Source organism: Streptomyces sp. Je 1-332 (assembly GCF_040730185.1).
Classification (GTDB): Bacteria; Actinomycetota; Actinomycetes; order Streptomycetales; family Streptomycetaceae; genus Streptomyces.
Genome location: NZ_CP160402.1, coordinates 7,460,226 through 7,512,945 on the forward strand (window position 1 = coordinate 7,460,226; position 52,720 = coordinate 7,512,945).

The window sequence follows — 52,720 nt, forward strand, 5'->3', positions numbered from 1 at the left end:
ATCCTGCCCTACCGCCGCTTCCACGCGGCGGCGGAGGAGTTCCGCTACGACATCGAGCGGCTCACCGACCACTTCGGCCTCGGCTACGAGACCATCTGCCACCGTCTCAGTACCCTGCAGCGCCCCCGGCTGCGCGGCGTGCCCTTCTCCTTCGTCCGCGTCGACAGGGCGGGCAACATGTCGAAGCGTCAGTCGGCCACCGCGTTCCACTTCTCCCGGGCGGGCGGCACCTGCCCGCTGTGGAACGTGTACGAGGCGTTCGCCGCGCCGGGCCGCATCCACGTCCAGGTCGCCGCCATGCCCGACGGGCAGCGTTTCCTGTGGACCGCCCGTGCGGTCACCCGGCACCGCGGCGGCTGGGGAGAGCCCGGCAAGACGTTCGCCATCGGCCTCGGCTGCGAGATCCGCCATGCGGCACGGCTCGTCTACTCCGACGGCCTCGATCTCGGCAGCGCCTCGTCCGCCGTGCCCATCGGCATGGGCTGCCGCCTCTGCGAACGCACCGACTGCCCCCAGCGGGCGGTGCCCCCGCTGGACCGGCGCCTGGCCATCGACGAGAACAGCAGCACTTTCATTCCCTATCCGGTGGCCGGGGAACAGGAGAGGCCCTGAGGTCTCATGACACGCCTACGGGCACACATGGGGGGTTTTATTGCACATTACTTGCAACTACACTTCATGTGCAGAAAGAGAGCTGTAGGTGAAGGAGACGCCGGTGGCAGCGGGGCGCGTTGTGCTGGGGATCGAGTCGTCGTGCGACGAGACGGGGGCGGGGATCGTCTCGCAAGGGCGGTTGCTCGCCCATGCGGTGGCGTCGAGCATGGACGAGCACGCCCGGTTCGGCGGCGTGGTCCCCGAGATCGCCGCACGAGCGCACCTGCACTCCTTCACCCCGGTCGTCCGCCACGCCCTCGACCAGGCGGGCCTGAAGCTGTCCGACATCGGCGCGGTGGCGGTCACCACGGGCCCCGGCCTGTCCGGCGCGCTCCAGGTCGGCCTCGCGGGAGCCAGGACCCTGGCCTACGGGCTGGACGTCCCGCTGTACGGGGTGCACCACCTGGCCGGGCATGTCGCCGCCGACACGCTGGAGCACGGCCCGCTGCCCGACCCCTGCGTGGTCCTGATCGTCTCGGGCGGGCACACCTCCCTGCTGCTCGTCCGGGACCTGGCCCGTGACCCGATCGTGCACCTGGGGGACACCCTGGACGACGCGGCGGGCGAGTGCTTCGACAAGGTCGCCCGCGTCTTCGGCCTGCCGTATCCGGGCGGCCCCGCCATCGACCGCGCCGCACGGAGCGGCGATCCGCGGGCGGTGGCCTTCCCCCGCCCCCTCACCGGGCCGAAGGACGACCCGTACGCGTTCTCCTTCTCCGGTCTCAAGACCGCCGCCGCGCGCTGGGCCGAGGGGCACGCCGGCCGTGATCTTCCGGTGGCGGACGGCGCGGCCTCGCTCCAGGAGGCCGTCGCGGACGTACTGACCCGCAAGGCGCTCGCCGCCTGCCGGGATCACGGGGTCGGGACCCTCGTCGTGGTGGGCGGTGTCGCCGCCAACTCGCGGGTGCGGTCGCTCGCCGAGGAGCGGTGCGCCGCCGCGGGCCTGCGGCTGCGCGTACCCCCGATGACCCTGTGCACCGACAACGGCGCGATGATCGCCGCCGTCGGCGACCTGCTCGTACGCTCCGGGGCCCAGCCCGCACCCTGGGACGTGTCGATCGACCCGTCGGCTCCCCTCGCGTACGCGGCCCTGCAGCCGAGGGCGGCCACGGCGAGGGCCGCTTGATGGCGGCGGTCGTGCGGGTGCTGAGCGGTGCGCAACTGCTCGCGTACGTCGACGACTTGCGCGGCGTGTACGCCGAAGTCTTCGGCGCGGCGCCCTGGTACGAGGACGAGGAGAGGGTGGCCCAGTTCCTGGTCCGGCTCGGCGACGACGCGCGGCGGCCCGGCTTCACCGCGGCGGTCGCCCTGGAGGGCGCGCGCATCACGGGGTTCACCACCGGGTGGACCACGCCCGCCCCCTTTCCCGCCGACCGCTGCTATCCGCAGGTGGCTGCCGGACTGGGCGCCGAGCGCGCCAAGTCGTGGCTGTGCGGGGCCCTGGAGATAGACGAGCTCGCCGTGCGCCCCACCGCGCAGGGCACCGGGACCGGGGCCGCCCTGCTTGACGCGGTGGCCGCCGGCGCCCCCGACGGCCGTCTCTGGCTGCTGACTTCGGTCAGGTCGCCGCAGGCCATGGCCTTCTACGGCCGCCGGGGCTGGACCCAGGCGACACACCCCGCTCCCGACGGCAGGGGCGTCGTCGTCTTCCTCGGGCCCCGCCACCCCGCCAGGACCCTCGCGGCGTCCCGCGGCGTGGAAGGCGCGACCGCCCGGGAAGCGTGCCGCACGTCTGGCGCGCACGGGCCGATGCACATGGGCTGACCAGGGGCGTACGCCCCTGACCGGTGCGCTCGCGCGTGCCACAGGTGGGGCGGTCCCGCAAGTTGTCAGTTGGCTCGATCGCGCACTAAGGTCGCCACGCCTTGGTGCTCGGGAAATCCGGTGTGATGCCGGTGCGGCCCTCGCCACTGTGATCGGGAAGTCCGGCTCCAGCCCTCGCGGCAGCCACTGGGTACTCGCGTACCCGGGAAGGCGGAGTCCGGTCGGTACGACCCGTCAGCCAGGAGACCGGCCAAGGCGCGTTGTCCATCCACGAGGTGCTGGAGAGGGTCTGCTTAGCCATGCACATAGCCGAGGGTTTCCTCCCGCCGGCGCACGCGATCGCCTGGGGCGTAGCGTCCGCGCCGTTCGTCGTCCACGGAGTCCGCTCCCTCACCCGTGAGGTCAAGGAACACCCGGAGAGCACACTGCTCCTGGGCGCCTCGGGAGCGTTCACCTTTGTCCTTTCCGCGCTGAAGATCCCATCCGTCACGGGCAGTTGTTCGCACCCGACGGGGACCGGGCTCGGCGCGATCCTGTTCCGGCCGCCGATCATGACGGTGCTCGGCACCATCACCCTTCTGTTCCAGGCGCTGCTGCTCGCCCACGGCGGGCTCACCACGCTCGGCGCCAACGTCTTCTCCATGGCGATCGTCGGGCCCTGGGCCGGATACGCCGTCTACCGCCTCCTGAAGCGGTACGACGTGCCGCTCATGGTCGCCGTGTTCTTCGGCGCGTTCGTCGCGGACCTGTCCACGTACTGCGTCACCAGCGTCCAGCTCGCCATGGCGTTCCCCGACCCCGGCAGCGGATTCATCGGCGCACTGGGCAAGTTCGGCGGCATCTTCGCCGTCACGCAGATCCCCCTCGCGGTCAGCGAAGGACTGCTCACCGTCATCGTGATGCGGCTGCTGGTGCAGTCCAGCAGGGGAGAGCTCACGCGGCTCGGCGTACTGCTGCAGGGCAAGAAGCAGGCCGATACGACGAAGACGGCCGATACCACCAAGACGACCGAGACGACCGAGACGACCAAGACGACCGCGACGACCAAGACGACGGAGACGGGGGCCAGCGCCTGATGAGCCGGAACGCGAAGATCAACACTCTGCTCCTCCTCATCGTCGCCGCGCTCGCGGTGCTGCCGTTGGCGCTCGGCCTCGGGGACGACGAGAAGGAGCCGTTCGCCGGGGCCGACGCCCAGGCCGAGACCGCGATCACGGAGATCAAGCCGGACTACGAGCCCTGGTTCTCGCCGCTGTACGAACCCCCGTCAGGGGAGGTCGAGTCGGCGCTCTTCGCGCTGCAGGCGGCGCTGGGAGCGGGCGTCCTCGCGTACTACTTCGGTCTGCGCAAGGGACGCCGTCAGGGCACGGAGATCGCGCGCGCCGGGGGGGCCGACACGGAGAAGGCCACCACCGAGAAGGCCGCCGACGCGGAGAGCGGCCGGGCCGAGACCGAGCAGGTCTGACCCCGCGTGCTGCCCATCGACGCGGCGGCGCACAGCAGTCGCTGGCGCCGCCGCCACCCCGTGGACAAAGCCGTGCTCGGGCTCGGCCTCACCGTCCTCGCGGTCTCCCTGCCCCCCTGGCCGGGTGCCGCCCTGGTGCTCGTCGCCGCGCTCGCCGTGCTGCTCGGGCCCGCCGGTGTGCCGCCGCGCAAACTGTGGCGTGCCTACCGCGTACCGCTCGGCTTCTGCGTCACCGGCGCCCTGACCCTGCTCGTCCAACTCGGCGGTCCTGGAGGGTTCTTCACGCTCGCCGAGGGTGGGCCCGCACGGGCGGGCGGACTCCTCCTGCGCACATCGGCGGCCTCGCTCGGCGTCCTGCTGTTCGCCTTCACCACGCCTCTGTCGGATCTGTTGCCCCGGCTGGTCAGGGCGGGTGTGCCGGCGCCGGTCGTCGACGTGGCTCTCGTCATGTACCGGATGAGCTTCCTCCTCCTGGACTCCATGAGCCGGATCCGGCAGGCGCAGGCCGCGCGCCTCGGCCACACCACCCGGGCCGCCACGTGGCGCTCGCTCGGCGGCCTCGGCGCCACCGCGTTCGTGCGGGCCTTCGACCGTGCGGGCCGGCTCCAGGCCGGGCTCGCCGGACGGGGGTACGACGGAACCCTGCGGGTGTTGGTGCCCGACGCCCGGATCTCGCGGAGCTTCGTGGCCGCGAGCGCCGCGCTCCTCACGGGCCTCGCGGCCCTCACCTTCGTACTGGAAAGGCTTCTTCCATGAGTGAGCCCGGCGCTCCCCGCGAGCCGAGCGGGTCCTTGGTCGCTCTGCGCGCCGCTTCCTACGCGTACGAGGACGGGCCCACCGTGCTCAGCGGCCTGGACTTCGACGTCACCGAGGGCCGCGCGCTGGCGCTCCTAGGCCGCAACGGCAGCGGCAAGACCACCCTGATGCGGCTGCTGAGCGGCGGACTGCGCCCGGACCAGGGCGAGTTGACGCTCGGGGGCGCCCCCGTGACGTACGACCGCAAGGGGCTCACCCGGCTGCGCACCACCGTTCAGCTCGTCGTCCAGGACCCCGACGACCAGTTGTTCGCCGCATCGGTCGAGCAGGACGTGTCCTTCGGGCCGCTGAACCTGGGGCTGCCGGACGACGAGGTGCGCGCCCGCGTCGGGGAGGCGCTCGCCGCGCTCGACATCAGCGCCCTGGCGGACCGCCCCACCCACCTCCTCTCGTACGGCCAGCGGAAGCGGACGGCCATCGCGGGCGCCGTGGCGATGCGCCCCCGCGTCCTGATCCTCGACGAGCCGACCGCCGGCCTCGACCCCGACGGCCAGGAACGCCTCCTGGCCACCCTGCAAGGCCTGCGGGACGCCGGGACGACCGTGGTCATGGCCACCCACGACGTGGACCTGGCCCTGCGCTGGGCCGACGACGCGGCGCTGCTCACCCCCTCGGGAGTGCGCACAGGTCCGGTGGCGCGGATGCTCGCCCACCGTGAGCTCCTCGCCCAGGCGGGCCTGCGCCTGCCGTGGGGGATAGCGGTCACGGAGCTACTGCGGACGAAGGGCCTGCTGCCGGGGCCGGGCGACGGACCGCGCACCCCCGAGGAGTTGGCGGCTCTCACGGCTTCGGTGGTGCCCGGCGTATCAGAGGGCTGACCGGCTGCGGCCGGGCAGCAGCGTCACGGCCAGGAGGGGGATGCCGGCCAAGGCGAGCCACGGCGTCCAGGGCGGGAGGCCCGCGTCCAGGAGCGCGCCCGTCGCCGCGCTGCCCGCCAGGACGATCAGGCCGGAGACCGAGGACAGGGCCCCGGTGTAGAGGCCCAGCCTGCCGTCGGGTGTGAGGTCGGGGACCCAGGCGCGGGCGGCCGGGGCCACCAGCATCTGCCCGAGCGTCAGCAGGACGACGAAGGCCGCGGCGGGCAGCAGACCGGCCACCCCCGTCAAGGCGGCAGGCCGCGCGGCCGCCACCACGGCGAACCCCACGGAGATGAGTACGAGCCCGGCCGCCATGGAGCGCCGCTGGTCGAGCCGCCCCGCGGCCCAGTGGGTGACCGGGAGCTGTGTGGTCACCACCAGCAAGGAGGAGAGGGCGAAGAGCCAGGCGAGCGGCGCCTGCGACCCGGCCGTGCGCTCCACCTCCTGGGGGAGGGCGAGATAGAGCTGGTTGTACGCGAGGAGATAGGCGCCGTAGGCACAACACACCGCCAGGAAGCGGCGGTTGCGCAGCATGTCACCCATGCCTCCCCGTACGCCGGTCCGCTCGCGCCCCGGGATGCGCTGGGGCAGCAGCCACAGGTGCCCGGCAAGGACGAGGACGAATACCCCGGCGCCGCCCAGACAGACGGTGCGGAAGTCGACGGAGAGCAGCAGGGCGCCGATGAGCGGACCGAGGAACGCGCCGGCCTGGCCCGCCACGGTGAGCAGGGCGAGGACACGGGTACGCGGGCCGCGGCCCGACTCCTCCCAGAGCACCGCCTGCCGTGCGACCTCGGATTCCACGGCGGGGGAGAACAGGGCGGCGGCGAACCCGATCAGGAGCACCGCTGCGATGACCGACCACGTCTGCTGCGCGTGACCGAGCCAGGCGAAACCGGCGATCCGCAGCACGCAGCCGGTGAGCACGACCGGCCGTACGCCGTACCGGTCGGTCAGGGCGCCGCCCACCACGAACAGCCCCTGCTGGCTGAACGTCCGCAGGCCGAGCACGAGACCGACGAGCCAGCCCGCCATGCCGATCGCCGCACCCAGGTGTTCGGCCAGGAAGGGCAGCACGGCGAAGAAGCCGATGTTGAAGGCGAGTTGGGTCAGGATCAGCAGGCGGAGCAGCGGCGAAAGCTGCGGCCAGGTGCGTTCGGGCCGTGGGCGTTTCGCGGCCCGGAGCCGGGTGGGCAGGGACAGCTGACGTCGATCGCTCACCGGGCGGCCGTCCCGGCGGAGGCCAACTCCCGCTCGGTGGACGGCACGTCGGCCGCAGGAGAGCGTTCATCGGGTCGGCCCTTGCGTCGCAGCCGCCGGGGGACCGGTACCCCGCCCGCCGCCGTCACCGCGAGAGCGCCGAGGAGAGCGAGCGCGGCCGCCGGCGCGAGCAGGGCCCAGGGGGCGCGTTCGGCGTAGGGCTGGTTCTCGGCGAGCAGCAGTCCCCACTCGGGGGACGGTGGCTGCGCGCCGAGGCCGAGGAAGCCGAGGGCGGCGATGGCCAGCGCGACCGCGGGCAGCCGCAGCAGCGCGTGGCGGGTGACGGGCGGCAGCACCGCGGGCAGCAGATGGTGCCGTAGCTGGTGCCGACGGCCCGCGCCCAGACTCCGTGTCGCCGTCAAGTGCAGCGTGGCGCGCTCCTGGAGGAGCAGGGCGGCCGTGTGGGCGGCGAGCGGAACCCACGCGACGGCGGCCACGGCGATCGCGGGGGTGGCCGCCCCGCTGCCGGCGACCCCGGCGACCAGGAGGCCGGCCAGCGTCGGGGGTATCGCGTTGAGCGTGTCGAGAAGGGGGCCGGAGAAGCGGGGCAGAAGACCGAGCAGGACACCGGCCGCCAGGGCGAAGGCGCTGATCCCCAGGGCCAGTGCGATCGTGTGGAGCGCGCCGTGGCCCACCCGGGCCAGGACATCGCGTCCCAGGGCGTCCGTGCCGAACGGGTGCGCCAGGGACGGTGCCTGGAGCCGGGCCGCGGTGTCCAGAGCCAGCGGGTCCCGGACCAGGCTGAGCATGATGATGCCGAGGAGGACACCGCCGTACAGCAGTGGCAGGCGGCTGGGCGCGGGGCGCTCGGGAAGGTGCAGGGTCGGCAGAGCTCCGTCGCGCAGTGCCGGGCCGCTCGTGAGCCGGGACGCGAGGCGGAAGAGACCGCCCGCCACGGCGGCGAGCAGGACGAGCGCGAGCGTGCCGGCCTGGAGCACGGGCAGATCCTGTGCCACCGAGGCCTGGAGCGTGGTGCGGCCGAGCCCGGGAATGTCGAAGACCTGCTCCACGGCGACCGCGCCACCGGTCAGGCCCACGACGAACAGACCGACGTTCGGCAGCAGTCCGGGGAAGCAGCGACGCAGCGCCTGCCGTGCGATGCGTCCGTGCGGGATGCCACGGGCCGCGGCGGCCCGCGCCCAGGGTTCGGCGAAGGCGCCGGGCAGCAGGTCGTCGAGGAGCCGCCCGAGCAGGGCGCCGGCGGGCAGCCCCAGCGAGAGCGCCGGCAGCACGAGCCACTGGGGTCCGTACCAGCCGAGGGCGGGCAGCCAGCCGAGCTGCACACCGACCACGGTGGCGAGCACCGACGCGGTCAGGAACTCGGGCAGCGTGGCCACGACCGCGGCCCCGCCGCCCGAGTGCTTGCGCCCGGAGAGCCTGCGCCGGGAGCCGAGCCACAGGGTGCGGGCGCACACCGCGCCGGCGGTCACGACGGCCACCGCAAGCGCCGCCGACATGAGCAGCAAGGAGACACCCAGGGCCTCGGTCACGGAGGGGAGTACCGCTTCGCCGGAGATCCACGACCGCCCGGCGTCACCGTGCGACAGCCCGTCCGCCCACTGGCCGAGCAGATGCAACGGGCCGTCATCCAGGCCGAGTTCGGCGCGGGCGGCCGCCAGGGCCTCCGGGGTGGGTGTGCGCTCCGCGGCCCGCGCCTTGAGCACGGTGAGCGCCGGGTCGGTGCGCGAGAGCCAGGGCAGCAGACCGATCAGGCACAGCAGCGCGACGGCGATGACCACGCGCCAGAGCAGCGCCGGTCCGCGGACGAGCCCTTTTCGCACGGGTCCTCAGCGCCTGGTGCCGGTACCGACGAGCGCCCGCTCGTACGGGTCGAGGATCTCGCCCCGCACCGAACCGCCGACGCCCGTGATGATCCGCTGATGGACCAGCGGAACGACCGCGTCGGTGCCGAGGATCGCGGACTCGGCGGCCATGGTCGCGTCCTGCCGCTTCGCGGTGTCGGCCGTGTTCTCGGCCTTGCGCACGGCCTTGTCGACCGAGGTGTCGCACAACTGGGAGAGGTTGTAGCTGCCCTCACAGGTGTAGTCGCTGGCGAGGACCGACACGGGGTCGCCGGTGTCGAGCATCGTGTTGCGTGCGCCGACGAACGCGTCGAACTTCCCCGCCAGCGCGTCACCCTCGATGCGGGAGGACTCACGCACCTCCAGCGTGACCTTGAACCCGGCCTTCTGCAGCTGCTGCTTGAGCACCTGGGCGACCTCGGGCAGCTCGGGCCGGTTGTCGTACGTGGCCAGGGTGATGGTCTTGCCGCCGGGCGAGGTGGCCCGCGCCCGGCCCTCGGGCTTCTCCCGCTTCCCCTCGGCCCAGTTCAGGGCGGGGCCGAAGATGCCCCTGCCAGTGTCGGCATGGCCCTCGTACACATCCTTGGCGAGCGCGGAGGTGTCGATCGCGGCGCGGGCCGCGGCGCGCAGCCCTGGATCCTTGAAGGCGCCCTTCTCCGTGTTGAGCTGGAGGGCGGTGGTGCGGGCCGTCGCGGTCTCGCGGCCGTGCCCCTTGTCGAGGGAGGCGGCCTGCGAGACGGGGACGGCCTCGGCGATGTCCACGTCGCCGGTGCGCAGGGCGTTGGTGCGCGCGGTGCCGTCGGCGATGAACCGCGCGTCCACACCGGAGGCCTGCGCACGACCGCCCCAGTAGTCGTCGAAACGGTCAAGGGTGGCAGCGGCGGCGCCGGTGGTCTTCGTGAGCTCGAAGGGGCCCGTGGCGGTGCCCACCGGACTGACCTTGTCCCCCTTCTCGTACGCCTTCGCGGAGAGCACGGCGAGACCGGGGCTCGACAGGCGCAGCGGAAGCGCCGGGTCAGGGGCCTTGGTGGTGATCCGGACCTGGTCGTCGCCGACGGGCTCGGCGGTGAGTGACACCCCGGACAGCGCGGCGGTGACGGGCTCGGCCTTGCCCGCATGGGTGAGGGCCGACGCGACGGCGGCCGGTGTGACACGGCTGCCGTCCTGGAACTCGGCCTGGCGCAGGGTGAACAGCCAGCCGCGGTCGCCCTCCTGCTTCCAGGACGCGGCGAGCGCGGGGGCGGCGGCGCCGTTCGCGTCCAGCTTCGTCAGGCCCTCGGTGACGCCGAGACGGCTGAGGAGGGTGGCGTCGGCGCCGTACGGGGAGAAGTTCTCGGAGGGAGGGAAGGCCAGCGCGACCTTCAGCCTGGCGCCGTCCGCGGTGTCGCCGGACGCGTCGTTCTTGGCCGCGAAACAGCCGGCGAGCAGCGGGGCGACGAGCAGGCCGGCTATGAGGGGGAGGGGCCGGGGGCGGACGGAGCGCATGGTCCTCGTTCTCGGGGTGGGGGGTGTCCTGAAGTGCGGCCACAGGTTACATGACAACCATTTCCATTAATGGGCGGGGGTGGGGTCATGTCTGTGCCCGGGGGAGGGGGGCTTGGGCTGCTACGGGGCCTGTGGCTGCCGCATGGGCACTTCGAAGTGCATGACGCGCGACGCCCCGCCGTCCTCGCGCTCGTCGTGCACGACCTTCCCCAGGGAGCGCCAGAAGCCCTCGGCGCCGGTCACCGCCGGGTCGGTGTGCAGATAGACGGAGCGATATCCACCGTCCGTCGCCGCGAACTCCAGGAGCTCGCCGACCAGCTGCCGGGCAAGGCCGCGGCGCCGGTGCTCGGCCCGCACGTAGACGCGCCGCAGCTGCGCCGTCTCGCCCGAGGGGAAGCGGTCGGCGATCCAGCGCGGGTTCGGCGGGTGTGCCGGGCCGCGGGAGTCGAGGGCGGCGGTGGCCGCGACCGCCCCGTCCCGCTCGTCCACCGCGACGAGCAGGGTGTGGCGGGCGGGTCTCAGATACGCGCCGTCGAGGTCGATGATGTCGCCGTGCCAGCGCGGCACGTATCCCGTGCCGAAGTCGTGGTAGACGGTGTCGAGCATGACGGCCCGCGCGGCGCCGAGGTCGTCGGCGGTGGCCGTTCTGATGCGGTATCCAAGCACTTGCACATCCTAAGCATTAAGGCGATAGGGCCTGCCACCAGCGGGATTGCCGGCCGTTTGGACCGCGCACGCGCACGACGTTGCATGGGCATACGAAGTCATGCATACTCTTCCTATGTCCAAGGTCCTCACCTCCCTCCCCACCGGCGAGCGCGTCGGCATTGCCTTCTCCGGCGGTCTCGACACCTCGGTCGCCGTCGCCTGGATGCGTGACAAGGGCGCAGTGCCCTGCACGTACACCGCCGACATCGGTCAGTACGACGAGCCCGACATCGCCTCCGTGCCCGGCCGTGCCTCCGCTTACGGCGCCGAGATCACCCGTCTCGTCGACTGCCGTGAGGCGCTGGTCGAGGAGGGTCTTGCCGCACTCGCGTGCGGTGCCTTCCACATCAGGTCGGGCGGGCGTCCGTACTTCAACACCACGCCGCTGGGCCGCGCCGTGACCGGCACGCTCCTGGTGCGGGCGATGCTGGAGGACGGGGTGCAGATCTGGGGCGACGGCTCCACCTTCAAGGGCAACGACATCGAGCGGTTCTACCGGTACGGGCTGCTCGCCAACCCGCATCTGCGGATCTACAAGCCCTGGCTGGACGCGGACTTCGTGACGGAGCTCGGCGGCCGCAAGGAGATGTCGGAGTGGCTGCTCGCGCACGAGCTGCCCTACCGCGACTCCACGGAGAAGGCCTACTCGACGGACGCCAACATCTGGGGCGCCACGCACGAGGCCAAGACGCTCGAGCACCTCGACACCGGCCTGGAGACCGTCGACCCGATCATGGGCGTGCGGTTCTGGGACCCGTCGGTGGAGATCGACACGGAGGACGTGACGATCGGCTTCGACCAGGGCCGCCCGGTCACGGTCAACGGCAAGGAGTTCTCCTCCCCGGTCGACCTCGTCATGGAGGTCAACGCGATCGGCGGCCGGCACGGCCTCGGCATGTCCGACCAGATCGAGAACCGGATCATCGAGGCCAAGAGCCGCGGCATCTACGAGGCGCCCGGCATGGCCCTCCTGCACATCGCCTACGAGCGCCTCGTCAACGCGATCCACAACGAGGACACCCTGGCCGCGTACCACAACGAGGGCCGCCGCCTAGGCCGGCTGATGTACGAGGGCCGCTGGCTGGACCCGCAGGCGCTGATGATCCGCGAGTCGCTGCAGCGCTGGGTCGGCGCGGCGATCACCGGAGAGGTGACGCTGCGGCTGCGGCGCGGCGAGGACTACTCGATCCTCGACACCACGGGCCCGGCGTTCAGCTACCACCCGGACAAGCTCTCCATGGAGCGGACCGAGGACTCGGCGTTCGGCCCGGTGGACCGGATCGGCCAGCTCACCATGCGGAACCTCGACATCGCCGACTCCCGCGCGCGCCTGGAGCAGTACGCGGGCCTCGGCCTGGTCGGCTCCGGCCACCCGACCCCGATCGGCGCCGCGCAGGCGGCGTCGACCGGTCTGATCGGCGCCATGGACGGCGGCGGCGCGGAGGCGATCGCCTCGCGCGGCGAGACCACGGACGAGGAGTCGATGCTGGACCGCGCCGCGATGGAGTCCGGCACGGACTGACCTCCTCCTCACCGGTCGTACGCACAACAGCGGGCCCCGGCGGACTTCGATCCGCCGGGGCCCGCTGTCGCGCGTACGTGAGATGGCCCTAGATGCTCAGGAGCCGTTCCGTCGCTTCGCGGTACTGGCGCAGCGCGAGGCGCAGTTCTTCCGTATGCGCTTCGGTGTCGTGGCCCTGCCAGCCCGCGCGCAGAGTGCGCCGCCGTTCCGTGAGGGTCTCGGTCAGATGCCTGACGGCGTCGTCGAAGAGACCGTCAGCCTCTTCCACCGCCTGGCGCGGGCTCTCGACGAAGGTGCTGAGAGCCTGTTGCAGCCGCAGGCCGAACTTGTCCCGCTCGTCCTGCGCAAGCAGCACGGGGCCGGATTCGGTGCCCGCGACGTGGGAGCCGGAGGCGTGGGAGCCGACGGCGTGGGAGCCGGAGCCCGGGGCGCCTGCGGCAGGGGAGGGAGGCGCGGCGTGCGCCGGGGCAGGAGCGGGGACGCCGCTGCCGGGGGCCTGCTCACGCGGTGTGCCGATACCCGGCTCGTGCGGTGTGCCGATGCCCTGCTCGCGCGGTGTGCCGATGCCTTGCTCACGCGGTGTGCCGATACCCGGCTCGCCCGGCGTGCCGATGCCCTGTTCGCGCGGTGTGCGGTGCTGTGCGTCCGTCATGACGTGCCACTTCCCTTCGCGTGGCGCCGGGGCAGTGCCCACGGTGCGTGGCCGCGGTCGGCGGTGGAGTCTCCGCCGTGCCGGTTGGAGTCGACCGTGTGCTCGGTGACCAGTGCCTCGAAGAGGCGTCGGGCCTCGACCATGGCCTCGCGCATTTCCTCGGTACCGCCCTGCCCGCGGGTCGCCGTGTGCACCTTGCGGTAGCCGTGCACGGAGTGGGCGTGGTGGACGGAGAGCGCGGCGACCTGCTCATCGAAGCGCGAACCGTCGGGGAAGCCCCGGTCCCTGGCCAGTCGGGCAAGGAGGGCGTCGGCCTCGACGACGGCCTGTTGCGGTGATTCGACGAACTGCTCCTGGACGTCGGCCCACTGGGCCACGTAGCGCTCGCGCGCCCCGGGCGGCAGAGGCTGGGCCTTGACGGAGCCGTGGAGTCGTACGCGCTCGCGGAGCTCCTGTTCTGCTGCCCGTACGTCCCCGTCATGACGGGCGACGGTGTGGTCGTACTCGGGCCCGAAGCGATGCTTCAGGCCGCGTCCGCCGCCCCGGGCTCGCCGCAGTCCGACGAAGAGGACGGCGGCTACCGCGATGACGACCACGGCGATGATGACGGCGGTGATCATGGCTGCCTCCCTTGAACTCGTGGTCCGTTCAGCTGGTTTCGTTGGTCGTTCGGTGCTGATGGCCTGCCGGTGGGCACCCACGCGACGCGGGCACCGATCGGGGCACATGTCATCAGCGGTCGAACGACTGCTTCCGGGTTCGCATGGCGGCCGAGTACCCCCAACTTCGGCGATCAGTCGGCCCGGGGGCGCTTCACCCGGCTCGGGAGCGTCGACACGCCCGCGCCTCCGTGGTCGCCGGATCCGTCGCGTCGAATGACATGCTCAAACGATCAGTGCTGCCGAGACCGCAGTACGGCGAGTGCCACCGCAGTACGGCGAGTGCCGGTGAAACCTGGACCACCACGCGAAGGACAGGTGCGAAGTGCTGACCGTGCTGGTGCTGGCCGCCGATCACCGGGCCGTCGACCTGATCCCACAGATCGAGGCCGTCCCCGGCGTGTACGTCAGCTCCCAGACGGACGACAGCTTCCTCGCCATGGCGCGGGCCCGCGCACTGCTGCCGGACGTCCTGGTCATCGACCTCAGCGCCCGTTTCACCGGTGACGCCGCGACGGTCATCGACCAGGCCCGCCAACTCGAGCCGCCCAGCCACATCCTGGTCCACTCGGGCGACGCCGTGGTGGGGGACGTTTCCGCGGCGGGCGTGGTCGGACCCGCTCCCGGCGGTTCACCACAGGGGCTCGCCCACGCGGTGGCACGTCTGGCCGGCGACCTGGCCCCGCCGCCGTGACCAGGCCGCCCGAAGCCTCCTGTGCCTGACTTCTACGCCTGACTCCTACGCCTGCGCGACCCGCACCGAGAGTCCGTAGTCCAGTTCGGACCCGTCGACCAAGAGCGCCTCCACGGTGCGGGTCTCGGGATCGATGTCGGCCTCCATGCCGTCACCCGCGTACCGGGGGAACCCGGACGCGCCGGTCTCGCCCGTGGCGACCACGACGGCCGAGCGCAGGGCGCCGCGGGCGTCGGTCGTACTCGCGCCGTCCCCCGTGAACTCGGGGACCAGCAGGATCTCGAAACGCTGTGGGACAGTGTTCATGCACGTGACGCTAGACAGGACTCGCCCGTCACGCATGTCCAGGGCGTGCGTACGGCCGGGTCATGATCTCCATGTTGTGGCCGTCCGGATCGTCGAAGTACGCGCCGCGACCACCGAACCAGCGGTTGATGTGGCCGGGTTCGGTGTGGCCGGGGTCGGCGTAGTACGTGACCCCGACCGTCTCCAGGCGAGCGATCATGGCGTCGAACTGCTCGTCGGGCACGAGGAACGCGTAGTGCTGGGGCTGGATCGGCTCGTCGCTCAGCTCGTAGTAGTCGAGCGTCACGCCGTTGCCGAGGTCGACAGGCAGGAACGGCCCGAACGGGGCGCCGACCTTCAGGCCGAGGATCACCGCGAGGAACTCGGACGACAGCTGCCGGTCCCTGGCGTGCACCACGGTGTGGTTCAACTGGACGGTCGTGACAGGTGAAGTGGGGTCGTGCTGGGGCTGGTCGTACGGCATGTGTGAGGTCTCTTCCGGGTCTTGGATCCGCTGAGGAAGCGCCGCGTGGGGCGCCGGAGAAAGGACGGAAGAGGGATCGGCGGGGCTCTGGCCCGCCTCGCGCTCACGCCGAGGCCGGGTGCCTCACTCGTACGTGGCCCATGGCCGACCCGGCAGTCACCCGAGTGACCTTACGGGGCGCAGTGGGGCGGGGCAACGCGATTTTCGCCCGTATCGGAGGGGCGTCCGCGCCGACGCCGACCGGCGGCGCACCGCCGGCAGGCGGGCGTTAGCCTCGTCCAGGACGACGAGGCAGTGGAAGGCAGTGGAAGGGAGAGGGGCGTGGCGGAGCAGCGGCGTCCCCGGCGACGGGGGCAGGGTGAGCTGGAGGCGCAGGTCCTGGCCGCCCTGCGCGAGGCGGAGGGTCCCGCTACCGCGGGCTGGGTGCAGGAGCGGCTCGGCGCGGACCTCGCGTACACGACCGTCGTGACGATCCTGAGCCGGCTCCTGGACAAGGGCGCCGTGACCCGCGAGCGCGAGGGCCGCTCCTTCGCGTGGACGCCGTCGGCCGACGAGGCGGGCCTCGCGGCACGCAAGATGCGCAAGGTACTCGACGGGGAGCGCGACCGGCAGGCGGTCCTCGCCAGCTTCCTCACCGAGCTGCCCCCGGGTGACGAGCGGCTGCTGCGTGAACTCCTGCGGCAGGACGAGGCGGAGAAGGACGACTGAACCGTCATGGGGATGTTCGTCCTGCTGCCGCTGGTGCTGCCGCTGACGGCCTGGCCGGTGGCCCGGCTCGCCGAGCAGCGGCTGCACCCGCGGACCGCCACCCGGCTGCTCACGACGGTCGCCGCCGTCATGGCGCTCGCCAGCACGTTGTGCCTCGGCCTGCTGATGGTCGTCGGCACGGCGCAGCTGCCGGGGAACCCGCTGCCGGACGGCTGGTCGGACCCTGAGGTGCGCGCCGCGGTCCCGTACGACGAGGTGGCGGGGCGCCTTGCCATTCCGGGGCTGCTCGCCGTGGCCATGGCGTGCGGCAGGACACTGTGGCGCCACCGCCGGGTGCGCCGCGGCGCCCACCGGGCCCTCGCCGGTCTTCCCGGCACCGCCGTGGCCGTCCTGCCCGACGACGTGCCCTACGCGTACGCGTTGCCCGGCGGCGCCCGCGAACGGGTCGTGGTCACCACCGCCCTGCTGGACTGCCTCGAACCCGCCGAGCGGCGCGCCCTGTTCGCGCACGAGCGCGCCCACCTCGCGACCCGGCACCACCGCCACCTCCTCGCCGTGCAACTGGCCGCGCGCACCAATCCGTTCCTGCGTCCGCTGCGTACCACCGTGTCCTACACGACCGAGCGCTGGGCGGACGAGGACGCGGCCCGTGCCGTCGGCGACCGCAGGACCGTCGCCCGCGCGATCGGCAAGGCGGCGCTCCACTCCCGGGGCGCCCCGGCCCCGACCCTGGCCGGGCTCGCCGCTCCCGGGCCCGTGCCCCGCAGGGTCGCGGCACTCCTCGGCCCGGCTCCCACGGCACACAGCTGGCCCTCCCTGTTCACCGCGGTGGGGCTCGCGGCGTGGGCCGCCGCCGCGGGGGCCGCGGTCTCCGTCATGTCGTCGGCGAACTCCGCCGTGACGATGGTCCTGATCCTCCGCGCGGCCACCCCGCTGTAGCGGCCGGGCCCGGCTCGGTGCCGTGGTGGCACTCAGCCGATTCACAGGTGGCGCGGCTGTACGCGCGAGGGCTCCGGTGGCTAGGGTGCCCGTGATGTTCTACACAGGTGTAGCACCCGCGACCGACGTCAGAAACGAGACCGCGGGCCCGGGTTCCCCCGGGAGGTCCCGTGAGTGAGCCGGTCCGCGCGATGAACAGGAGCGGGGCGCTGCGGACGCCGCTGCCCGCGGCACGCAGGGTGCCTCCCAAGGCACCGGCGGCCCGCAGCGTGGCGCCCGAGCCTCCCGTCAAACGCCGGGACTCGTTCTTCGACAACGCCAAGTACCTGGCGATCGTGCTGGTCGCCATGGGCCACGCGTGGGAGCCGCTGCGCGGCGACAGCCGGGCGGCGGCCGCGCTCTACATCACCGTCTACACCTTCCACATGCCGGCGTTCATCGTCATCTCCGGCTATTTCTCACGGAGTTTCGACGCGAGCCCCGGCCGCCTCAAGCGCCTGGTGACGGGCATCGCGGTGCCCTACGTCATCTTCGAGGTCGCGTACACCTTCTTCAAGCGCTGGGCGGGCGACGACCCGACGTACCCGATCAGTCTCCTCGACCCCTGGTACCTCACGTGGTTCCTGGTCGCGCTCTTCGTCTGGCGGCTCACCACCCCGCTCTGGAAGGTGGTGCGATGGCCCCTGCCGACAGCGCTCGCCATCGCCGTGCTGGCCTCGGTGTCGCCGGACATCGGCGACGACCTCGACCTGCAACGAGTCCTTCAGTTCCTGCCGTTCTTCGTCCTCGGCCTGTGCCTGAAGCCCGAACACTTCCGGATCGTGCGCCGCCGGGAGGCCCGGCTCCTCGCGCTGCCCGTCTTCGCGGGCGCCCTGCTGTTCGCGTACTGGGCGGCGCCGCGGATGAACGCGGCGTGGTTCTACCGCAGGGACAGCGCACAGGAGTTGGCGGCGCCCGGCTGGTCCGGGGGCGTGATGACCCTCGCGATGTTCGGCTGCTCGGCGGTCCTCGTCGCGTGCTTCTTCGCCTGGGTTCCGGGCCGCAGGCTGTGGTTCACCGCGCTGGGCGCGGGCACTCTCTACGGCTATCTGCTGCACGGGTTCCTGGCCAAGGGCTCCCGCTTCTGGGACTGGTACGACCTCGACTGGCTGCACACACCGCTCGGCGAGATCACCGTCACGCTCGGCGCGGCGACCCTCATCACGGTGCTCTGCACGCCTCCGGTGCAGCGCCTCTTCCGGTTCGCGATGGAACCCGACATGGAGTGGGCGTTCAAAAAGGACGCGAAGGCCGTGGCCCGCGGCCGTGGAGCTCACCGGCGGCGCTGACGGGCCACCCGCTCGATCTCTGAGGAAGGTCCCGCCGACCTGCTGGGCAGTGGCTCACAACAGCGGTATGCCAGGTGTTGACCCGTCAATCACGAGAGGGTGGGCCAGACATGTGGACCGCTGGATTCTGGAAGGCCACCGCGGAGCGCGCGCTCCGTACCTTCGCTCAGTCGCTCGCCGCCGTCCTGGTCGCAGGGGCGACCACCCTCCTGGACGTCGAATGGAAGGCGGCGCTGGCCACCGCGGGGATGGCGACGCTGCTCGCGGTGCTCACGGCGGTCGGTGCCGCGAACGCCGGGGCGCGCGGCCCCGGCATCACGGAGACGCCCGCCCCTCGAAGCCGCCAGGTCACGCCCTAGGAGCTGGTCAGCGCCAGGCCCTAGGAGCTGACCAGCACCCCGGAGTCCACCGAGATCCGGTCGCCCCGGAAACGCTCCCGGAGCCTTCGGTCGTGCGACACCACGACCAGCGTGCCCCGGTAGCCCGCCAGTGCCTCGTCGAGTTCCTCGACCAGCGCGGGGGAGAGGTGGTTCGTCGGCTCGTCGAGCAGGAGGAGGTCGGCCGGGCGCGTCACCAGGCGGGCGAGCGCCAGACGGCGGCGCTGACCCACGGAGAGCCCCTTGACCGGCACGGCCAGGTCCTCCTCGCGGAAGAGGCCGAGGGAGAGGAGGGCCTGGGCGTGGTCCTCGGGCAGGCCCGCGAGGCCCGCCGCGAACGCGTCGAGCAGCGGGCGCGCCGTGTCCTCGTGCGTGATGTACTCGATCTCCTGCGGCAAGTAGCCGACGCGGGCCGGTAGTTGGACCTCCCCGCGTTCCGGGGTGAGCGCTCCGGCCAGGACGGCGAGCAACGTCGACTTGCCCGCGCCGTTCACCCCGGTCACCAGCGTGCGTGAGCCCGGATCGAGGAGCAGGTGGGACACGGAGAGGCGCTCGCCCACCGCGACGTCCGTCAGCGAGACCGGGCGTACGAAGGGATGGTCGCCGCCCTCCAGGCCTGCACCGGCCGTGAAGTGGAGGGGGTCGGGCGGGCGCGGCACCGGGTCAGCGCGCAGCCTGCGCAGGCGCTCGCGCGCGTTGCGCACGATGCCGGAGAGCTGGCCCTCGACCGACCGCTGGTGGCCCGCGAAGCGGGGGCTGTCGCTCATCCGCCAGCCCGTCGCCAGCCGGTCGGAGCCGCTGTCCGCGAGCCGTTCCTGGCGCGCGATCTCCTCGCTCCACTCCCGGTAGCGCTCCTCCCAGCGACGGCGTGCCGTGGCGCGCTGTTCGAGGTAGCCGTGCCAGCCGCCGCCGAAGCGGGCCACGGACCCGCGGTCGCCGTCGACCTCGACGATCACCTCGGCGACGCGGTCGAGGAAGACCCGGTCATGGGTGACGGCGACGACCGTGCCCCGGTGGGCGCGCAGCCGCTCCTCGAGCCAGCCGAGCGCCTGGTCGTCCAGGTGGTTCGTCGGCTCGTCCAGGAGGAGCAGCTCGGGCTGCGGAGCCAGGACGCAGGCGAGCGCGAGGCGCGCCGCCTCCCCGCCGGACAGCGAGCCGAGCGTGCGCGAACGCTCCAGGTGCGGGACGCCGAGGCCGTGCAGGGCGGCTTCGACGCGCGCGTCGGCCCGATAACCGTCACGCGCCTCGAAGGCGGCGACGAGGTCCCCGTACGCGGCGAGTTCGGCAGGACCCGCGGCGCCGAGCGACTCCTCGGCCTCGTGGATCCGCCGCTCCAGATCCCGCAGTTCGGCGAGCGCGTCGTCCACCGCGTCCTGCACGGTGGCGTGCGGTGGAAGGCGCAGCGTCTGCGCGAGATAGCCCGTGCCGCCGTCCGAGACGACGGCCACCTCGCCGTCGGCGGGCGCGAACTCGCCCGCCATCAGGCGCAGCAACGTCGACTTGCCCGAGCCGTTCTCACCGATGACGCACGCCTTCTCGCCGGGGCGCACCGACAGGGAGACCCGTTCGAGTACGGGCCGCTCCGGATATCCGTACGACACGTCGCGCAGGACGAGCTGACTCACGGTGCGTCTCCCCCTCGGTTCACGGGTCCTTCTCGGATCACACGGGCTGACCGAACAGCTCCCGCAGGACGTCCTCCATCGTGACCATGCCGGCCAGCCTGCCGTCGGAGCCGAGCACCGCCGCAACATGGGTGCGGCTGCCGCGCATCGCGGTCAGCACGTCGTCGAGCGGCGTGGTCTCACGGACCTGGGCGATCTTGCGCATGTCCGGCACCCGGAAGGGCAGGTCGCGCGGCATCCGGTCGAGCGCGTCCTTGACGTGGAGATAGCCGACGATGCGACGGCCGTCGTCCACGACGGGGAAACGCGAGAAACCGGACTCCGCCGAAAGCCGCTCCAGCTCCTCGGGCGTCACACCCACGCGGGCGTAGACCACGCTCTCCAGCGGGAGCACCACATCCCTGACGGGGCGGCGGCCGAGCTCCAGGGCGTCGTGCAGCCGCTCCTGGGCGCGGTCGTCGAGCAGGCCGGCGTCACCGGAGTCCTTGACCATCCGGGCGAGCTCGTCGTCCGAGAACGACGCGCTCACCTCGTCCTTCGCCTCGACCCTGAGCAGCTTCAGAAGGCCGTTGGCGAAGGCGTTGATCGCGAAGATGACCGGGCGCAGTGCCCGGGCGATCGCGACCAGCGGCGGGCCGAGCAGCAGAGCCGTGCGCACCGGCTCGGCCAGCGAGATGTTCTTGGGGATCATCTCGCCGAGCAGCATGTGCAGATACGTCGCGAGCGCCAGGGCGATGACGAAGGAGATCGGGTGGACCAGGCCGTGCGGCACCCCCACCCCGTCGAACAGCGGCTCCAGGAGGTGCGCGATGGCGGGCTCGGCGACGATGCCGAGCACCAGCGTGCACAGCGTGATGCCGAGCTGCGCCGCCGCGAGCAGCGCGGAGACGTGTCGCAGACCCCACAGCACGCTCTTGGCACGCCGGTCGCCGTCCTCGGCGTACGGCTCGATCTGGCTCCTTCGTACGGAGATGAGGGCGAACTCGGCGCCGACGAAGAAGGCGTTGACGACGAGGGTCGCCAGGCCGATCAGCAACTGGATGGCGGTCATCGCTCCTCCTCCTGGTGGTCGTCGTGCAGGGGCGCGTGCAGCAGGACGCGTGCCGCGCGGCGGCCGCGCGCGTCCACGACGTCCAGCCGCCAGCCGCCCACCTCCAGGCTGTCGCCATCGGCGGGGATACGGCCGAGCTCGGTCGCGACGAGTCCGGCGAGCGTCTCGTAGGGCCCCTCCGGCGCGCGCAGGCCGACGCGGGCCAGCTGGTCGGTGCGGGCCGAGCCGTCGGCGGAGTACCGCGTGCGGCCTTCGCCGTCCGTGCCGTCGGGGGCGATGTCGGGCGTCTCGTGCGGGTCGTGCTCGTCCCGCACCTCGCCGACGACCTCCTCGACGATGTCCTCCAGGGTCGCGACGCCGGCCGTGCCGCCGTACTCGTCGATGACCACGGCCATCGTGCGCTTGCCGGAGAGCCGGTCGAGCAGACGGTCGACGGTCAGCGACTCCGGTACGAGGAGGGGCTCGCGCATCAGCTCGGCGACCGGGAAGCGCGCGCGGCGCTCGGCCGGTATGGCCAGGACGTCCTTGATGTGCGCGACGCCGACGACCGAGTCGAGGTTGCCGCGGTAGACGGGAAAGCGGGAAAGGCCGGTCGCCCGGGTGGCGTTCGCGACGTCCTCGCAGGTGGCCTGCACGTCGAGGGCCATGACCTGGACCCGCGGCGTCATCACGTTCTCCGCGGAGAGGTCGGCGAGGTTCAGGGTGCGGACGAACAGCTCCGCGGTGTCCGCCTCCAGCGAGCCCTCCTTGGCGGAGTGGCGGGCGAGAGCCACCAGCTCCTTGGGGCTGCGCGCGGAGGCGAGCTCCTCGGTGGGCTCGATGCCGAAGCGGCGTACGGAGCGGTTCGCGGTGTTGTTCAGATGCGCGATGAACGGGCGGAACAGGGCGCTGAACAGGCGCTGCGGGGTCGCCACCCGTTTGGCGACGGCCAGCGGGGAGGAGATCGCCCAGTTCTTGGGGACCAGCTCACCGACGACCATCAGGAAGACCGTCGACAGGGCTGTGCCGATGACCAGGGCGATCGACGAGGACGCCGACGACGGGATGCCTATGGCGCGCAGCGGGCCCGAGATCAGCTTGGCGATCGAGGACTCGGAGAGCATGCCGACGACCAGGTTGGTGACGGTGATGCCCAGCTGGGCGCCGGAGAGCTGGAAGGTGAGGTTCTTGACCGCCTTGAGGGCGCCGGCGGCACCGCGCTCGCCGCGTTCGGCGGCTCGCTCCAGTTCGCTGCGCTCGACCGTCGTGAGGGAGAACTCGGCCGCGACGAAGACGCCACAGGCGAGCGAGAGCAGCACCGCCACGAGGAGCAGGAGCACTTCGGTCATCGGGTCACCTCCGTCCCATGATCGGGCAGGGACCGGGCGAATGCGCGATGTCGGGTACTAGGAGGCTCGCCCATGGGCGGACGCTCACACCTTTCGTAGACGTTCGAGTGGTCCGTCCATGTTAAAGGATCAGCAAAGCCCACTCGACGGACCGGCTGCGGGCCGAGATCGGAGGAGTCCCCCCGTCAGGCCCGCTGAAACGGCTTGACCCAGCGGCTCCACTGCGGCTCGGGCGCGTAGCCAGCGGCGTGCCAGGTGTGATGGGCCTGTTCGTTGTGGTTCAGGACCATGGCGTCGCCGCGCCGCCCGCCGAGGCCCACGAAACGCTCCTCGGCCGCGTCGAGCAGCGCCGAGCCGATGCCCTGGCGGCGGTGGTCCGGGTGCACGGCGAGCCGGTAGAGGTGACAGCGCCAGCCGTCGAAGCCGGCTATCGCGGTGCCGACGACGAGGGCGTCGCGCTCCGCGAGCAGCAGGGCCTCGGGGTCTCGCGCGATGAGGCGCGCCACCCCGTCATGGTCGTCGCTGATGCTCGTTCCCTCGGCGGCTTCGCCCCAGAACCGCAGCACGGTGTCGATGTCCGAAGGGGTCGCGGGGCGGATGTGAAGGTCGCTCATGGGGAGATGTAAGCAGGGCGGCCGTCCGTCTGGCGAGCGGTTTCGGCGACCTGGCCGGGGGCGGACGGCGACGGAAACCGGCCATGAAACTTTTTCTAGAAAGTGGCTCTAGAAACCGTGTTGATTGGGCCAGAATCGCGGCATGGTCAATCGTGAGTCCGAGCCGGTGCATCAGCCCGTGCCCGGCAACCCCTACGTCGTCCAGCCGGCGCCGCCGGCCGGTCCCTTGCGAAGGCTCGGCCTCGCCCTCGCGGCCGTCGCCGTCGCCCTGGCCCTGGTCGGTGTGGGCTTCTACGCCGTCACGCGAGCGGACGGGGACGGGGACGGCGGCGGTTCCCGTGAGCCTGTCGCCGGACAGACGCGGCAGTCGCCGGACGGCGACGGGAAGTCGGCGGGCCCGGACCAGGGGGACGACGCCAAGGACGACGGGTCGGCCGCCGTGATCGACGTCAACGCGGGGCGCAAGCCCGGTGAGGCCAGGGCATGGCTCGCGATGAACGACCTCGAGCTGCCGGGCAAGGGCGCGCAGCTCCACGACCTCTGGCATGTGCCCGGCGTCGTGGCCCAGGCCGAGTACAACGAGGTCACCGGCTACCGCACCGCCGACGGCTCGAAGGCATGGTCGGTGGTGCTGCCCGGCACGGTGTGCGACACGCCGGTGAACCCCACGCCGGACGGCAAGGTCGTGGTGGCGTACACGAAGAGGAAGTCCGAGCAGAACGCGTCGTGCGACCAGCTGCGGATGATCGACCTGAAGACCGGTGAGAAGGGCTGGCACAAGGAACTCGTCGACGGCGGCTTCTGGGACTCCACCAGCTCGACCCACGTCGCCATCACGGGCAGCACCGTCCTGGTCGACCAGTACGCCACCATGCGCGCCTATCGGATCAGTGACGGCAAGCGGCTCTACACGACCGAAAGGGAGCGGGAGGGCGGCTGCTCCCTCGACGGCGTCGCGGGCGGCGCGCGGCTGCTCCAGGTGGAGTCGTGTCAGCCGGGAAGCCCGAACACGCACGGCAGGCTCAAGAAGCTCGACCCCCGCACCGGCGACGTCGAGTGGAGCTACCGGACGAAGAGGGGCTGGAGCATCCACAAGGTCTACTCCGTCGACCCCGTCGTGGTCACCGTCAGGAACCGCGAGGAGTTGGACAAGTGGGCCGTGGTCGCCGTCGACGACAAGGGTGATCAGCGCTCCTGGATCAGTCTCGACAAGGGCCCGCAGGAGTTCGAGATGTGCGCGGGGGCCGGGGACTCGGGCGAGGGCGTGCAGAACTGTCCAGGGGGAGCTGTCGACGCGGACACGCTCTATCTGGCGAGCGAATCCAAGGACGACCTCATCGGACCGAACAAGATCGTTGCCTACGACCTCCGTTCGGGGAAGTCCAAGTGGTCCGGATCGGTCGGCGGGCGGAACATCGTGCCCGTCACCGTGGTCGGAGGCGACAGGCCCGGGTTGATCGCGTACGCGCGGCCGCGGGGCGGCAAGAGCGGGCAGACCGTGCGGTTCGGCCGCGGCGGCGGCAAGCCGGACGTGCTGCTGCGGCACACCTCACCGGCCCAGACCATGGAGGTCGCGATGTTCGCCGGCAACATCCTGTACGCCGACAAGCGGTTCTTCGTGACCCCCACGCTCCTGGAGGGCAAGAGTCACGGCGGCAAGGGCGAGGAAGGCGACGCCCGCATCCTCTCCTTCGCCCGGTGAGGCCTCCGGTTCGCCCGGTGAGGCCACCGGTTCGCCCGGTGAGGCCACCGGTTCGCCCGGTGAGGCCACCGGTTCGCCCGGTGGGGCCTCCGGCCGAGCAGCACGCCCCCAGATCGTCGCCAGCAGTGGAGACACGATGACGCAGCCGCCCCCCGAACAGCCCCCGCAGCAGCCGCAGGGCCCGTTGCCTCCGCAGGGCGCCTTCGGCCCGCCCCCGCAAGGCAGCTTCGGCCCGCCGGTCGCTCCGCCGCCCAGCGGCTTCGGCCCGCATCAGGTCTACCAGCCGATACCGGCGTCCGGCCGGCCGCCGGGCTCGGGCGGCAGACGGCCGGGTCGTCGTACCGCGATCGTCGTCTCCGTCGTCACCGCGATCGCCCTGATCGTCGGCGGCGGCGTCTGGTACGTGACATCGGCGGGCGACGGCTCGAAGGACAAGACGGCGGCCAAGCCGGGCGGCGACGGCGCGAAGCCCCCGTACGAGAAGCCCGAGGAGAAGGCACCGAAGGACCCCGAGGCCTTCTTCACGACCAAGGCATTGCAGCCCAAGTTGCCCAAGGGGGAGACCACTTGGAGGACGCAGGGGTCCTGGCTCACCGACAAGGTGTACGCGAAGTCCTCGGTCGCGGCGATCGTCGGCGTCGACGCCACGTCGGGGAAGGGGCTCTGGCGCCTGCCGAAGCCGGGGCAGTCGTGTGCGGGCTCCCCGAACCTCGGCAAGGGCAACATCGCCGTCGTCGTCACGGGGGCGAAAGTGCACGACGACAGGGGCTTCAAGGACGCGTGCACCGAGGTGACCGCCTTCGACGTGGACACCGGTGACAAGCTCTGGACCAAGTCGATCACCGTCGGCTACGAGAAGAAGAAGACGGAGTTCGACCAGGTCACCATCAGCGGCGACACGGTCGCCGTCGGAGGCCTCTACGGCGGCGCGGCCTTCGACCTGCGCAGCGGCGACGTCCGGTGGGAGCCGAAGCAGGGGGAGGAGTGCCGCGACGTCGGGTACGGGGGCGGCGAGCGGCTCGTGGCGGTCCGCTCCTGCGGTGACTACGGCTCGCAGCGCTTCCAGATACAGCTGCTCGACCCGGCCACGGGAAAGTCGAAGTGGACCCACAAGCTGCCGGCGGGCGTCCGCAGCCCGAACCTGGTCTCCACCAAGCCGGTGGTCGTCGCACTCGACTCCGGAGAGATCACCGCGTCCGGAGCCACGGACGTCTTCCCCCTCGACGAGAAGGGCAACCGGCGTACGAGGATCGCCCTGACGGACGGCAAGTACCTGCACAACTGCGGCAGGGTCCACGTCGCCGAGGACTGCCGGGCCATCGCGGCGGGCAACGGCAAGCTCTACGTCGCCACCGAGAAACGCGAAGGGGCGAAGGAGTTCTCGTCGACGAACGACATCGTGGTCTTCTCCCTGGCCACCGGCAAGACCACGGGGGAGAGGGTGGAGGGGGGCGACAGCTCCCCGATCTTCCCGATCCGCATGGACGGCGGGAACGTGCTCGTGTACAAGAGCGGCTTCAAACCGCAGGTTGTCTCCCTCGACGGCAGGAACCTGAAGAAGGAGACGGTGCTTCTCGCGGGCACCGGGTCGGCCGCGCTCTCGCCCCTGATCTCCGAAATGCGCTTTTACCGCAACAAGCTGTTCGTCAGCTCCGATCTGCTCGGCCAGCCCTCATCGGACAAGAAGGAGATCATGATGTTCGGCTTCGCGGCCAAGTAGGCACAGGCCGCGCGGGCACAGCGGCAGCGGGCCCTCACTCGTGCGCGATGGCCGCGAGCACGTTCATGCGTGAGGCACGCAGCGCGGGGAGCAGGGCCGCCACCAGGCCGACGATCACCGAGCCGATCAGCACCGCGATCACCGTCGTCCAGGGGATCGCGAACGCCGTCATGCCCTGCAGCGCGAGCACCTGTTGGGCCGCGACGCCCCACAGCAGACCGAGCGCGAGCCCGAGCAGCGCGCCGAACACCGCGATCACCACCGACTCCAGCCGGATCATCCTGCGCAACTGCCGCCGGGCGAGACCGATGGCACGCAGCAGACCGATCTCGCGGGTGCGCTCCACGACCGAAAGGGCAAGGGTGTTGACCACGCCGAGGACCGCGATGATGATCGCCAGGCCGAGCAGCGCGTAGACGAGGTAGAGCATCACGGCGATCTGCTCGCGGATCAGTTCCTTGTAGTCGGCCTGGTCGCGGACCTGCACCTGCGGGTACGGGTCAAGCGTCTTCTCCAGCCGGTCGCGCAGTGTGTCGGCCTCCGTGCCCGAGGCCGCGTTCACGTACAGCGCGGAGTCCTGACCGCCCGGCATGAACTTCTCGACCGTCTCCATGCCGAAGAAGACGCCACCCTCGATGCCGAACCCTTCCGATCCGGGCTGGTCGGTGAGCGCCCCCACCGTCAGCTCCGTCTCGCGTCCGCCGGGGAACTGCACGGGCAGCCTGGAGCCCACCCGGGCCTTGTGTTCCCGCGCGAAGTCCCGCTGCATGGCGATGCTTCCGGGCGCCAGAGCCCGTGAGGTGCCGCCCTCGACGTACGTGACGCGGGCGACGTCCTCGAGGCGCGGGTCGTAGCCGGCCGCGGTCGTCTCCACGCTCCTGCCGTCCGGCATGGACACCTTCACGGGCGCGAACCGCTGGCGCACGACAAGCCCGGCGCCCTCGGTGTCCTTCACCTTCTCGGTGATTTCCTGTGAGAAGGGCATGAAGTTGCTGTTCTGTACGACGAAGTCGGCGCCCAGCGTCTTGTCGATCTGTTCGTCGAACGACTTGGTCATCGACGCGCTCGCCACGGACATGCCGCTCACCAGGGCGAGGCCCACCATCAGCGCGGCGGCCGTGGCGCCCGTACGGCGCGGGTTGCGCAGCGCGTTGCGCTGGCTCATCCGGCCGACCGAGCCGAACAGGGCGGGGAAGGCGCCGCCGAGCACCCGGATCACGGGGCGGACGAGAAGCGGTCCCGCGACGACGGTGGCGATCAGGGTGAGGACGAGGCCGAGACCGAGCAGGGAGGCTGCCGACGAGGTCTTCTCGGCGGTGGCACAGCCCACCAGCGCGGCGGCGCCCGCCGCCCCGACGACCGAGCCGACCACCGCGCGGATCTTCAACGGCCGCCCCACGCCCGCGATTTCGGCGTCCGCGAGCGCGGCCATCGGCGACACGTGAGCCGCGCGCCGAGCCGGGAGATACGCCGCGACGAACGTGACGCCGACCCCGACGACGTACGAGGCGACGGGAGTTCCCCACCCGATGACCATCTCGGTGGACTTCAGGTTCATCCCGAAGGCGCTCATCAGCTCGATGAGGCCGGCCGCGAGGCCGATACCCGCCGCGAGGCCGAGCGTGGAGCCGACCACGCCGAGCAGGACGGCCTCGGTGAGCACGGAGCGGCGGACCTGTCTGCGGTCGGCGCCGAGCGCGCGCAGCAGACCCAGTTCGCGGGTGCGCTGGGCGATCAGCATCGAGAAGGTGTTGACGATCAGGAAGATGCCGACCAGGACGGCGATACCGGCGAAGCCGAGCATCACGTACTTGATGACGTCGAGGAAGCCGCCGAGTTCGGAGGCCGCCGACTCGGCCTGTTCGTCGGCGGTCTTCAGGTCGTATCCCGAGCCGAGTTCGGCGGTGATACGGCGCTTGAGTTCGGTGTCGCTCACGCCGGCCGCGGCGTCCACGGACAGGCCCGTGGCCGCGTCCTTGTCGCCCAGGAGTTCACGCTGGGCGGTCGGGGTGTCCAGGAAGAGCAGGGCCGCACCAGGGTTGGTGGTGGTGAAGGTGACGATGCCGACGACCTCGACCTTGAACGAGCCCGGCGCGGCGAGCACCGTGAGCGTGTCGCCGATCCGTACGTCCTTCTTGTCGGCCGTGTCCGCGTCGAGCAGCGCCTGGTCCCTGCCGCGCGGAGCGTGCCCGGAGGTCAGCTCGACCGGGCTGCGGTCGGAGACGTACCAGTTCGTGGCGACGGTGGGGGCGCCGGAGGTGGGGCCGACCGGATCGTTCCCGCTGTCGACGACCGTGATGTTCTCGACGGCAGCGTCCAGGCGGGTCCGGGCGACTCCGTCGACCTCGGCGACGCGGTCGGCGAGTTTCGCGAGGATCGTCGGCGTCCGCCCCGAGGGAACCGCCTCGTCGAGGTCCTCCTTCGGCTCGACGGTCACATCGGCGGACGTCGTGGCGAAGAGCCGGTCGAAGGTGCGGGCCACCGTGTCCGAGAAGATCAGGCTGCCCGCGACGAACGCCACCGAGAGAAGCACGGCGAGCGCGGAGAGCAGCAGTCGGCCCTTGTGTGCGAGGAAGCTTCTGAGCGTCGCCTTCAGCATGGTCGCGGGCCGCCTCAGTCCCGGTCCGTCACGCTGCCGGCTCCGGGCCCGCTCTTTGGTTCTCGTCCTGCTTCTCGTTCTGCTTCTTGCTCTTGCTCCAGCTGTTGCTCGTGCGACGACGCGTGCATCACGTCGAACCTTTTGAGGCGTTCGAGGACCGACTCCGCGGACGGGCGCGGCATTTCGTCGACGATGCGGCCGTCCGCGAGGAAGAGCACCAGGTCGGCGTGGGCGGCAGCGCCGGGGTCGTGGGTCACCATCACGACGGTCTGCTCCAGCGTGTCGACGGCCTCGCGCAGGAAGCCGAGCACTTCCAGGCCCGCGCGCGAGTCGAGGTTGCCGGTCGGTTCGTCCGCGAAGATCAGCTCGGGGCGCGAGGCGAGCGCCCGCGCGCACGCCACGCGCTGCTGCTGGCCGCCGGAGAGCTGGGCGGGCCGGTGCTTGAGGCGGTCACGCAGCCCGAGCGTCTCGATGACGTGGTCGAGCCACGCGCGGTCGGGACGCTGGCCCGCGATGTCCATGGGCAGCGTGATGTTCTCGGCGGCGTTCAGGGTCGGGATGAGGTTGAAGGACTGGAACATGAATCCGATGCGGTCCCGCCGCAGCTGCGTCAGCTCCCGTTCCCTGAGCCCGGTGATCTCCGTGTCGCCGAGCCACACCTGGCCGGCGGAGACCGTGTCGAGCCCGGCGAGCAGATGCATGAGCGTGGACTTCCCCGAACCGGACGGGCCCATGACGGCCGTGAAACGACCGCGTGCGATGTCCACGTCGACCGCGTCGAGGGCGAGCACGGTCGTCTCCCCGGAGCCGTACGCCTTGGTCAGACCGCGTGCCCGTGCGGCGACCTCGCTGGGCTCCGCGAGGCCTCTGGTCGATGCCGAAGCAGGTGTGGACAACGCCGCCTCCTGGGTCGTGGCCGCTCCAACTCCCTTAATCCAGCCGAGAGTAGAGGGTCGGGGCGGGCGCCGGTATCCCTCTGGTGGAGGAGGACGGGGCGAGCGGGCGGGCCGTCGCGGACGAACTGCGGAAGTGGCGCCGCCGGCCTCCGGGCGAGTCACGGCTCGGCGGGGTCTCACAGGGATGCTCGGCGGGGTCTCATTGGGATGAGGTGCGCGCCATTGATCATGCGGCGGGGATAGGTTCGGCCGGAGAGAGCCGCACTTCAGGAGGACGCCCATGCCTGCCGCCATCCAGCCGATGATCATCACCCCGGATCTCGACCGCCTGCTGCGTTTCTACCAGGAGCTGCTCGGGGCCGTGGAGGTGTCGAGGACTCCGGACGAGGGGCCCGCGTTCTTCGTGGACCTGCGCATCGGCGACTCGGAGCTCGGCGTCGTCTCGGACACGAGCGTGCCGCTCGACACGCCGCAGCGCATTCTCCTGAGCGTGGCGGTGGAGGCCGTGGACGACCTCCTGGAGCGGGTGGACTCCCTCGGCGGTGAGACGCTCGGGCCGGCCAACGACATGCCGTGGGGACAGCGCGTCGCCCACATCAAGGACCCGGACGGCAACGCGGTCAACCTCACGCAGCTGATCTGAGGCCGAACCTCCCGGTACGGGCCGGGTCAGTCGCTCTCCGGCCGTCGTGCCGTGCCGAGCACGCAGTACGAGGTGGGCAGTCGCGGGCCCTTCGGCGGCACCAACAGCCTCCGGTACGGGCCGATCTCGAAGCCCGCGGCGCGCAGGGCCGCCAGGGGGTCGCGTGCCACGTGACAGCCGCCGAAGAGGGGTGGCCAGAGCGTGCGGTCCAGGACGCGCTGCGTGGCCGCCATCGCGGCGCCCGGAGCCACGCCGTGCTCGAAGAACCGCAGCTCGCCGCCCGGCCGCAGGACCCGCCGCAGCTCGCCGAGCGCACGGGGCACGTCGCGCACGCTGCACAGCACGAGCGAGGCCACGGCGCCGTCGAAGGCCTCGCTCTTGACGGGCAGCGCTTCGGCGGCGCCGGGCACGACGTCGACCGGTACGTCGGCGCGCACGGCCGCGGACGCGGCCAACTGCCGCAGGACGCGCTCCGGTTCGATCGCCACGACCTCGGAGACCGCCGCCGGAAAGTGCGCGAAGTTCAGGCCGTTCCCCGCACCGACCTCGATCACCCGCCCGGAGAGCCCGGCGAGCAGCTCCTTGCGGTACGTGGCGATGACGCGCTCGGCGGCCACGCTCTGCCGGGCGTAGAACCGGGCGAAGACGGGGTGGTGCACCGCGTCCCGGGACGCGGCTTTGGCGAAACGCGGTGACATGGGCCCTCCTCGACGGGACGAGCGGTTACCGCAATGGTGCCCCGCCGCGACCGTTTTTCCCACGCCGCACGTGCGGTGGCGGTGGGCCGCCACCCGCGCGGCGGCCGCGTACCGCCCGGGGGCTCAGCCCGCAACCCCCAGCCCTCGCGGTGCCTCCCGTCCGGTGAACGTCCCTGCGTCCCATCGGCCGCCCAGCTGCGGCGCCAGCCAATCGGCTGCCTGCGTACGGAAGTCGGGGCGGGTGAGGGAGCCCGCGCCCTGCGGTACCGCGCCGAGCAGTGGTGCGCCCGCCGACTGGGGCAGGTCCGCGAGGTTGCAGCGCGATGCCAGGTCCGGTGCGGTGGCCCAGCTGCCGATCGTCACGCCCAAGGGGGTCAGGCCCCGGGCTCGCAGGGCCTCCGCCGTGAGCGCCGTCGAGTTCAGCGTGCCGAGACCCGCCGAGGCGACCACCAGGACCGGGGCGGAAAGGAGGCGCGCGGCATCGGCCAGGGTGGCGCCCTCGTCGTCGTAGCGCACGAGCAGACCGCCCGCGCCCTCGACCAGGACCAGGTCGTGCTCCGCCGCCAACTTCTCCGCCGCCGTGGCCACTTCGTACGGGCGCACCGGCTCCATGCCCGCCCGTCGCGCGGCGGTGTTCGGCGCCAACGGCTCGGGGAAGCGGGCGAGTTCGAGGGTCGTGACCGCGTCACCCGCCAGCCGCTTCACCTCCTGCGCGTCGCCCGGCTCGCCGGGAGCCACCCCCGTCTGCGCGGGCTTGAGCATCGCGACGCTGCGCCCCGAAGCGAGCGCGAGGGCGGCCACCGCCGCGGTCGTCACCGTCTTGCCGATCTCGGTGCCCGTCCCGGACACCACGACGACCGTCATCTCAGCCCTCCTTCGCCGCCGCGCACACCGCGCGCCCGATCCGTGCCACGTCGTCGTCGCTCGTGATGAACGGCGGCATCGTGTAGACGAGGTCGCGGAAGGGCCGCACCCACACCCCTTCGCGCGTCGCGGCCCGCGTCGCCGCCGCCATGTCCACGTCGTGGTCAAGCTGTACGACGCCGATCGCACCGAGCACGCGTACGTCACGGACGCCCGGCAGATCCGCCGCCTCGGCGAGCGTGTCGCGCAGGCCCGTCTCGATGCGCTTGACCTCGGTCCGCCAGTCCTGCCCGAGCAGCAGCTCGATCGAGGCGCCGGCCACCGCGGTGGCCAGCGGATTGCCCATGAACGTCGGGCCGTGGGCCAGCACGGGTACCTCACCCCGAGAGATGCCGTCCGCGACCCGCGAGGTGCACAGTGTCGCGGCCAGCGTCAGATATCCGCCGGTCAGCGCCTTGCCCAGGCACATCACATCGGGCGTGACGCCCGCGTGGTCCGCGGCGAACAGCTCGCCCGTGCGGCCGAACCCCGTGGCGATCTCGTCGAACACGAGCAGCACGTCGTGCTCGTCACAGGCCTCACGCAACACCCGAAGATAGGCGGGGGAGTGGAACCGCATACCACCCGCGCCCTGCACCACCGGCTCCACGATCACGCCGGCAAGTTCGTCGGCGTGGCGCCCGATCATCTCCCGCAGGTGCTCGGCGTACTCCTCGTCGTACGCGTCGAAGGCCGTGGGCGGCGCGTCCGCGAACACCTGCTCGGGCAGCGCTCCCTGCCACAGCTCGTGCATGCCGCCCTCGGGGTCGCACACCGACATGGGCTGCCAGGTGTCCCCGTGGTAGCCGCCGCGCCAGGTCAGCATCCGCCGCTTGGCCGGGCGCCCGAGCGAGCGCCAGTGCTGCAGGCACATCTTGACCGCGACCTCGACCGACACCGAACCGGAGTCCGCGAGGAAGACGTGTTCCAGGCCCTCCGGCGATATGTCGACAAGGCGCTTCGCCAGGCGGACGGCGGGCTCATGGGTGAGCCCGCCGAACATGACATGGCTCATCCGGTCCAGCTGCCCGCGCACCGCGTCGTTGAGCACGGGGTGGTTGTAGCCGTGGATCGCCGACCACCAGGACGACATCCCGTCGACCAACTCGCCCCCGTCGCCCGCGAGCCGCAGCCGCACACCGCTCGCCGACTCGACGACCAGGGGCTCCTGACGGCCGGGCATCGGGCCGTACGGATGCCACACATGGCGCCGGTCGAGGTCGAGCAGCTGGGGAACGTCGAGCGGTCGGGGCGCGGAGAAGTCAGGCATTGGGCGCCAGATCCGTCCCCGCGCCCCGGCGGCGTACCGCCACCAGGTCCGTGCGCGCCTCGGACGTCTCGCCCTCCGCGGCCTCCATCGGCGCGGGTTCGGACGAACCGCACGGCCCGCAGCCGCCCCCACCGTCCCCGTGCGACCCGCAACCCGCGGCCGCCGGCGCGTCCGCGCGGTGCTCCGGAAGCGTCACCGTGTCCGTGCCCTCAACCTCGAACCCGGCGTCCGCGATCATCTCCAGGTCGGTCTTGCCGGCCTGGCCCTCGCTGGTCAGGTAGTCGCCCAGGAAGATCGAGTTGGCGAGGTGCAGCGCCAGGGGCTGCATCGAACGCAGATGCACCTCGCGGCCGCCCGCGATGCGGACCTCCACGTCGGGGCAGACGAAGCGGACCATGGCGAGAATGCGCAGGCAGCGCTGCGGGGTGAGGTTCCACTCCTTGGCGAGCGGGGTGCCCTCGAAGGGGATCAGGAAGTTGACCGGTACGGAGTCGGGGTCGAGGTCGCGCAGCGCGTAGACCACGTCCACCAGGTCCTCGTCGCTCTCGCCCATGCCCGCGATCAGACCCGAACAGGCGGAGAGGCCCGCTGCCTGCGCCTGCTGGACGGTGTCCACGCGGTCGGCGTACGTGTGCGTCGTGGTGATCTCGCCGTACGTCGCCTCGGACGTGTTGAGGTTGTGGTTGTACGCGTCCGCGCCCGCCGTGCGCAGTTTGTCCGCCTGGCCCGCGGAGAGCAGTCCGAGGCACGCGCACACCTCGACGCCTTCGTTGTTCTCCTTGATCGCCTCGATGGTCTGCGAGACCCGGTCGACGTCACGGTCGGTCGGACCGCGCCCGCTGGCGACCAGGCAGACCCGCTTGGCGCCACCCGCGACACCGGCAGCGGCGGCCTGCGAGGCCTCGTCGGGCTTGAGCCAGGTGTACTTGAGGATGCCTGCCGTCGAGCCGAGGCGCTGCGAACAGTACGAGCAGTCCTCCGGGCAGAGCCCCGACTTGAGATTGACCAGATAGTTGAGTTTCACCCGGCGCCCGAACCACTGCCGCCGTACCTTCCCGGCGGCGGAAACCACGTCCAGAAGCTCGTCGTCGGAGGTGGCCAGCACGGCCAGCGCCTCTTCACGGGTCGGCAGCTCGCGCCGAAGCCCCTTGTCCACCAGCGTGTTCAGCAGATCCATGGCGCTGATCCTTACGCACGAGGGCCTCGCTTTCCAAGGAGAGTTCGCACAACAGAAACCCTGAGAGGTGTGGGTATTGCCACATCCTGGGCCGGTGGCCGGGCGGCTAGGGTCTGTGCACTGTCTACAAACCGGCCAGTGCTGACGACCCGGAGGGGACCCCCATGGCGAGCTCGCCGTTCGACTGGATCGACGAGCAGGCGAGCCTGCGTGCGGGGGCCGGCCTCGTCCGCACCCTGCGCCCCCGCCCCGCCGACTCCGGTGGCCTCCTCGACCTGGCGAGCAACGACTACCTGGGTCTGGCCAGGCATCCCGAGATCACCGAAGGCGCGGCACGAGCGGCCCGGCACTGGGGCGGTGGAGCCACCGGTTCGCGCCTGGTGACCGGCTCCACCGAACTGCACGCGGAACTGGAGCGCGAGCTCGCCGCGTTCTGCGGCTTCGAGGCCGCCCTGGTCCTGTCCTCCGGATACGCCGCGAACCTCGCCGCCGTCACCGCCCTCGCCCCACACGGTTCGCTGATCGTCTCGGACGCGGGCAACCACGCCTCGCTCATCGACGGCTGCCGCCTGGCGCGCGGCACGACACAGGTGGTGCCGCACGCCGATCCCGAAGCGGTGCACAAGACGCTGGACGGTCACACGGGGCCCGCGATCGTCGTCTCGGACACGGTGTTCTCGGTCGACGGTGACGCGGCTTCACTGCCCGAACTCAGTTCCGTTTGCCAGGAGTTCGGGGCGGGCCTCGTCGTCGACGACGCCCACGGGCTAGGTGTGCTCGGCGACGGTGGGCGAGGCGCCCCGCAGGCGGCCGGCCTCGCGGGCACGGCCCACACGGTGGCCACGGTCACCCTGTCGAAGTCCTTCGGCAGCCAGGGTGGCGCCGTGCTCGGGCCCGCGAAGGTCATCGACCATCTGGTCAACGCGGCCCGGACCTTCATCTTCGACACGGGGCTCGCTCCCGCCGCCGCGGGTGCGGCCCTCGCGGCCCTGCGGCTGCTGGACAGGGAGCCGGAGCGCGCTGCGCGGGCGCGCGCGGTGGCGGCCGAACTGCATGAACGCCTGACGGCGGAAGGTCTCTCGGCGGTACGTCCGGACGCCGCCGTCGTCTCCGTGCGGGCCCCCTCGCCGGACGCCGCCGTGCGCTGGGCCGCCGACTGCCGGGGCGCGGGCCTGGCCGTCGGCTGCTTCCGTCCGCCGTCGGTGCCCGACGGCATCTCGCGGCTGCGGCTGACCGCCCGTGCGGATCTCACCGACGCACAGATCGCCGATGCCGTACGAGTGATCAGCCGCGCCGCACCCCGGTAGTCACCGGAGGCCGTGGACGAAGGCCTCCCATGTCGTGGGCGAGAAGAGCAGAGCGGGCCCTGCCGTGTTCTTCGAGTCGCGCACGGCGAGGAGCCCCTGCTCCGGCCCTGAAGCGAGCGAGGCCGTCTCCACGCAGTTGTTCATGCCGTTGCTGCGGCTGCTGCGGTACCACCGTGCGCCGTGCAGAGATGTGCTGGAAGGTACGTGCCGAGGCAGTGCAGTCATGGTGCCCCCTTACGCGCCGTCACGTATCCCGGCGATGTGATCCGTTGATTCCTCGGGTGAAAGCGCCTTTCCCTGAAGGGAGTTGAAGGCCTCCGTGTAGGCCTGGAGGTCTTCTTTCCGTTCGAGGTAGAGGCTACTCGTCAAGTGGTCGAGAACAACCACATCCAGATCAGCAATGTTCGGAAATGAGAAGATAACGAAAGAGCCGATGAGTCCCACATGCTCTCCGGCGGCGAACGGCAGCACCTGAAGTCGTACATGGGGCAACTGTGCGGCTTCCAGTAACCGTTTCAACTGACCGGCGAGCACCCGGCTGCCGCCCACCGGCCTGCGCAGCACGGCCTCGTCCAGGATCACGCTCAGTTGCAGCGGTGGAGAGGTGCGCAGTACGTCCTGACGGGCAAGACGCACCTCCACCAGCGTGTCCACCTGCTCGTCGGGCAGTCCGTCCAGCGCGGCCCGCGTCACCGCACGCGCGTAGTCCGGTGTCTGCAGCAGGCCCGGCACGACCGTGGTCTCCAGGGTGCGCATCCGACAGGCCTGTGACTCCAGGCTGATGAAGTCGCGGTAGGCGGGCGGCAGCAGCTCGCGATAGGCGTGCCACCAGTGGCGGCGACCACCGTCGTCGTCCGAGCCCGCCAATGCCATCAGCAACTGGCGGAGTTGGGGGTCCCGCACCTCGTACGCATCGAGCAGCAGTCCTACGTCGGCCGCCTTGACGCTGCTACGCCCCGTCTCGATCCGGCTGACCTTCGACTGATGCCAGCCGACCCGGCCCGCCGCCTGGCCACTGGTGAGCCCGGCGTGCGCGCGCAGCGCGCGCAGTTCGGCGCCGAGTTTCCGGCGGCGCACCGCGGGGCCGTACCGCATGTCCGTCTCCTTCCCGACGGAGCGTTCCTATTCCGCCTTCCCAGGGCCGCTCAGGGGCGACAGTAGAGGAAGTGCCGACCGCGCGCCCAAATACGGTCTCTCGTAGCAGAGTTCACCGCTTCGAGCGACAGATATATGCACTTCTTGGTGGATGGCCACCTGTGAGGGGTCCAAGAGTGGCAGGCTGGCGCGAAGCACCATTCCGGGACTGTCCTCGTGCCTTCCGCCACGAGTCGGAGCGAGCCCGGTGGGAAAGGGACAACGTCGCCATGGCAGACCTTCAGGAAGCATCCGTCACCCTGCCGAGCGACCCTGCCTCGGTCTCCACGGCCCGGAAATACGTCGCGCGCGTCCTTGCCGAGTGGGGCCTGCCGGGTGAGGCCGAGGCGGCCGACACGGTCCGGCTCATCGTCTCCGAACTCGCCACGAACGCCGTCCAGCACACCCGGGGCCAGTCGCCCACCTTCCGGGTGGACATCGAGCTCGACCGAGACGAGCAGCTGCGCATCGGCGTCACCGACAGCCACCCCCGCTACCCCAAGCGGCTGCCCGCCGCCGTCCAGCAGGACAACGGCCGTGGCCTGGTGATCATCCGCTGGCTGACCATGGAGTGCGGCGGCAGGCTCTCGGTCACGCCGACCCCCGAGGGAGGCAAGACGGTCTGGATCGCGCTGCCCTGGACCGCGCCGGTCCGTGGCGACGCGACGGCACCCTCGGCCTCGCCCTCACCCCGCTGAGCGTCCGAACGCGCCCCGGAGCAGCGCCCGGAAGGTGTCCGCCGCCGGATGCGACTCGTCGGTGCGGTGGACGACCGAGATCGTGCGGCGCAAGGTGCCCGGCTCCAACGGCCGCACGCCCACCGGGGTGGCAGCCGTCCGCGCCACCATCTCCGGTACGACGGCGACGCCGAGCCCGGCGCTGACCAGCGCGCACACCAGCGCGTAGCCCGGAGTCTCGACCAGGACCGAGGGTGTCGCGCCGGCCCGCACCAGCGCGGACTCCACGCCCTGGCGGGGCGGATGTGTCGGCGCCATGCTGATGAGCGGCTGCCCGGCGAGTTCGGCCAGGGGCAGCCGTGCGGGAGAATTCGCGAGCGCGTGCCCGGGCGAGGTCACCAGGACGAGCTCCTCGACCAGGATCGGCTCCTCGGTCACGGACGCGGGCAGCGGCACCGCGTCCGCGGGCTCGTACGTATGAGTGAGGGCCAGGTCGACCTCGCCCGCCGCCACGGCCGCGATGCCGAGCGGCGGTTCGTAGCCCCGGACCGTCAGATCGACGTCCGGATGGGCGCGGCGGAACGCGGTCAGCGCGGGCGGCACCAGATGGATCCCGGCCGTGGTGAACGTCCCCACCCGCAGCCTGCCGCCGGAGAGCCCCGCGAGCCGGGCCAGTTCGTGCCGGGCCTGCTCCATCTCGTCCAGGACCCGGCGCGCCCGCGCGAGCAACAGCTCACCCGCGCCGGTCAGCCGTGCCCCGCGGTGATGCCGCACCAGGAGCGGGGTCCCCGCCTCCCGTTCGAGCTTGGCCAGCTGCTGGGAGAGTGCGGGCACGGTGTAGCCGAGGCGCTCGGCGGCGCGGGTGATCGACCCGGCCTCGGAGACCGCCACCAGTGCGGCGAGCCGCGTCGGGTCGTACATGGCCGCTCCCGGGGCAGGGGCCGGCGGGCGGTGGGGCGGTCCGTCGGCGTGGGGGTAAACGCCTGCTTAAGGCTGGCTCAGGATATTCCACATGCCTGCTGAAGGCAGAAGAACGGCAGGGTGGACGCCATGGACGCACAACTGGTCGCCTTCACCGGAGTCGCCGCGGGCATGGTCGCCATGCCGGGTGCCGACTTCGCCGTCGTGGTGCGCAACGCCCTCGCCTCACGCCGTGCCGGGATCGCCTGCGCGATCGGCGTGGCGGGCGGACTCCTGGTGCACACGGCGCTCGCGGTGGCCGGGGTCGCGGCGGTCCTCGCGGCGGTGCCCACGCTTCTGCGGGCGTTGCAGGCCGCGGGCGGGGCCTATGTGCTCTACCTCGGCTGCCGCGCCCTGCGATCGGCGGCGCGGCCGCTCGAAAGCTTCGGGGCGCGGGACGGCGTGGAGCACGTGATGGCCGGGGGCAGTCTGCGGCAGGGCTTCCTCACCAACGCCCTCAACCCGAAGGCGCCCATCACCTTCCTCAGCGTGCTGCCCCAGTTCGTGCCCGCGGGCAGCCCCGCGATGCCGAGGACGCTGCTGCTCGCGTCCATCATCGTGGCCCTCGCCCTGGTGTGGTTCCCGGTCGTCGCCCTCCTGGTCGACCGGCTCGGGCGGTGGTTGCGCAGGCCCCGCACGGCCCGTGCCATCGAGGGCGGCACCGGCGTGGCGCTCGGCGTCCTCGGCGTGGTGCTCCTCATCGAGGCCCTGCCGGCCTGACGCCGCCCGACGTGTCCGATTCCTTGCCGTCGTCATCCCGGTCCTGGACCTTGTCCGCCGCGCCACGCACCAGGAGGGGGAGCAGGCCCCACAGGCCCGCACACACCACCATCGTGGCCGCGGCGGCGATGATCCCGCCGGTTCGGCCCACCGCCACGTCGACGACCAGGAGCACGGCGCCGGAGACCGCGAACACCAGGACACCGAGGCCGACACCCGCGAGGCGGGACGACACCCGCACGATCAGCGGCTTGGCCCGCTGCCCGAACAGCGACCTGTGCACGGCTGCCGGAGCGGTGAACAGCGCCGCGGCGAGTACGGCGAGCAGCAGCGTGGTCACATACGTGGCGCGCTGCATCGTGTCGAGCGAGGGGAAGCGCTCGGTGAAGGCGAGCGTCAGCAGGAAGGCGAAAAGGATCTGCACTCCGGCCTGCGTGACCCGCAGTTCCTGGAGGATCTCCGAGAAGTTGCGATCGGCGCGTTCGAAGCGCGTCTCGTTGCGGGACGGTCCGCCTGCGGTGGAGGAGCTGTTGTTTTCGGCCATGGCGCACGAGTATCCGCGTCGGCGCGCCCCACGCCTGGCGGGCGCGCCGGTCGGAGGGCCTGGCGGAGGGCCGGGCGAGCGGTGGCGGCGGCCGTGCGGGCCGCCGCCACCGCCCCAGGTCGAGCCGCTGACCGGCGATCAGTGACGGGCCATCAGCGGGGACGGGCCGTCAGTGGTGAAGGGCCATCAGCGCACCCGCCCGTAGGAGACGCTCTTCGTCCAGATCTTCTCCAGTCGCACCACGGTGTTCGACTTGGGGGCGTGCCAGATCCGGCCCTTGCCCGCGTAGATCCCGACGTGGTAGACGTTCCGGCCGGAGTGGAAGAAGACCAGGTCACCGCGGGTGCGGTTGGATGCCGAGATGTGGCGGGTCTTGTTGTACTGCTGTCCGGCGGTGCGTGGCAGTTTCTTGCCCGCACGCTTGAACGAGTACTGGGTCAGACCGGAGCAGTCGAACCGGTTCGGCCCCGTCGCTCCATAGCCGTACGGGGAGCCCTTCTTGGAGGCGGCGATCTTGAGCGCCTTGGCCCCGTGTGTCGCGGCCTCCGCCTCCGACGTGAGCCCTGGGGCCACGAGGGTCCCGCCTACGACGGCGAGCGTGAGGGCCGATACCGAACCGGCCCTGGTGAGCAGTGACGGGACGTGATTCAGCGCGGTCATGCGCAACCCTTCGTCAACCGCCTGTGAAGGATGACCTGTCGGATTCGGGCTGACAAAGTTGCCCGGCCGCACTGTGCGGCTTCACCCCAAGGGCCGGTGTCCGGACTTTCCGGACCGACCCGTCATGCCTGGGTCCTCCACTCCTGCCGATGCACCGATGTCGACCGGTCATCCGGGCGGCGGCAGGACTCGGCGTCCGCCCGGACCGCCCCGCCGCTGTGGCGGGGGCTTGTCGTCGAAAGGGATCTTGACCCGTGAAGGGCGTGAATTCCGAGCCGAAACGGCCTTTTGTGAAGCTCCTCACGGCTGAACCGTTCGGGTGGACACGGCCCGGTTCGTGGTCAGGTCGCGACGAAGGACGATCGTTCGACCAGCACCGGAACGAGTAATTCCGGCCCCCGCGTACACATCTGACGCAACTGAAGACGGTCCGAAAAACGATGATTGTCTACGCCGAACGAGGTAGCCCGTTTGGTTCGTTTGAGATCGGGCCGGGACGTATCGCCCTCCGGCTCGGGGGTGACGGGGGCTCAGGACGCGGTCGCGGGCGGCACGGTGACCCGGCAGGACCGCCGCTCCCCGTCGAGCACGCGCAGCGCCCGTGCCAACGTCGGCGCGTGCACCGCGCTCTCGCCCCGCTGGTGCATGAGCGTCAGCGCGTCCCGTAGGGCGGTCGCGCTGCCGACCAGGGCTTGGGCGGCGCGCAGTCCTCCGTAGGTGTCCGAGGCGCGGGCCGGGTTGATCCGGCCCACCAGGTCGATCACTTCGAGGTACCGGTCGATCAACTCGCCCTCGGCGCGGGTGAGTGCGGGCAGCGGAGGAAGTTCGGGTGGCAGCATCGCCGGTTCACCCCGCGTCCTTGGTGCCCGAGGACGTCTTGCGGCTCGCGATGATGCGGTCCACCAGGCCGTAGTCGACTGCCTCGGTCGCGCTGAGGATCTTGTCCCGCTCGATGTCGGCGCGGACGCGTTCCGCGCTTCGGCCCGTGTGTTGGACGAGCAGCTTCTCCAGTTGTGCGCGGGTGCGCAGGAGTTCGTCGGCCTGGATCGCCAGGTCGGAGGCCTGACCGTGAACCGGCTCGGCCAGTGAGGGCTGGTGGATGAGAACCCGGGCGCCGGGCAGCGCGTGTCGCTTGCCCGGGGTGCCCGCGGCCAGCAGGACCGCCGCCGCCGACGCGGCCTGCCCCAGGCATGTCGTCTCCACGTCGCAGGAGACGAACTGGATCGTGTCGTAGATCGCGGTCATCGCGCTGAACGAACCACCGGGGGAGTTGATGTAGAGCGCGATGTCGCGGTCCGGCGCCAGGTATTCGAGGTGCATGAACTGCGCCATCACGTCGTTGGCCGACGTGTCGTCGATCGGCGTCCCCAGGAAGACGATGCGCTCCTCGAGGAGCTTCGAGTACGGATCGAGGGTCCGCTGCCCGGTGCTCGTGCGCTCGGTGAACTCGGGCAGGACATAGCGGGCGGACGGTCGGTTCATGACATGTCTCTCCTCTGCCGGGGTCGGCTGCTCCCCAAGGCTCCTGTAAGAAAAGTACAGGACGTACGTAACCGCCTTGTCGAGATCTCCCGTGCCTCGTCGTGATCTCCCGCGGCCCGACGAGGCCCCCGTCGGCCTTGTCCGGTTACTCCAAATCCAGGAGGAACGGCGGCACTTGACTGGTTCGGCGTGCCCATGGGGAGCGCAGGCCGGGGTGGAGCGTTAAGCGTTCGGACGGCCGGGTACTCGGGCGCCATGAACCGTTTGGAGCATCTGGACAAGAGCCTCGTCGATGAACTGACGCACGCGGCCCGCGAGGCCGTGCGGGAAGAGTTGAGAGAGCAGACACGCAAGCAGCGCCGTAAGGCCGCGCTGTACGCCGGTGCGGGGGCCGTCGGCCTCTACGCGGGCGCTGCGCTGGCGCTCGCCCTCGGCCTCGCGCTTGCCCTGGGGCTGCCCGACTGGGCGGCCGCGCTGATCACCGCGGTGGTACTCGGAGTCGTGGCCTTCCTGTTGCGGAGCGCGGCCCGTCCGTCCGCGGACCGGCCTTCGACGGATCGCCCCCGCCCCTCGGCCGATCTGCCCTCCGTCGACGGGCCGTCCCTGACTCCTCCGCCCGTGACACCGCAGGCGCCCGCACCGCCTACCGTGCCGCCGACCGTGGACGCGGCACACCCGGGCGGCACGGAGCCCGAGGTTCCGCACCGGTGGGGCCAGTGAGCCGGGACACCTCAAGAGAGATGTTTGGCCAACGGATTACGGGCCACTCGTGAAGAAGAGGTGGCCATATTGAACACATCGTCGGATCCAGAGAAGAAGAAGGCGAGTTCGCAGAACTCGCGCAATTCAACCGAAAACGCGGATAGCGGCGGGACGAAGCGCCGCCCGGGTCCCATGGAGGTGCTGCGCACCGCACGCACCCAGCTCGCGGAGCTGACCGGGATGGTCGCCGAGTCCGTGTCGTCCTTCGAGCAGACCGAGGACGGCTGGACGTTGGAGATCGAGGTCCTGGAACTCACCCGGGTTCCGGACACGATGAGTCTCCTCGCCAGCTACCAGGTGGAGTGCGACCCGCAGGGCGAACTCCTCGGTTACAAGCGCGTCCGCCGCTACGAACGCGGGCGCGCCGACCAGAAGGCCGGCGGCCGGTAGCGCACCCGTCGCGCGGGTTTCTCCGCGGATTTTCCAACAGACTCCCCAGATAAGGAGGGCCGGTCGTCATGACCGTTGTCCCTGCACAGCAATCCGGTGGATCGGGCGGCACCAGTGGCCTGTACGACGTCCTGGAGCTCGTTCTCGACCGAGGCCTCGTGATCGACGCCTTCGTGCGTGTCTCGCTGGTCGGCATCGAGATCCTGAAGATCGACGTGCGTGTGGTCATAGCCAGCGTGGACACGTATCTGCGCTTCGCCGAGGCGTGCAACCGCCTCGACCTGGAGGCGGGACCGCGCAAGGATCCCGGGCTCCCCGACCTGGTGGGCGAGATGACCGAGTCCGGCGCGCGTGGCAAGTCCAAGGGCGCGCTGTCCGGTGCCGCCGAGACCATTTCCGACGCGTTCAAGCAGTCCCGTGAAGAGAGCCAGACGGAGTCCCGTCCGCGCGCCCGTAAGAGCACGTCGGCGCGGAGGAAGGAGGAGCAGGAATGAGCACCTACGTCTATGGCATCGCCGCGAGTTCACACCCGGCACTGCCCGAAGGCATGGACGGCGTGGGCAAGCCCTCTCGCCCCGTGCGCATCGTCAGGGAAGGCGACCTGGCGGCGATCGTCAGTGAGGCGCCCGAGTCGCTGCGCGCCAAGCGCCACGACCTGCTGGCCCACCAGAACGTGCTGAACGAGGCAGGCGCGGCGGGCCCGGTCCTTCCCATGCGGTTCGGCAACGTCGCACCGGACGACGCGTCCGTCACGAGCGTCCTCGCCGAACGCGCTGAGCACTACCGCGAGCGGCTCGCCACGCTGGCCGGCAAGGTCGAGTACAACGTCAAGGCGAGCCACGAGGAGCAGGCCGCCCTGCACCGCGTGATGGCCGACAACCCCGAGGTGCAGGCACTGGCCGAGGCCAACCGGCAGGCGGGCGGCGGCAGTTACGAGCAGAAGCTGCAGCTCGGCGAGATGGTGGTGAACGCGCTCCAGGCCCGCGAGGCCGAGGACGCGGTGGAACTGCACCGCGCTCTGGAGCCCACCGCGCACGCCGTCAGTGTGGGCCCCGAGTCCACCGGATGGCTGGCCAACCTGTCGTTCCTGGTGGAGCGCGACTCGTCCGCGGTGTTCCTCTCCGCGGTCGACGAGGTCCGCAAGAGCCATCCGCACATCGAGCTGCGGGTCAACGGCCCGCTGCCGCCCTACAGCTTCGTCGAGCCCGGGCCCTCCGAGCCGACCGGAGCCACGCCGGAGTCCGCTTCCTCGAAGGCGGGCGGCGAGTAGCGGATGGGACTCATCGGCGAAGTACTGATGCTGCCGTTCGCCCCGGTGCGCGGCGGCCTCTGGGCGGTGAGCCAGGTACTCGCCGAGGCCGAGCGCCTGTACTACGACCCGGCCACCGTCCGGTCCGAACTCGCCCTTCTCGAGCAGCGGCTCGAGTCGGGCGAGCTCGGAGAGGAGGAATTCGACCGCTTGGAGGACGAGTTGCTCGACCGACTGGAAATTGGCCTGCGCGGCGGCGCGGGAACCGACAACGGGACCACATCATGAATCGACTGGGAATGGGCCTCGCCGTAGGGGCCGGATACTTCCTCGGACGTACGAAGAAGATGAAGCTGGCGTTCGCGGTCGGCACGATGGTGGCCGGCAAGCGGATGAACCTGAGCCCGCGCGCCCTGGGCGACCTGCTGTCCCAACAGCTGCAGAACAACCCGCAGTTCAAGGAGATCGGCGACCAGCTGCGCGAGGACATGCGCGGGGTCGGCAAGGCCGCGACCGGTGCGCTGGTCGAGCGGCAGATCTCGGGCCTCGCCGACCGGCTGCACGGTCGGACGGCGGACGTGCGCGACCAGCTCTCGGGCGTGAAGCCGGACATACCCGGCCGCGGGCGCGATGAAGACACCGAGGAGTCCGACGACGCGTACGAGGAGTACGACGACGAGGACGATCGGGACGAGCAGGACGATCGGGACCGTGAGGACACCGCGGACGCGGAGTCCGACGAGGAGTCCGACGAGGAGTCCGACGAAAGGCCGCGGGCGAGGAAGAAGGCTCCCGCGAAGAAGGCCGCCCCGAAGAAGGCGGCGGCCAAGAAGACCCCCGCGAGGAAGACGGCGGCGCAGAAGAGCCCGGCGAAGAAGACGGCGAAGAAGGCCCCGGCCAGGGCCGCGGCGAAGAGCTCCACGCGCCGCGCCACCGGGTCCCGCGCGCCGAAGGAGGGGGGCCGCGATGAGTGACACCCTGAAGTCCGCGACCGGCAAGGCGAAGGACAATCCGCTCGCCGGCATCGCGCAGAGCGAGGCGGCCGACCGCCTGAAGTCGGAGTTGCAGGCATATCTCGGCGCACAGGCGCAGCGGCTGCTCGTCGGTGTGGGCCACAAGCTCGGCGAGACGACGGGCAAGCTCAACGACATAGCCGAGGGCAACAGCCCCGGCTTCGCCAAGCTCGCTCTCGACGGCGGCCGCAAGATGGCCGAGGGCAAGGGACCGCTGCGGTCCGCCGTGGAGGTCGGCGCCGGGCGCGCCAAGGACAGCGTGGTCGATGCCTTCAAGAACATGACCGGAGGCAAGGGCCGCCGCAAGGGCGGGGCCGGCAAGAAGCCGACGGTCATCATGGAGTTCATCGACGTCGGCGTGCCGCTGCGCACGGCGTACGACCAGTGGACCCAGTACCAGGACTTCAGCACCTTCGCCAAGGGCGTCAAGAGCGCGAACCGCGCCGACGACACCACCTCCGACTGGCAGGCCAAGGTCTTCTGGTCCAACCGGAGTTGGAAGGCGCACACCACCGAACAGATCGCGGACGACCGGATCGCGTGGACCTCGGAGGGTGCGAAGGGCACGACGAAGGGTGTCGTCTCCTTCCACTCGCTGGCCGAGAACCTCACCCGCGTCCTGCTGGTCCTGGAGTACTACCCGAAGGGTCTCTTCGAGAAGACCGGCAACATCTGGCGCGCTCAGGGCCGCCGGGCCCGGCTCGACCTGAAGAACTACGCGCGCTTCATCACCATCAAGGGTGAGGCCGAGGACGGCTGGCGCGGTGAGATCCGCGACGGCGAGGTCGTCCACAGCCACGAGGACGCGCTCGCCGAGGAGCAGGAGCAGGAGCAGGACCAGACCGAGGGCGAGCCGGAGGACGTCGCGGAGGACGAGGACGAGCGCGACGACGAGGAGCAGCCCGAGGAGTCCTACGAGGACGACGAGGAGCAGCCCGAGGAGTCCTACGAGGACGAGGACGAAGAGGGCGCGGAAGACGAGGGCGAGGACGAGGCAAAGTACGAGGAAGACGAAGAAGAGGGCGAGGACGAGGCGAAGTATGACGAGGACGACGAGGGTGTAGAGGACGAGAAGTACGAAGAAGAAGAGCCCGCGACGAGCGGGAGTCGCCGATGACCATGCCCAGCCGGATGCCGGAGCCGTACGGACAGGGCGGCGGTGCGAACCTCGCGGACATCCTGGAGCGCGTGCTCGACAAGGGGATCGTCATCGCCGGGGACATCCGGATCAACCTGCTCGACATAGAACTGCTCACCATCAAGCTGCGGCTCATCGTCGCCTCCGTCGACAAGGCGAAGGAGATGGGGATCGACTGGTGGGAGGACGACCCCGCGCTGTCCACCCGTGCGCGTCGCGACGAACTCACGCGTGAGAACGCCGAGTTGCGCGCCCATGTCGCCGAACTGGAGCAGGGCAGGACGGGCGAGGTGGAGCGAGGAAAGTCGAACAGCGGCAAGTCGGAGCCGAGTAAATCGGAACCGAGCAAATCGGAACCGAGTAAGTCGGCGCAGAGCAGGACAGCGCAGAGCAAGACGGAGGAAAGCACATGAGCGGACTGCGGTACGTCTACGCGATCTGCCGGCCCTTCGACGCGGCGCTCCAGGCGCAGGTGACCGGAGTGGACGGCGCGCCCCCCGGTCAGCTGTCCCACCACGGCCTGATCGCGGTGGTGGGCACGGTGCCGGAGGAGGACTTCGGCGAGGAGCCGCTCCGGCGCCACCTGGAGGACCTGGACTGGCTGAGTGCGACCGCACGCGCCCACCAGGCCGTGATCGACGCGCTGACCGTGGTCACCACGCCGCTGCCGCTGCGGCTCGCGACCGTGTTCCGTGACGACGCGGGAGTGCGCGCCATGATGGAGGCGCGGGAGGACTCCTTCAGGCGCACGCTCGACCGGCTCGACGGCCGGGTGGAATGGGGCGTCAAGGTCTATTCCGACGCGCAGGCCGCAAGTCCGGCCGCCGAGCCGGAGAAGCCCGCCTCGGGCCGCGACTACCTGCGCCAGCGCCGACAGCGCAACAAAGCTCACGAGGAGATGTGGGAGAGCGCGGAGAAGTTCGCGCACCGACTGCACGACACGCTCTGCGAGGGGGCGGAGGACGCTCGGCTGCACGCGCCCCAGAACTCCGCGCTCTCCAAGGAAACGGGTCGCAACGTACTCAACGCGGCCTACCTGGTGTCACGTTCGGACTCGGAGGCCTTCGTGGAACTGGTGGAAGGAGTGAAGGGCCAGGAGTCCGGCATGCGCGTCGAGCTCACCGGACCGTGGGCCGCGTACTCCTTCGCGGGCCTGGAGGCCGAAGGGGACGACACGCCGGGGGAGGCGGGACTGTGACCGTCATAGAACGCCGGGAGGTCGCCCTCGTCGACCTGCTCGACCGGTTGCTCGCGGGCGGGGTCGTCATCTCCGGTGACCTCACGCTGCGCATCGCGGACGTCGATCTCGTCCGCATCGACCTGAACGCGCTCATCAGCTCGGTGAACGAGCAAGTCCCCTCGCCCTTCGAGGAGTTGCTGTGAGCGAGGCCGAGCGCGAGCGTGAGCAGATCCGCGAGCAGGCCCGGGAGCGGCCCGCGGGGAAGAAGAACCGGCTCGAACTGGAGCCGGACACCGTGGAACGCGATCTGATCAAACTGGTCCTGACCGTCGTGGAGCTGCTGCGGCAGCTCATGGAGCGGCAGGCCGTGCGCCGGTTCGACACCGGCGAGCTGGACGAGGACCAGGAGGAGCGCATCGGCCTCACGCTGATGCTCCTCGACGATCGCATGGCCGAACTCCGCGACCGTTACGGCCTGCGGCCCGAGGACCTGAATCTGGACCTCGGGCCGCTGGGGCCGCTCCTGCCGAGGGACTAGCCGCCGGAAGCGGCCGACTTCGCGAACTCCCTCATGAACGCCTCGCAGAACGCCTTCAAGTCGTCCGGCTTGCGGCTGGTGATCAGCGTGTTGGGCCCGTCGTCGCAGATCTTCACCTGCTCGTCGACCCAGGTGCCGCCCGCGTTGCGGATGTCCGTACGGACGCTCGGGAACGAGGTGAGTCCTCGGCCCGACAGGACGTCGGCCTCGACGAGGATCCACGGGGCGTGGCAGATCGCGGCCACCGGACGGCCGGTGTCGAAGAAGCCGCGTACGAAGGACACGGCCCCCTCGTCGAGGCGCAGCGCGTCAGGGTTGGCCACACCGCCCGGCAGGACGAGGCCGTCGAAGGAATCGGCCGACACATCGCCGACGACCTCGTCCACGGGAAACGTGTCGGCCTTGTCGAGATGGTCGAAGGCCTGGATACGGCCCGGCTCGGTCGACACGAGGACGGGCTCGCCACCCGCGTCGGTCACCGCCTTCCAGGGGTCGGTGAGTTCGATCTGCTCGACGCCCTCGGGTGCCATCAGAAATGCGATGCGCATGGTTGCTCCCTTTCTTCGGGTGGAGTCTGCGGGTGGGGACTGTGGGTATTACCTAGCCGTCCGTGTCCCGCACGACCCGCACGGTGTCGAGGCCGGGGTCCGCGGCGTCCGGCAGGTTCATGCCGGCGTTCTTCCCGGTGCGCAGATAGCGCAGCACCGGCTCGGTGAGACGTTCGCCGGGCAGCGCCGCGGGAATGCCCGGCGGGTACGGCGTCAGCATCTCGGCCGCCACGCGACCCGCCGCCTCGGTCACCGGAACGTCGACGGTGGGCCCGAAATAGGCGTCACGGGGCAGATCGACCTGGGCGAGCCGCAGCGCGCCGGGGGAGGGGACGTCCACCTCCGGCACCGGACGCAGGCCGGGAGCGGCGTGGGCCAGGGCGCGCAGAGCTGCCAGGAGTTCGTCCGTCGTCTCCCGGTCGTCGGCGTGGGTGAGCTGGGTGCTGATGCGGCGGTGGTCGGCCAGGTGCGCCTCGACCGAGCGGTGCTCGCGCAGCCAGTCCGCGGCCCGGAATCCCGAGGTGCCCAAGCCGCTCACGTCGATGACGACCGGCAGCGGGTCGAAGTCGGCGGCGGGCCCGCAGAAATCGACACGGTCGTTCACGTGCAGCCCGTCGATCCGCTCGATCGCCGCCCGGACGTCGGCCGCCAGATCCAGGGCGCCCCCCAGCAGGTCCTTGCCGCGCAGAGCCATCTGGCGGCGCCAGCCGTCGAGACCGGCGTAGATGAGCACGGACGGGCTCGTGGTGCCGAACAGATCCGCGCGGGACTTCAGCACCGTCGGGTCGATCAGATCGCCCTGGAGATGGAAGACGGAACCCTGTTCGAGGCCGCTGCCCATCTTGTGGATGCTCGTCACGCAGATGTCGGCGCCCGCGTCCATCGCCCAGGACGGCAGGTCGGGATGGAAGGGCAGATGCGCGCCCCACGCCTCGTCCACGATCAACGGCAGGGAATGCCGGTGGCAGACCTCCGCGATGCCCCGCAGGTCGGCGCAGCTCCCGTACGGGGTGGGGCTGGTGACCAGGGCGCCCTTCGCGTCGGGGTGGGCGGCGAACGCCTCGGCGAAGGTCTCGGCCGTGGGCGGGTGCGCCAGGTGCCGTTCGGGGTCCCAGGAGGGCTCGACCCAGACGGGCCGGATTCCGGAGAGGATCAGCGCCGACACGACGGACTTGTGCGCGTCACGCCCGATCAGCAGTTTCTCGTGCGGGCCCGCGGCCGAGAGCATCGCCGCCTTCACCGACAGGGAGCTGCCGCACGTGGAGAAGAAGGTGTGCGACGCGTGCACGGCGTCGGCCATCAGCCGTTCGGCCCGTTCGAGGACCCGGCCGCGGCCCAGTCGGTCGTCCAGACTCCCGGATGCGAGGAGGTCGCCGTGGAAGACCGCGTCGCCCAGCACCTCCCGCACCAGTGGATCGGCGCCCCGGGCCTGTTTGTGGCCGGGCGGCGTGAAGGAGATGCGGCCCTGCCTGCGGTGGTCGGCCAGGGCTTCGAGTACGGGGGCCCGGGCGTGATCGACAGTCATGGATCACGAGTTCCCTGGTCCCGTCAAGGTCAATCAGAGTGACTGAGGTCGGGCCTGTTGGGTACTCAGAGTTACATGCGGATGAGTGTGATGGATGTGGGTTCGAACGCGGTCCGGCTGGTCGTGGTGGACGCGGAGGACGGTGTGCCCTTGCCGGTGCACACCGCCAAGTGGAAGGTGAGACTCTCCGAAGAGGTCGGCCCGAGCGGGGTGATCCCCGAAGAATCGCTGGGGCAGCTTGTGACGGCGGTCGCCGAGGCGGCCAGGACCGCTCGCAGATGGGGCGCGGCGGAGCCGCTGGCCTTCGCGACGACGGTCGTCCGCAGCGCGCCGAACCGGCTCGACGTGCTGGGCACGATCGGCGAGGAGACCGGCGTACGACTGTGCACGCTGCCCGGAGAGGTGGAGGCCGAGCTCACCTTCCTCGGCGCCCGCCGGTGGATGGGCTGGCGGGCCGGACCGCTCGCCATGTTCGACATCGGCGGCGGCTCGCTGGAGGTGGCCTTCGGACGCGGACGGCTTCCGGACTACGTGGCGTCGCTGCCCCTCGGCGCGCGCCGGCTGACCCGGGAGTTCTTCGACGGCGAAGACCCGCCCACCGAGCAGAGCGTGAAGGCGCTGCGGCGCAAGGTGCGGCACCAGCTGCGGGACGTCGCCGCCCGCATCCGCTGGGAGGGGCCGCGCACCGCCGTCGCGACATCCCGGACGTTCCAGCAGCTCGCCCGCCTCGGCGGCGCCGCCCCCGGCCGCCACGGGCCTTTCATGGCGCGGCAGTTGAGCCGAGCGGAGTTGCGCAACTGCCGCGACCGGCTGGCCGCGCTGCCGGTGGCCGAGCGCGCCGAGCTGCCGGGCGTCTCCGCACCGAGGGCCGCGCAGAGCCTGGCCGGCGCGATCGTGGGACACACGGCGATGAAACTGACGGGCGTCAAGACGGTGACCCTCTGCCCCTGGGCCATCCGCGAAGGCGTGCTCCTGCGGCATATGGAGGACGGCGAGGCGTGGTGGGCGGAGGTCAGTACGGGGGAGACCGCCGCGCCGGCAGCGGAGCCGGCGCCGCTGCGAATAGCCGCGCTGGGGCACTGATCCGGTGTGCGGCGGTGCGGGTCAGTGCGCGGCGGTGCTGAGAGGGGCACGGGGGGCGCCGGGGCCCCGGCGCCGACGCAGCGCCGCGCGCTCCTCGGCGTTGGTACCGCCCCAGACGCCGTGGGCCTGGCCGCTGTCGAGAGCCCAGGCGAGACAGGGCCGTAGCACGGGGCAGCGCACGCAGATCCGTTTGGCGGCCAGTTCCTCGCGCAGCGTGGGGCCGGCCGTGCCGACGGCGAAGAACAGGTCGGGGTCCGCTCGCGCGCAGAGCGCGCCTGTCATCCACTCCATCAACGCCTCCCCTCGGGTTCGTCGTTCGCCGCCGCCCGCGCCACCTCGAGCTGGGCGATCGTGGTGGCCACCTGCTGTCGGAACGCCTTCGGGATCGTGCCTCCTGTGACGGCGCTGACCAGTTCGCCGGCCACGAGATGCAGCTTGGTGTTCGTGTGCTGGGAGATGGAGACCAGCACGCTCCAGGCGTCATCCGCGCTCAGACCGAAGGAGGCCATCAGGATTCCGCGCGCCATGTCGATGACGGGCCGCGTCTCCATGGCCCGCCGCAGCTGACCGAGTTCGACGCGCGGGTCCTTCTCGGTGTCGCCCTTCGACACGGTCACCAGGTCGCCCGCGAGGGGCGGTTCGATCGGCAGCAGTGGCGCCGTGCCCTCCTCGCCCTGCGGGTACGAGGGCATGCTGAGCGTGGCTTCGCTGTCCTCCGCGAGCTGAGCGGGAACTGCACGTTCTGTCATGGCGGCCACTCCGTAGGCGTCCTGGCGTCATCACCTCGTCCAGAGTCGGCCCGACGAGGCACACACGTCAAGTGATACCTGAAATGTAGTTCGCCCTTTTGAATGCGCGAAACAAACGCCCTATCTTGGGGTGATGGCTGGAGTACCTGAACCCCACAGCGGTTGGACCTTCCTCACCAACCACGCACGTGTGCTGGCCGCGATCGCCGACGACCCCGCCACCCGCATTCGGGACATCGCTGCTCGCTGCAGGCTCACCGAACGTGCCGTGCAGAAGATCGTTTCCGATCTTGAGGAGGGGGGGTATCTGTCTCACACGCGTCAGGGACGCTCCAACACGTATCGCATCGAAGCGGGCACGATCCTGCGGCACCCG

At 71.1% G+C, this 52,720-nt stretch carries 61 protein-coding genes and 2 riboswitches (2 of these 63 only partly in view); of the genes, 32 read left to right on the plus strand and 29 right to left on the minus strand.

Going from position 1 to position 52,720, the window contains the following annotated elements; genetic code table 11:
* The 7 genes from ABXJ52_RS33490 to ABXJ52_RS33520 all read left to right on the plus strand — a co-directional run.
* A protein-coding gene (locus ABXJ52_RS33490) for a short-chain fatty acyl-CoA regulator family protein (protein WP_367047320.1) crosses the window boundary here: on the plus strand, positions 1-612 show its 3' portion. The gene continues 804 nt to the left of window position 1, outside the view; only the last 612 of its 1,416 coding nucleotides appear in the window; its start codon lies off the left edge, out of view; the stop codon is at positions 610-612.
* A 103-nt stretch (positions 613-715) separates the two neighbouring features.
* A complete protein-coding gene (gene tsaD, locus ABXJ52_RS33495) occupies positions 716-1,780 on the plus strand; it encodes a tRNA (adenosine(37)-N6)-threonylcarbamoyltransferase complex transferase subunit TsaD (protein WP_367047322.1) in 1,065 nt (354 codons plus the stop codon).
* Positions 1,780-2,418, plus strand: coding sequence for a GNAT family N-acetyltransferase (locus tag ABXJ52_RS33500; protein WP_367047324.1), 639 nt, complete (start codon positions 1,780-1,782; stop codon positions 2,416-2,418). The genes tsaD and ABXJ52_RS33500 overlap by 1 nt, the downstream gene beginning before the upstream one ends.
* An 85-nt stretch (positions 2,419-2,503) precedes the next feature.
* Positions 2,504-2,688, plus strand: a riboswitch (cobalamin riboswitch).
* A gap of 29 nt (positions 2,689-2,717) precedes the next feature.
* Complete coding sequence (locus ABXJ52_RS33505; protein ID WP_367047326.1) at positions 2,718-3,494, plus strand: energy-coupling factor ABC transporter permease; 777 nt, start codon at positions 2,718-2,720, stop codon at positions 3,492-3,494.
* Entirely contained in the window at positions 3,494-3,883 is a 390-nt protein-coding gene (locus ABXJ52_RS33510; RefSeq protein ID WP_367047328.1) for an energy-coupling factor ABC transporter substrate-binding protein, read from the plus strand. The genes ABXJ52_RS33505 and ABXJ52_RS33510 overlap by 1 nt, the downstream gene beginning before the upstream one ends.
* Before the next feature lie 6 nt (positions 3,884-3,889).
* Positions 3,890-4,639 carry a cobalt ECF transporter T component CbiQ gene (gene cbiQ, locus ABXJ52_RS33515; protein WP_367047330.1) on the plus strand — a complete coding sequence of 250 codons (750 nt, stop codon included), beginning with the start codon at positions 3,890-3,892 and terminating at the stop codon, positions 4,637-4,639.
* Positions 4,636-5,517, plus strand: coding sequence for an ATP-binding cassette domain-containing protein (locus ABXJ52_RS33520; protein ID WP_367047332.1), 882 nt, complete (start codon positions 4,636-4,638; stop codon positions 5,515-5,517). The genes cbiQ and ABXJ52_RS33520 overlap by 4 nt, the downstream gene beginning before the upstream one ends.
* Here the strand turns inward: ABXJ52_RS33520 and ABXJ52_RS33525 are convergent.
* The 4 genes from ABXJ52_RS33525 to ABXJ52_RS33540 all read right to left on the minus strand — a co-directional run bounded on the left by ABXJ52_RS33525 (position 5,506) and on the right by ABXJ52_RS33540 (position 10,769).
* On the minus strand, positions 5,506-6,753 hold the full coding sequence (locus tag ABXJ52_RS33525) for an MFS transporter (RefSeq protein ID WP_367049453.1): 1,248 nt from the start codon (positions 6,751-6,753) through the stop codon (positions 5,506-5,508). The two genes, ABXJ52_RS33520 and ABXJ52_RS33525, sit on opposite strands and share 12 nt — an antisense overlap.
* A 20-nt stretch (positions 6,754-6,773) precedes the next feature.
* Positions 6,774-8,597, minus strand: coding sequence for an ABC transporter permease subunit (locus ABXJ52_RS33530; protein WP_367047334.1), 1,824 nt, complete (start codon positions 8,595-8,597; stop codon positions 6,774-6,776).
* 6 nt (positions 8,598-8,603) lie between these two features.
* Positions 8,604-10,103, minus strand: a complete 1,500-nt coding sequence (locus ABXJ52_RS33535) for an ABC transporter substrate-binding protein (protein ID WP_367047336.1) — start codon at positions 10,101-10,103, stop codon at positions 8,604-8,606.
* Positions 10,104-10,223: 120 nt separating this feature from the next.
* Positions 10,224-10,769, minus strand: coding sequence for a GNAT family N-acetyltransferase (locus tag ABXJ52_RS33540; RefSeq protein ID WP_367047337.1), 546 nt, complete (start codon positions 10,767-10,769; stop codon positions 10,224-10,226).
* A gap of 115 nt (positions 10,770-10,884) precedes the next feature.
* Between ABXJ52_RS33540 and argG the strand changes: the two genes are divergently transcribed.
* Positions 10,885-12,333: an argininosuccinate synthase gene (gene argG / locus ABXJ52_RS33545; protein ID WP_367047339.1), complete on the plus strand. Its 1,449-nt coding sequence runs from the start codon at positions 10,885-10,887 to the stop codon at positions 12,331-12,333.
* An 88-nt stretch (positions 12,334-12,421) separates the two neighbouring features.
* Here argG and ABXJ52_RS33550 read toward each other — a convergent pair whose 3' ends face one another.
* Positions 12,422-12,985 (minus strand): hypothetical protein, encoded by a 564-nt coding sequence (locus ABXJ52_RS33550; RefSeq protein WP_367047341.1) that lies wholly within the window; start codon positions 12,983-12,985, stop codon positions 12,422-12,424.
* Complete coding sequence (locus ABXJ52_RS33555) at positions 12,982-13,605, minus strand: hypothetical protein (protein WP_367047343.1); 624 nt, start codon at positions 13,603-13,605, stop codon at positions 12,982-12,984. Before ABXJ52_RS33555 ends, ABXJ52_RS33550 begins: the two co-directional genes overlap by 4 nt.
* Positions 13,606-13,969: 364 nt before the next feature.
* On the opposite strand from ABXJ52_RS33555, the gene ABXJ52_RS33560 reads away from it, so the two are divergent.
* A complete protein-coding gene (locus tag ABXJ52_RS33560; RefSeq protein WP_367047345.1) occupies positions 13,970-14,338 on the plus strand; it encodes a hypothetical protein in 369 nt (122 codons plus the stop codon).
* 45 nt (positions 14,339-14,383) lie between these two features.
* Here ABXJ52_RS33560 and ABXJ52_RS33565 read toward each other — a convergent pair whose 3' ends face one another.
* Positions 14,384-14,644: a hypothetical protein gene (locus tag ABXJ52_RS33565; RefSeq protein ID WP_367047346.1), complete on the minus strand. Its 261-nt coding sequence runs from the start codon at positions 14,642-14,644 to the stop codon at positions 14,384-14,386.
* Between the two features lie 28 nt (positions 14,645-14,672).
* Complete coding sequence (locus tag ABXJ52_RS33570) at positions 14,673-15,107, minus strand: VOC family protein (RefSeq protein WP_367047348.1); 435 nt, start codon at positions 15,105-15,107, stop codon at positions 14,673-14,675.
* A gap of 321 nt (positions 15,108-15,428) precedes the next feature.
* On the opposite strand from ABXJ52_RS33570, the gene ABXJ52_RS33575 reads away from it, so the two are divergent.
* From ABXJ52_RS33575 to ABXJ52_RS33590, 4 genes are all read left to right on the plus strand, one after another.
* Entirely contained in the window at positions 15,429-15,815 is a 387-nt protein-coding gene (locus ABXJ52_RS33575) for a BlaI/MecI/CopY family transcriptional regulator (protein WP_367047349.1), read from the plus strand.
* Positions 15,816-15,821: 6 nt separating this feature from the next.
* Entirely contained in the window at positions 15,822-16,754 is a 933-nt protein-coding gene (locus tag ABXJ52_RS33580; RefSeq protein WP_367047351.1) for a M56 family metallopeptidase, read from the plus strand.
* A 170-nt stretch (positions 16,755-16,924) separates the two neighbouring features.
* A complete protein-coding gene (locus ABXJ52_RS33585; protein WP_367047352.1) occupies positions 16,925-18,082 on the plus strand; it encodes an acyltransferase family protein in 1,158 nt (385 codons plus the stop codon).
* Between the two features lie 110 nt (positions 18,083-18,192).
* On the plus strand, positions 18,193-18,441 hold the full coding sequence (locus tag ABXJ52_RS33590; RefSeq protein WP_367047354.1) for a holin: 249 nt from the start codon (positions 18,193-18,195) through the stop codon (positions 18,439-18,441).
* A gap of 20 nt (positions 18,442-18,461) precedes the next feature.
* Here ABXJ52_RS33590 and abc-f read toward each other — a convergent pair whose 3' ends face one another.
* The 4 genes from abc-f to ABXJ52_RS33610 form a co-directional block, all read right to left on the minus strand.
* Entirely contained in the window at positions 18,462-20,084 is a 1,623-nt protein-coding gene (abc-f, locus tag ABXJ52_RS33595; RefSeq protein WP_367047356.1) for a ribosomal protection-like ABC-F family protein, read from the minus strand.
* Positions 20,085-20,121: 37 nt separating this feature from the next.
* Positions 20,122-21,135 (minus strand): hemolysin family protein, encoded by a 1,014-nt coding sequence (locus ABXJ52_RS33600; protein ID WP_367047359.1) that lies wholly within the window; start codon positions 21,133-21,135, stop codon positions 20,122-20,124.
* Positions 21,132-22,463, minus strand: a complete 1,332-nt coding sequence (locus tag ABXJ52_RS33605) for a hemolysin family protein (RefSeq protein WP_367047362.1) — start codon at positions 22,461-22,463, stop codon at positions 21,132-21,134. The genes ABXJ52_RS33600 and ABXJ52_RS33605 overlap by 4 nt, the downstream gene beginning before the upstream one ends.
* Before the next feature lie 185 nt (positions 22,464-22,648).
* Positions 22,649-23,077, minus strand: coding sequence for a GNAT family N-acetyltransferase (locus ABXJ52_RS33610; RefSeq protein WP_367047363.1), 429 nt, complete (start codon positions 23,075-23,077; stop codon positions 22,649-22,651).
* A 142-nt stretch (positions 23,078-23,219) separates the two neighbouring features.
* On the opposite strand from ABXJ52_RS33610, the gene ABXJ52_RS33615 reads away from it, so the two are divergent.
* Entirely contained in the window at positions 23,220-24,779 is a 1,560-nt protein-coding gene (locus ABXJ52_RS33615; protein WP_367047365.1) for a PQQ-binding-like beta-propeller repeat protein, read from the plus strand.
* 136 nt (positions 24,780-24,915) lie between these two features.
* Positions 24,916-26,499: a PQQ-binding-like beta-propeller repeat protein gene (locus ABXJ52_RS33620; RefSeq protein ID WP_367047367.1), complete on the plus strand. Its 1,584-nt coding sequence runs from the start codon at positions 24,916-24,918 to the stop codon at positions 26,497-26,499.
* Between the two features lie 34 nt (positions 26,500-26,533).
* On the opposite strand, the gene ABXJ52_RS33625 is transcribed toward ABXJ52_RS33620, so the two are convergent.
* Together ABXJ52_RS33625 and ABXJ52_RS33630 are read right to left on the minus strand one after the other, a co-directional pair.
* Positions 26,534-29,098 (minus strand): FtsX-like permease family protein, encoded by a 2,565-nt coding sequence (locus ABXJ52_RS33625; RefSeq protein ID WP_367047370.1) that lies wholly within the window; start codon positions 29,096-29,098, stop codon positions 26,534-26,536.
* A 14-nt stretch (positions 29,099-29,112) separates the two neighbouring features.
* On the minus strand, positions 29,113-29,994 hold the full coding sequence (locus ABXJ52_RS33630) for an ABC transporter ATP-binding protein (RefSeq protein WP_367047372.1): 882 nt from the start codon (positions 29,992-29,994) through the stop codon (positions 29,113-29,115).
* A gap of 280 nt (positions 29,995-30,274) precedes the next feature.
* On the opposite strand from ABXJ52_RS33630, the gene ABXJ52_RS33635 reads away from it, so the two are divergent.
* The gene (locus ABXJ52_RS33635; protein ID WP_367047374.1) at positions 30,275-30,637 is read left to right on the plus strand and encodes a VOC family protein; all 363 of its coding nucleotides are present in this window, start codon (positions 30,275-30,277) and stop codon (positions 30,635-30,637) included.
* Positions 30,638-30,663: 26 nt separating this feature from the next.
* On the opposite strand, the gene ABXJ52_RS33640 is transcribed toward ABXJ52_RS33635, so the two are convergent.
* The 4 genes from ABXJ52_RS33640 to bioB all read right to left on the minus strand — a co-directional run bounded on the left by ABXJ52_RS33640 (position 30,664) and on the right by bioB (position 34,685).
* Positions 30,664-31,335, minus strand: a complete 672-nt coding sequence (locus ABXJ52_RS33640) for a class I SAM-dependent methyltransferase (RefSeq protein WP_367047376.1) — start codon at positions 31,333-31,335, stop codon at positions 30,664-30,666.
* 123 nt (positions 31,336-31,458) lie between these two features.
* A complete protein-coding gene (gene bioD / locus ABXJ52_RS33645) occupies positions 31,459-32,199 on the minus strand; it encodes a dethiobiotin synthase (RefSeq protein ID WP_367047379.1) in 741 nt (246 codons plus the stop codon).
* Position 32,200: 1 nt separating this feature from the next.
* The gene (locus ABXJ52_RS33650; protein WP_367047382.1) at positions 32,201-33,508 is read right to left on the minus strand and encodes an adenosylmethionine--8-amino-7-oxononanoate transaminase; all 1,308 of its coding nucleotides are present in this window, start codon (positions 33,506-33,508) and stop codon (positions 32,201-32,203) included.
* Positions 33,501-34,685 (minus strand): biotin synthase BioB, encoded by a 1,185-nt coding sequence (gene bioB / locus ABXJ52_RS33655; RefSeq protein WP_367047384.1) that lies wholly within the window; start codon positions 34,683-34,685, stop codon positions 33,501-33,503. The genes ABXJ52_RS33650 and bioB overlap by 8 nt, the downstream gene beginning before the upstream one ends.
* Positions 34,686-34,849: 164 nt before the next feature.
* Between bioB and ABXJ52_RS33660 the strand changes: the two genes are divergently transcribed.
* Positions 34,850-35,992, plus strand: coding sequence for an 8-amino-7-oxononanoate synthase (locus tag ABXJ52_RS33660; protein WP_367047387.1), 1,143 nt, complete (start codon positions 34,850-34,852; stop codon positions 35,990-35,992).
* Here the strand turns inward: ABXJ52_RS33660 and ABXJ52_RS33665 are convergent, their stop codons facing one another.
* Positions 35,993-36,217 (minus strand): DUF397 domain-containing protein, encoded by a 225-nt coding sequence (locus ABXJ52_RS33665; RefSeq protein WP_367047391.1) that lies wholly within the window; start codon positions 36,215-36,217, stop codon positions 35,993-35,995.
* A 9-nt stretch (positions 36,218-36,226) separates the two neighbouring features.
* Positions 36,227-37,087: a helix-turn-helix transcriptional regulator gene (locus tag ABXJ52_RS33670; protein ID WP_367047394.1), complete on the minus strand. Its 861-nt coding sequence runs from the start codon at positions 37,085-37,087 to the stop codon at positions 36,227-36,229.
* Between the two features lie 269 nt (positions 37,088-37,356).
* Here ABXJ52_RS33670 and ABXJ52_RS33675 point away from each other — a divergent pair, with 269 nt between their 5' ends.
* Positions 37,357-37,824: an ATP-binding protein gene (locus tag ABXJ52_RS33675; protein WP_367047397.1), complete on the plus strand. Its 468-nt coding sequence runs from the start codon at positions 37,357-37,359 to the stop codon at positions 37,822-37,824.
* On the opposite strand, the gene ABXJ52_RS33680 is transcribed toward ABXJ52_RS33675, so the two are convergent.
* On the minus strand, positions 37,813-38,724 hold the full coding sequence (locus ABXJ52_RS33680) for a LysR family transcriptional regulator (protein WP_367047400.1): 912 nt from the start codon (positions 38,722-38,724) through the stop codon (positions 37,813-37,815). The genes ABXJ52_RS33675 and ABXJ52_RS33680 overlap by 12 nt on opposite strands.
* 129 nt (positions 38,725-38,853) lie before the next feature.
* Here ABXJ52_RS33680 and ABXJ52_RS33685 point away from each other — a divergent pair, with 129 nt between their 5' ends.
* On the plus strand, positions 38,854-39,483 hold the full coding sequence (locus tag ABXJ52_RS33685) for a LysE family translocator (protein ID WP_367047404.1): 630 nt from the start codon (positions 38,854-38,856) through the stop codon (positions 39,481-39,483).
* Here the strand turns inward: ABXJ52_RS33685 and ABXJ52_RS33690 are convergent.
* The 4 genes from ABXJ52_RS33690 to ABXJ52_RS33705 form a co-directional block, all read right to left on the minus strand.
* Positions 39,461-40,027, minus strand: a complete 567-nt coding sequence (locus ABXJ52_RS33690) for a DUF6328 family protein (protein ID WP_367047407.1) — start codon at positions 40,025-40,027, stop codon at positions 39,461-39,463. The genes ABXJ52_RS33685 and ABXJ52_RS33690 overlap by 23 nt on opposite strands.
* A gap of 186 nt (positions 40,028-40,213) precedes the next feature.
* Entirely contained in the window at positions 40,214-40,687 is a 474-nt protein-coding gene (locus ABXJ52_RS33695; RefSeq protein WP_367047410.1) for a C40 family peptidase, read from the minus strand.
* 3 nt (positions 40,688-40,690) lie between these two features.
* Positions 40,691-40,863, minus strand: a riboswitch (cyclic di-AMP (ydaO/yuaA leader).
* 354 nt (positions 40,864-41,217) lie between these two features.
* Positions 41,218-41,526: a hypothetical protein gene (locus tag ABXJ52_RS33700; protein ID WP_367047413.1), complete on the minus strand. Its 309-nt coding sequence runs from the start codon at positions 41,524-41,526 to the stop codon at positions 41,218-41,220.
* A 7-nt stretch (positions 41,527-41,533) separates the two neighbouring features.
* Positions 41,534-42,169 (minus strand): ATP-dependent Clp protease proteolytic subunit, encoded by a 636-nt coding sequence (locus tag ABXJ52_RS33705; protein ID WP_367047417.1) that lies wholly within the window; start codon positions 42,167-42,169, stop codon positions 41,534-41,536.
* Positions 42,170-42,424: 255 nt separating this feature from the next.
* Here ABXJ52_RS33705 and ABXJ52_RS33710 point away from each other — a divergent pair, with 255 nt between their 5' ends.
* The 11 genes from ABXJ52_RS33710 (at position 42,425) to ABXJ52_RS33760 (ending at position 48,439) form a co-directional block, all read left to right on the plus strand.
* Positions 42,425-42,889 (plus strand): phage holin family protein, encoded by a 465-nt coding sequence (locus ABXJ52_RS33710; RefSeq protein WP_367047419.1) that lies wholly within the window; start codon positions 42,425-42,427, stop codon positions 42,887-42,889.
* Between the two features lie 66 nt (positions 42,890-42,955).
* Entirely contained in the window at positions 42,956-43,321 is a 366-nt protein-coding gene (locus ABXJ52_RS33715; protein ID WP_367049454.1) for a gas vesicle protein, read from the plus strand.
* A 68-nt stretch (positions 43,322-43,389) separates the two neighbouring features.
* Positions 43,390-43,815, plus strand: coding sequence for a gas vesicle structural protein GvpA (locus tag ABXJ52_RS33720; RefSeq protein ID WP_367047422.1), 426 nt, complete (start codon positions 43,390-43,392; stop codon positions 43,813-43,815).
* A complete protein-coding gene (locus ABXJ52_RS33725) occupies positions 43,812-44,591 on the plus strand; it encodes a GvpL/GvpF family gas vesicle protein (RefSeq protein ID WP_367047425.1) in 780 nt (259 codons plus the stop codon). The genes ABXJ52_RS33720 and ABXJ52_RS33725 overlap by 4 nt, the downstream gene beginning before the upstream one ends.
* 3 nt (positions 44,592-44,594) lie before the next feature.
* Entirely contained in the window at positions 44,595-44,858 is a 264-nt protein-coding gene (locus ABXJ52_RS33730; RefSeq protein ID WP_367047428.1) for a gas vesicle protein GvpG, read from the plus strand.
* A complete protein-coding gene (locus ABXJ52_RS33735) occupies positions 44,855-45,544 on the plus strand; it encodes a DNA primase (RefSeq protein ID WP_367047430.1) in 690 nt (229 codons plus the stop codon). Before ABXJ52_RS33730 ends, ABXJ52_RS33735 begins: the two co-directional genes overlap by 4 nt.
* Complete coding sequence (locus ABXJ52_RS33740) at positions 45,537-46,700, plus strand: SRPBCC family protein (RefSeq protein WP_367047432.1); 1,164 nt, start codon at positions 45,537-45,539, stop codon at positions 46,698-46,700. Before ABXJ52_RS33735 ends, ABXJ52_RS33740 begins: the two co-directional genes overlap by 8 nt.
* Entirely contained in the window at positions 46,697-47,134 is a 438-nt protein-coding gene (locus ABXJ52_RS33745) for a gas vesicle protein (RefSeq protein WP_367047434.1), read from the plus strand. Before ABXJ52_RS33740 ends, ABXJ52_RS33745 begins: the two co-directional genes overlap by 4 nt.
* Positions 47,131-47,919 (plus strand): GvpL/GvpF family gas vesicle protein, encoded by a 789-nt coding sequence (locus ABXJ52_RS33750; protein WP_367047436.1) that lies wholly within the window; start codon positions 47,131-47,133, stop codon positions 47,917-47,919. The genes ABXJ52_RS33745 and ABXJ52_RS33750 overlap by 4 nt, the downstream gene beginning before the upstream one ends.
* Positions 47,916-48,104 carry a gas vesicle protein gene (locus ABXJ52_RS33755; RefSeq protein WP_367047438.1) on the plus strand — a complete coding sequence of 63 codons (189 nt, stop codon included), beginning with the start codon at positions 47,916-47,918 and terminating at the stop codon, positions 48,102-48,104. Before ABXJ52_RS33750 ends, ABXJ52_RS33755 begins: the two co-directional genes overlap by 4 nt.
* 26 nt (positions 48,105-48,130) lie before the next feature.
* Positions 48,131-48,439, plus strand: a complete 309-nt coding sequence (locus ABXJ52_RS33760; protein WP_367049455.1) for a gas vesicle protein K — start codon at positions 48,131-48,133, stop codon at positions 48,437-48,439.
* On the opposite strand, the gene ABXJ52_RS33765 is transcribed toward ABXJ52_RS33760, so the two are convergent.
* Both ABXJ52_RS33765 and ABXJ52_RS33770 read right to left on the minus strand, forming a co-directional pair.
* A complete protein-coding gene (locus ABXJ52_RS33765; RefSeq protein WP_367047440.1) occupies positions 48,436-48,987 on the minus strand; it encodes a type 1 glutamine amidotransferase domain-containing protein in 552 nt (183 codons plus the stop codon). The genes ABXJ52_RS33760 and ABXJ52_RS33765 overlap by 4 nt on opposite strands.
* Positions 48,988-49,039: 52 nt before the next feature.
* Positions 49,040-50,512, minus strand: a complete 1,473-nt coding sequence (locus ABXJ52_RS33770; protein ID WP_367047442.1) for an aminotransferase class I/II-fold pyridoxal phosphate-dependent enzyme — start codon at positions 50,510-50,512, stop codon at positions 49,040-49,042.
* Between the two features lie 75 nt (positions 50,513-50,587).
* Between ABXJ52_RS33770 and ABXJ52_RS33775 the strand changes: the two genes are divergently transcribed.
* A complete protein-coding gene (locus tag ABXJ52_RS33775) occupies positions 50,588-51,595 on the plus strand; it encodes a Ppx/GppA family phosphatase (RefSeq protein WP_367047444.1) in 1,008 nt (335 codons plus the stop codon).
* 21 nt (positions 51,596-51,616) lie between these two features.
* Here the strand turns inward: ABXJ52_RS33775 and ABXJ52_RS33780 are convergent, their stop codons facing one another.
* Positions 51,617-51,886 (minus strand): WhiB family transcriptional regulator, encoded by a 270-nt coding sequence (locus ABXJ52_RS33780; RefSeq protein ID WP_367047446.1) that lies wholly within the window; start codon positions 51,884-51,886, stop codon positions 51,617-51,619.
* The gene (locus tag ABXJ52_RS33785; RefSeq protein WP_367047448.1) at positions 51,886-52,344 is read right to left on the minus strand and encodes an ANTAR domain-containing protein; all 459 of its coding nucleotides are present in this window, start codon (positions 52,342-52,344) and stop codon (positions 51,886-51,888) included. Before ABXJ52_RS33785 ends, ABXJ52_RS33780 begins: the two co-directional genes overlap by 1 nt.
* Positions 52,345-52,477: 133 nt before the next feature.
* Here ABXJ52_RS33785 and ABXJ52_RS33790 point away from each other — a divergent pair, with 133 nt between their 5' ends.
* On the plus strand, positions 52,478-52,720 hold the 5' portion of the coding sequence (locus tag ABXJ52_RS33790; RefSeq protein WP_367047450.1) for a helix-turn-helix domain-containing protein. 129 nt of this gene lie beyond the right edge of the window; only the first 243 of its 372 coding nucleotides appear in the window; the start codon lies at positions 52,478-52,480; its stop codon lies off the right edge, out of view.

What these genes read in the sequence shown, in the direction of transcription:
- ABXJ52_RS33500 (WP_367047324.1), top strand. Translation starts at nt 1,780, where the DNA reads ATGGCGGCGGTCGTGCGGGTGCTGAGCGGTGCGCAACTGCTCGCGTAC.
- ABXJ52_RS33505 (WP_367047326.1), top strand. Translation starts at nt 2,718, where the DNA reads ATGCACATAGCCGAGGGTTTCCTCCCGCCGGCGCACGCGATCGCCTGG.
- ABXJ52_RS33510 (WP_367047328.1), top strand. Translation starts at nt 3,494, where the DNA reads ATGAGCCGGAACGCGAAGATCAACACTCTGCTCCTCCTCATCGTCGCC.
- ABXJ52_RS33520 (WP_367047332.1), top strand. Translation starts at nt 4,636, where the DNA reads ATGAGTGAGCCCGGCGCTCCCCGCGAGCCGAGCGGGTCCTTGGTCGCT.
- ABXJ52_RS33535 (WP_367047336.1), bottom strand. Translation starts at nt 10,103, where the DNA reads ATGCGCTCCGTCCGCCCCCGGCCCCTCCCCCTCATAGCCGGCCTGCTC.
- argG (WP_367047339.1), top strand. Translation starts at nt 10,885, where the DNA reads ATGTCCAAGGTCCTCACCTCCCTCCCCACCGGCGAGCGCGTCGGCATT.
- ABXJ52_RS33550 (WP_367047341.1), bottom strand. Translation starts at nt 12,985, where the DNA reads ATGACGGACGCACAGCACCGCACACCGCGCGAACAGGGCATCGGCACG.
- ABXJ52_RS33555 (WP_367047343.1), bottom strand. Translation starts at nt 13,605, where the DNA reads ATGATCACCGCCGTCATCATCGCCGTGGTCGTCATCGCGGTAGCCGCC.
- ABXJ52_RS33565 (WP_367047346.1), bottom strand. Translation starts at nt 14,644, where the DNA reads ATGAACACTGTCCCACAGCGTTTCGAGATCCTGCTGGTCCCCGAGTTC.
- ABXJ52_RS33570 (WP_367047348.1), bottom strand. Translation starts at nt 15,107, where the DNA reads ATGCCGTACGACCAGCCCCAGCACGACCCCACTTCACCTGTCACGACC.
- ABXJ52_RS33580 (WP_367047351.1), top strand. Translation starts at nt 15,822, where the DNA reads ATGGGGATGTTCGTCCTGCTGCCGCTGGTGCTGCCGCTGACGGCCTGG.
- ABXJ52_RS33590 (WP_367047354.1), top strand. Translation starts at nt 18,193, where the DNA reads ATGTGGACCGCTGGATTCTGGAAGGCCACCGCGGAGCGCGCGCTCCGT.
- ABXJ52_RS33600 (WP_367047359.1), bottom strand. Translation starts at nt 21,135, where the DNA reads ATGACCGCCATCCAGTTGCTGATCGGCCTGGCGACCCTCGTCGTCAAC.
- ABXJ52_RS33605 (WP_367047362.1), bottom strand. Translation starts at nt 22,463, where the DNA reads ATGACCGAAGTGCTCCTGCTCCTCGTGGCGGTGCTGCTCTCGCTCGCC.
- ABXJ52_RS33610 (WP_367047363.1), bottom strand. Translation starts at nt 23,077, where the DNA reads ATGAGCGACCTTCACATCCGCCCCGCGACCCCTTCGGACATCGACACC.
- ABXJ52_RS33615 (WP_367047365.1), top strand. Translation starts at nt 23,220, where the DNA reads ATGGTCAATCGTGAGTCCGAGCCGGTGCATCAGCCCGTGCCCGGCAAC.
- ABXJ52_RS33620 (WP_367047367.1), top strand. Translation starts at nt 24,916, where the DNA reads ATGACGCAGCCGCCCCCCGAACAGCCCCCGCAGCAGCCGCAGGGCCCG.
- ABXJ52_RS33625 (WP_367047370.1), bottom strand. Translation starts at nt 29,098, where the DNA reads ATGCTGAAGGCGACGCTCAGAAGCTTCCTCGCACACAAGGGCCGACTG.
- ABXJ52_RS33635 (WP_367047374.1), top strand. Translation starts at nt 30,275, where the DNA reads ATGCCTGCCGCCATCCAGCCGATGATCATCACCCCGGATCTCGACCGC.
- ABXJ52_RS33640 (WP_367047376.1), bottom strand. Translation starts at nt 31,335, where the DNA reads ATGTCACCGCGTTTCGCCAAAGCCGCGTCCCGGGACGCGGTGCACCAC.
- bioD (WP_367047379.1), bottom strand. Translation starts at nt 32,199, where the DNA reads ATGACGGTCGTCGTGGTGTCCGGGACGGGCACCGAGATCGGCAAGACG.
- ABXJ52_RS33650 (WP_367047382.1), bottom strand. Translation starts at nt 33,508, where the DNA reads ATGCCTGACTTCTCCGCGCCCCGACCGCTCGACGTTCCCCAGCTGCTC.
- bioB (WP_367047384.1), bottom strand. Translation starts at nt 34,685, where the DNA reads ATGGATCTGCTGAACACGCTGGTGGACAAGGGGCTTCGGCGCGAGCTG.
- ABXJ52_RS33660 (WP_367047387.1), top strand. Translation starts at nt 34,850, where the DNA reads ATGGCGAGCTCGCCGTTCGACTGGATCGACGAGCAGGCGAGCCTGCGT.
- ABXJ52_RS33665 (WP_367047391.1), bottom strand. Translation starts at nt 36,217, where the DNA reads ATGACTGCACTGCCTCGGCACGTACCTTCCAGCACATCTCTGCACGGC.
- ABXJ52_RS33670 (WP_367047394.1), bottom strand. Translation starts at nt 37,087, where the DNA reads ATGCGGTACGGCCCCGCGGTGCGCCGCCGGAAACTCGGCGCCGAACTG.
- ABXJ52_RS33675 (WP_367047397.1), top strand. Translation starts at nt 37,357, where the DNA reads ATGGCAGACCTTCAGGAAGCATCCGTCACCCTGCCGAGCGACCCTGCC.
- ABXJ52_RS33680 (WP_367047400.1), bottom strand. Translation starts at nt 38,724, where the DNA reads ATGTACGACCCGACGCGGCTCGCCGCACTGGTGGCGGTCTCCGAGGCC.
- ABXJ52_RS33685 (WP_367047404.1), top strand. Translation starts at nt 38,854, where the DNA reads ATGGACGCACAACTGGTCGCCTTCACCGGAGTCGCCGCGGGCATGGTC.
- ABXJ52_RS33690 (WP_367047407.1), bottom strand. Translation starts at nt 40,027, where the DNA reads ATGGCCGAAAACAACAGCTCCTCCACCGCAGGCGGACCGTCCCGCAAC.
- ABXJ52_RS33695 (WP_367047410.1), bottom strand. Translation starts at nt 40,687, where the DNA reads ATGACCGCGCTGAATCACGTCCCGTCACTGCTCACCAGGGCCGGTTCG.
- ABXJ52_RS33700 (WP_367047413.1), bottom strand. Translation starts at nt 41,526, where the DNA reads ATGCTGCCACCCGAACTTCCTCCGCTGCCCGCACTCACCCGCGCCGAG.
- ABXJ52_RS33705 (WP_367047417.1), bottom strand. Translation starts at nt 42,169, where the DNA reads ATGAACCGACCGTCCGCCCGCTATGTCCTGCCCGAGTTCACCGAGCGC.
- ABXJ52_RS33710 (WP_367047419.1), top strand. Translation starts at nt 42,425, where the DNA reads ATGAACCGTTTGGAGCATCTGGACAAGAGCCTCGTCGATGAACTGACG.
- ABXJ52_RS33720 (WP_367047422.1), top strand. Translation starts at nt 43,390, where the DNA reads ATGACCGTTGTCCCTGCACAGCAATCCGGTGGATCGGGCGGCACCAGT.
- ABXJ52_RS33725 (WP_367047425.1), top strand. Translation starts at nt 43,812, where the DNA reads ATGAGCACCTACGTCTATGGCATCGCCGCGAGTTCACACCCGGCACTG.
- ABXJ52_RS33730 (WP_367047428.1), top strand. Translation starts at nt 44,595, where the DNA reads ATGGGACTCATCGGCGAAGTACTGATGCTGCCGTTCGCCCCGGTGCGC.
- ABXJ52_RS33735 (WP_367047430.1), top strand. Translation starts at nt 44,855, where the DNA reads ATGAATCGACTGGGAATGGGCCTCGCCGTAGGGGCCGGATACTTCCTC.
- ABXJ52_RS33740 (WP_367047432.1), top strand. Translation starts at nt 45,537, where the DNA reads ATGAGTGACACCCTGAAGTCCGCGACCGGCAAGGCGAAGGACAATCCG.
- ABXJ52_RS33745 (WP_367047434.1), top strand. Translation starts at nt 46,697, where the DNA reads ATGACCATGCCCAGCCGGATGCCGGAGCCGTACGGACAGGGCGGCGGT.
- ABXJ52_RS33750 (WP_367047436.1), top strand. Translation starts at nt 47,131, where the DNA reads ATGAGCGGACTGCGGTACGTCTACGCGATCTGCCGGCCCTTCGACGCG.
- ABXJ52_RS33765 (WP_367047440.1), bottom strand. Translation starts at nt 48,987, where the DNA reads ATGCGCATCGCATTTCTGATGGCACCCGAGGGCGTCGAGCAGATCGAA.
- ABXJ52_RS33770 (WP_367047442.1), bottom strand. Translation starts at nt 50,512, where the DNA reads ATGACTGTCGATCACGCCCGGGCCCCCGTACTCGAAGCCCTGGCCGAC.
- ABXJ52_RS33775 (WP_367047444.1), top strand. Translation starts at nt 50,588, where the DNA reads ATGCGGATGAGTGTGATGGATGTGGGTTCGAACGCGGTCCGGCTGGTC.
- ABXJ52_RS33780 (WP_367047446.1), bottom strand. Translation starts at nt 51,886, where the DNA reads ATGGAGTGGATGACAGGCGCGCTCTGCGCGCGAGCGGACCCCGACCTG.
- ABXJ52_RS33785 (WP_367047448.1), bottom strand. Translation starts at nt 52,344, where the DNA reads ATGACAGAACGTGCAGTTCCCGCTCAGCTCGCGGAGGACAGCGAAGCC.